Source organism: Saccharibacillus sp. O23, assembly GCF_002205895.1.
In the GTDB taxonomy this organism is placed as follows: Bacteria; Bacillota; Bacilli; order Paenibacillales; family Paenibacillaceae; genus Saccharibacillus.
In genome coordinates, this window is record NZ_NJDE01000014.1 from 1 (window position 1) to 57,671 (window position 57,671).

48 protein-coding genes and 1 pseudogene (1 of these 49 running past the window's edge) are annotated in these 57,671 nt (G+C 57.7%); 39 read left to right on the forward strand and 10 right to left on the reverse strand.

Translation table 11 applies throughout. The features are described from left to right. Positions 1-368: 368 nt before the first annotated feature. On the reverse strand, positions 369-2,123 hold the full coding sequence (locus CDO73_RS17160; RefSeq protein ID WP_088489761.1) for an Rqc2 family fibronectin-binding protein: 1,755 nt from the start codon (positions 2,121-2,123) through the stop codon (positions 369-371). A 312-nt stretch (positions 2,124-2,435) separates the two neighbouring features. Between CDO73_RS17160 and dapF the strand changes: the two genes are divergently transcribed. After that, the gene (dapF, locus tag CDO73_RS17165; protein ID WP_088489762.1) at positions 2,436-3,272 is read left to right on the forward strand and encodes a diaminopimelate epimerase; all 837 of its coding nucleotides are present in this window, start codon (positions 2,436-2,438) and stop codon (positions 3,270-3,272) included. 194 nt (positions 3,273-3,466) lie between these two features. On the opposite strand, the gene CDO73_RS17170 is transcribed toward dapF, so the two are convergent. Further along, positions 3,467-4,432: a ring-cleaving dioxygenase gene (locus CDO73_RS17170; protein ID WP_088489763.1), complete on the reverse strand. Its 966-nt coding sequence runs from the start codon at positions 4,430-4,432 to the stop codon at positions 3,467-3,469. Positions 4,433-4,665: 233 nt separating this feature from the next. Between CDO73_RS17170 and CDO73_RS17175 the strand changes: the two genes are divergently transcribed. The 15 genes from CDO73_RS17175 to CDO73_RS17245 all read left to right on the forward strand — a co-directional run bounded on the left by CDO73_RS17175 (position 4,666) and on the right by CDO73_RS17245 (position 20,805). Next, positions 4,666-5,550 carry a YicC/YloC family endoribonuclease gene (locus tag CDO73_RS17175; RefSeq protein ID WP_088489764.1) on the forward strand — a complete coding sequence of 295 codons (885 nt, stop codon included), beginning with the start codon at positions 4,666-4,668 and terminating at the stop codon, positions 5,548-5,550. A gap of 61 nt (positions 5,551-5,611) precedes the next feature. Beyond that, positions 5,612-5,872 (forward strand): extracellular matrix/biofilm regulator RemA, encoded by a 261-nt coding sequence (gene remA, locus CDO73_RS17180; RefSeq protein WP_005548256.1) that lies wholly within the window; start codon positions 5,612-5,614, stop codon positions 5,870-5,872. A 12-nt stretch (positions 5,873-5,884) separates the two neighbouring features. Further along, positions 5,885-6,457: a guanylate kinase gene (gene gmk, locus CDO73_RS17185; protein WP_088489765.1), complete on the forward strand. Its 573-nt coding sequence runs from the start codon at positions 5,885-5,887 to the stop codon at positions 6,455-6,457. A gap of 113 nt (positions 6,458-6,570) precedes the next feature. Beyond that, complete coding sequence (gene rpoZ / locus CDO73_RS17190) at positions 6,571-6,810, forward strand: DNA-directed RNA polymerase subunit omega (RefSeq protein WP_088489766.1); 240 nt, start codon at positions 6,571-6,573, stop codon at positions 6,808-6,810. A gap of 161 nt (positions 6,811-6,971) precedes the next feature. Next, a complete protein-coding gene (gene coaBC / locus CDO73_RS17195; RefSeq protein WP_088489767.1) occupies positions 6,972-8,402 on the forward strand; it encodes a bifunctional phosphopantothenoylcysteine decarboxylase/phosphopantothenate--cysteine ligase CoaBC in 1,431 nt (476 codons plus the stop codon). After that, the gene (gene priA, locus CDO73_RS17200) at positions 8,399-10,978 is read left to right on the forward strand and encodes a primosomal protein N' (protein ID WP_088489768.1); all 2,580 of its coding nucleotides are present in this window, start codon (positions 8,399-8,401) and stop codon (positions 10,976-10,978) included. Before coaBC ends, priA begins: the two co-directional genes overlap by 4 nt. 60 nt (positions 10,979-11,038) lie before the next feature. Beyond that, on the forward strand, positions 11,039-11,521 hold the full coding sequence (gene def / locus CDO73_RS17205; protein WP_088489769.1) for a peptide deformylase: 483 nt from the start codon (positions 11,039-11,041) through the stop codon (positions 11,519-11,521). Between the two features lie 5 nt (positions 11,522-11,526). Further along, a complete protein-coding gene (gene fmt, locus CDO73_RS17210) occupies positions 11,527-12,468 on the forward strand; it encodes a methionyl-tRNA formyltransferase (protein ID WP_088489770.1) in 942 nt (313 codons plus the stop codon). A gap of 602 nt (positions 12,469-13,070) precedes the next feature. Then, complete coding sequence (rsmB, locus tag CDO73_RS17215; protein ID WP_256972747.1) at positions 13,071-14,471, forward strand: 16S rRNA (cytosine(967)-C(5))-methyltransferase RsmB; 1,401 nt, start codon at positions 13,071-13,073, stop codon at positions 14,469-14,471. A gap of 286 nt (positions 14,472-14,757) precedes the next feature. Beyond that, the gene (rlmN, locus tag CDO73_RS17220; RefSeq protein ID WP_088489771.1) at positions 14,758-15,816 is read left to right on the forward strand and encodes a dual-specificity RNA methyltransferase RlmN; all 1,059 of its coding nucleotides are present in this window, start codon (positions 14,758-14,760) and stop codon (positions 15,814-15,816) included. A gap of 5 nt (positions 15,817-15,821) precedes the next feature. Then, positions 15,822-16,601 carry a Stp1/IreP family PP2C-type Ser/Thr phosphatase gene (locus CDO73_RS17225; RefSeq protein WP_088489772.1) on the forward strand — a complete coding sequence of 260 codons (780 nt, stop codon included), beginning with the start codon at positions 15,822-15,824 and terminating at the stop codon, positions 16,599-16,601. Beyond that, positions 16,598-18,883: a Stk1 family PASTA domain-containing Ser/Thr kinase gene (pknB, locus tag CDO73_RS17230; protein WP_088489773.1), complete on the forward strand. Its 2,286-nt coding sequence runs from the start codon at positions 16,598-16,600 to the stop codon at positions 18,881-18,883. The genes CDO73_RS17225 and pknB overlap by 4 nt, the downstream gene beginning before the upstream one ends. 94 nt (positions 18,884-18,977) lie before the next feature. Then, positions 18,978-19,886, forward strand: coding sequence for a ribosome small subunit-dependent GTPase A (rsgA, locus tag CDO73_RS17235; protein ID WP_088489774.1), 909 nt, complete (start codon positions 18,978-18,980; stop codon positions 19,884-19,886). Between the two features lie 2 nt (positions 19,887-19,888). After that, positions 19,889-20,554: a ribulose-phosphate 3-epimerase gene (gene rpe / locus CDO73_RS17240; RefSeq protein WP_088489775.1), complete on the forward strand. Its 666-nt coding sequence runs from the start codon at positions 19,889-19,891 to the stop codon at positions 20,552-20,554. Further along, complete coding sequence (locus CDO73_RS17245) at positions 20,551-20,805, forward strand: hypothetical protein (protein ID WP_088489776.1); 255 nt, start codon at positions 20,551-20,553, stop codon at positions 20,803-20,805. Before rpe ends, CDO73_RS17245 begins: the two co-directional genes overlap by 4 nt. Positions 20,806-21,034: 229 nt before the next feature. On the opposite strand, the gene rpmB is transcribed toward CDO73_RS17245, so the two are convergent. After that, positions 21,035-21,223 (reverse strand): 50S ribosomal protein L28, encoded by a 189-nt coding sequence (gene rpmB / locus CDO73_RS17250; protein ID WP_088489777.1) that lies wholly within the window; start codon positions 21,221-21,223, stop codon positions 21,035-21,037. A 432-nt stretch (positions 21,224-21,655) separates the two neighbouring features. On the opposite strand from rpmB, the gene CDO73_RS17255 reads away from it, so the two are divergent. The 14 genes from CDO73_RS17255 to CDO73_RS17320 all read left to right on the forward strand — a co-directional run bounded on the left by CDO73_RS17255 (position 21,656) and on the right by CDO73_RS17320 (position 39,528). Next, complete coding sequence (locus tag CDO73_RS17255) at positions 21,656-23,434, forward strand: DAK2 domain-containing protein (RefSeq protein ID WP_088489778.1); 1,779 nt, start codon at positions 21,656-21,658, stop codon at positions 23,432-23,434. A 303-nt stretch (positions 23,435-23,737) separates the two neighbouring features. After that, positions 23,738-24,601, forward strand: a complete 864-nt coding sequence (locus tag CDO73_RS17260) for a DegV family protein (protein WP_088489779.1) — start codon at positions 23,738-23,740, stop codon at positions 24,599-24,601. Between the two features lie 12 nt (positions 24,602-24,613). Further along, the gene (gene recG / locus CDO73_RS17265) at positions 24,614-26,665 is read left to right on the forward strand and encodes an ATP-dependent DNA helicase RecG (RefSeq protein WP_088489780.1); all 2,052 of its coding nucleotides are present in this window, start codon (positions 24,614-24,616) and stop codon (positions 26,663-26,665) included. A gap of 134 nt (positions 26,666-26,799) precedes the next feature. Beyond that, a complete protein-coding gene (locus tag CDO73_RS17270; protein ID WP_088489781.1) occupies positions 26,800-28,473 on the forward strand; it encodes a sensor histidine kinase in 1,674 nt (557 codons plus the stop codon). Positions 28,474-28,481: 8 nt separating this feature from the next. Continuing rightward, positions 28,482-29,279 (forward strand): LytR/AlgR family response regulator transcription factor, encoded by a 798-nt coding sequence (locus CDO73_RS17275; RefSeq protein ID WP_088489906.1) that lies wholly within the window; start codon positions 28,482-28,484, stop codon positions 29,277-29,279. 153 nt (positions 29,280-29,432) lie between these two features. Then, positions 29,433-30,710 (forward strand): L-lactate MFS transporter, encoded by a 1,278-nt coding sequence (locus tag CDO73_RS17280; RefSeq protein ID WP_088489782.1) that lies wholly within the window; start codon positions 29,433-29,435, stop codon positions 30,708-30,710. 240 nt (positions 30,711-30,950) lie between these two features. Then, positions 30,951-31,544 carry an RNA polymerase sigma factor gene (locus tag CDO73_RS17285; RefSeq protein ID WP_088489783.1) on the forward strand — a complete coding sequence of 198 codons (594 nt, stop codon included), beginning with the start codon at positions 30,951-30,953 and terminating at the stop codon, positions 31,542-31,544. Beyond that, positions 31,498-32,298, forward strand: a complete 801-nt coding sequence (locus CDO73_RS17290) for a hypothetical protein (RefSeq protein WP_088489784.1) — start codon at positions 31,498-31,500, stop codon at positions 32,296-32,298. Before CDO73_RS17285 ends, CDO73_RS17290 begins: the two co-directional genes overlap by 47 nt. 37 nt (positions 32,299-32,335) lie before the next feature. Then, the gene (locus tag CDO73_RS17295) at positions 32,336-33,253 is read left to right on the forward strand and encodes an ATP-binding cassette domain-containing protein (protein WP_088489907.1); all 918 of its coding nucleotides are present in this window, start codon (positions 32,336-32,338) and stop codon (positions 33,251-33,253) included. After that, on the forward strand, positions 33,250-34,437 hold the full coding sequence (locus tag CDO73_RS17300; RefSeq protein ID WP_088489785.1) for a hypothetical protein: 1,188 nt from the start codon (positions 33,250-33,252) through the stop codon (positions 34,435-34,437). Before CDO73_RS17295 ends, CDO73_RS17300 begins: the two co-directional genes overlap by 4 nt. Positions 34,438-34,594: 157 nt before the next feature. Continuing rightward, positions 34,595-35,365: a DUF4253 domain-containing protein gene (locus tag CDO73_RS27230; RefSeq protein ID WP_256972742.1), complete on the forward strand. Its 771-nt coding sequence runs from the start codon at positions 34,595-34,597 to the stop codon at positions 35,363-35,365. Between the two features lie 302 nt (positions 35,366-35,667). Next, positions 35,668-35,925 carry a hypothetical protein gene (locus CDO73_RS17310; protein WP_088489786.1) on the forward strand — a complete coding sequence of 86 codons (258 nt, stop codon included), beginning with the start codon at positions 35,668-35,670 and terminating at the stop codon, positions 35,923-35,925. Between the two features lie 13 nt (positions 35,926-35,938). Next, on the forward strand, positions 35,939-37,258 hold the full coding sequence (locus CDO73_RS17315; protein WP_088489787.1) for a slipin family protein: 1,320 nt from the start codon (positions 35,939-35,941) through the stop codon (positions 37,256-37,258). Between the two features lie 293 nt (positions 37,259-37,551). After that, the gene (locus CDO73_RS17320) at positions 37,552-39,528 is read left to right on the forward strand and encodes a methyl-accepting chemotaxis protein (protein WP_179218732.1); all 1,977 of its coding nucleotides are present in this window, start codon (positions 37,552-37,554) and stop codon (positions 39,526-39,528) included. Positions 39,529-39,581: 53 nt separating this feature from the next. Here CDO73_RS17320 and CDO73_RS27465 read toward each other — a convergent pair. Beyond that, a pseudogene (locus CDO73_RS27465) lies at positions 39,582-39,632 on the reverse strand (keywimysin-related RiPP); the annotation flags it as partial. 76 nt (positions 39,633-39,708) lie between these two features. On the opposite strand from CDO73_RS27465, the gene CDO73_RS17325 reads away from it, so the two are divergent. The 6 genes from CDO73_RS17325 (at position 39,709) to CDO73_RS17350 (ending at position 47,872) form a co-directional block, all read left to right on the forward strand. Continuing rightward, entirely contained in the window at positions 39,709-40,809 is a 1,101-nt protein-coding gene (locus CDO73_RS17325; protein WP_088489789.1) for a suppressor of fused domain protein, read from the forward strand. 475 nt (positions 40,810-41,284) lie between these two features. Continuing rightward, positions 41,285-42,031 (forward strand): DeoR/GlpR family DNA-binding transcription regulator, encoded by a 747-nt coding sequence (locus tag CDO73_RS17330; RefSeq protein WP_088489909.1) that lies wholly within the window; start codon positions 41,285-41,287, stop codon positions 42,029-42,031. A gap of 3 nt (positions 42,032-42,034) precedes the next feature. Next, positions 42,035-42,946, forward strand: a complete 912-nt coding sequence (gene pfkB / locus CDO73_RS17335; RefSeq protein WP_088489790.1) for a 1-phosphofructokinase — start codon at positions 42,035-42,037, stop codon at positions 42,944-42,946. Positions 42,947-43,071: 125 nt separating this feature from the next. After that, positions 43,072-45,015, forward strand: coding sequence for a PTS fructose transporter subunit IIABC (locus tag CDO73_RS17340; RefSeq protein WP_088489791.1), 1,944 nt, complete (start codon positions 43,072-43,074; stop codon positions 45,013-45,015). Positions 45,016-45,224: 209 nt separating this feature from the next. After that, positions 45,225-46,307 (forward strand): glycosyltransferase, encoded by a 1,083-nt coding sequence (locus tag CDO73_RS17345; RefSeq protein ID WP_088489792.1) that lies wholly within the window; start codon positions 45,225-45,227, stop codon positions 46,305-46,307. A 65-nt stretch (positions 46,308-46,372) separates the two neighbouring features. Continuing rightward, complete coding sequence (locus CDO73_RS17350; RefSeq protein WP_088489793.1) at positions 46,373-47,872, forward strand: polysaccharide biosynthesis protein; 1,500 nt, start codon at positions 46,373-46,375, stop codon at positions 47,870-47,872. Positions 47,873-47,965: 93 nt separating this feature from the next. Here the strand turns inward: CDO73_RS17350 and CDO73_RS17355 are convergent, their stop codons facing one another. From CDO73_RS17355 to CDO73_RS17380, 6 genes are all read right to left on the reverse strand, one after another. Beyond that, the gene (locus CDO73_RS17355; RefSeq protein ID WP_088489794.1) at positions 47,966-48,553 is read right to left on the reverse strand and encodes a YtxH domain-containing protein; all 588 of its coding nucleotides are present in this window, start codon (positions 48,551-48,553) and stop codon (positions 47,966-47,968) included. 233 nt (positions 48,554-48,786) lie between these two features. Continuing rightward, positions 48,787-49,137 carry a YtxH domain-containing protein gene (locus tag CDO73_RS17360; RefSeq protein WP_088489795.1) on the reverse strand — a complete coding sequence of 117 codons (351 nt, stop codon included), beginning with the start codon at positions 49,135-49,137 and terminating at the stop codon, positions 48,787-48,789. A gap of 64 nt (positions 49,138-49,201) precedes the next feature. Further along, the gene (locus CDO73_RS17365; protein ID WP_088489796.1) at positions 49,202-50,914 is read right to left on the reverse strand and encodes an ABC transporter ATP-binding protein; all 1,713 of its coding nucleotides are present in this window, start codon (positions 50,912-50,914) and stop codon (positions 49,202-49,204) included. Positions 50,915-51,122: 208 nt separating this feature from the next. Beyond that, a complete protein-coding gene (locus CDO73_RS17370; protein ID WP_088489797.1) occupies positions 51,123-52,304 on the reverse strand; it encodes an alanyl-tRNA editing protein in 1,182 nt (393 codons plus the stop codon). 182 nt (positions 52,305-52,486) lie between these two features. Further along, positions 52,487-53,128 (reverse strand): SdpI family protein, encoded by a 642-nt coding sequence (locus CDO73_RS17375; RefSeq protein WP_088489798.1) that lies wholly within the window; start codon positions 53,126-53,128, stop codon positions 52,487-52,489. Continuing rightward, on the reverse strand, positions 53,112-53,429 hold the full coding sequence (locus tag CDO73_RS17380) for an autorepressor SdpR family transcription factor (RefSeq protein ID WP_088489799.1): 318 nt from the start codon (positions 53,427-53,429) through the stop codon (positions 53,112-53,114). The genes CDO73_RS17375 and CDO73_RS17380 overlap by 17 nt, the downstream gene beginning before the upstream one ends. Positions 53,430-53,596: 167 nt before the next feature. Here CDO73_RS17380 and CDO73_RS17385 point away from each other — a divergent pair, with 167 nt between their 5' ends. The 3 genes from CDO73_RS17385 to CDO73_RS17395 form a co-directional block, all read left to right on the forward strand. Beyond that, on the forward strand, positions 53,597-54,442 hold the full coding sequence (locus CDO73_RS17385) for a hypothetical protein (protein ID WP_088489800.1): 846 nt from the start codon (positions 53,597-53,599) through the stop codon (positions 54,440-54,442). 323 nt (positions 54,443-54,765) lie between these two features. Then, positions 54,766-55,989, forward strand: coding sequence for an S-layer homology domain-containing protein (locus CDO73_RS17390; protein ID WP_088489801.1), 1,224 nt, complete (start codon positions 54,766-54,768; stop codon positions 55,987-55,989). Continuing rightward, on the forward strand, positions 55,989-57,671 hold the 5' portion of the coding sequence (locus tag CDO73_RS17395; RefSeq protein ID WP_088489802.1) for a DUF5704 domain-containing protein. It continues 1,776 nt past the right edge of the window; 1,683 of the gene's 3,459 nt are visible here — the first part of the coding sequence; the start codon lies at positions 55,989-55,991; the stop codon falls past the right edge of the window. Before CDO73_RS17390 ends, CDO73_RS17395 begins: the two co-directional genes overlap by 1 nt.

Below are 57,671 nucleotides of genomic sequence, written 5' to 3' on the forward strand. Positions count from 1 at the left end.
GCCGTGCCGTGCCGACCGGCAGACGGATTCGTTTCGCCGTCTGTTTATTTTGCCGAAAAAACGACCTCGTTCCCGATAGACGCGGGTTCCGAAAACACGACGGAGCCGCCGCCTTCGAAAGCGCCGGGCACTCGTCCGAACAACCCGAAACGCGCTGCCCGAACCGCTTCTCGAAACAAACCAAAGCGCCGGGATGCGCGTTTTCGGGCTTCAAGACGCGCAACGTTCTGCGGCGGAAAAGGCGTATCGGCAGGTTTCGAAACGCGCAGCGGGACCTGCCGATACGCGACATCGGATTCTGGCTCCGCACCGCATGCTGTCGAAACTCGATGCAAAATTCTGTGGCGATTCGCTGCCGCCCGTTTTCCTTATCCGTTCTTCACCGTGTTCGGCAGCGATTTGATCAGATCTTCGTCGGGCGTGACGAACAGCGTCTTCTGGTGATCGTAGATCACGAAGCCCGGCTTGGAACCGCTCGGTTTGCGAACGTGGCGCACCTGCGTCGTATCGACGGGAACGCTGCTCGAATGTTTGGCTTGGCTGAAATAAGCGGCCAATTGGGCGGCTTCGTTCAGCGTCGCTTCGCCGTATTCCGCGCTGCGGATCAGCACGTGCGAACCCGGAATGTCTTTGGTATGCAGCCACGTATCGCTGGAATGCGCCAGACGGTTCGTGATGAACTCGTTTTGCAGATTGTTTTTGCCGACGTAGATCTCGATGCCTTCCGAAGACGTATACAGATGCAGTGTCGGTTTGTCGTTCTTTTTCTTCTTCTTGGCGCCGCGGGCGACCCGGTTGCGCACATAACCCTGCTCGGCCAATTCGGCGCGGATCTCGTCGACGTCGCGCAGCGAAGCGTCGTTCAACTGCTGAAGCAGATTGTCCATATAAGCGATCTCTTCGTGCGTTTTCTTGATCTGTTCGTCGATGACCGCGAGGCTGTTCTTGTATTTGTTGTATTTCTTGAAATAGCGCTGCGCGTTATCCGACGGATTCAGCAGCGGGTCGAGCCCGATCTTCACCGGACGCTGTTCTTCGTCGTAGAAATTGACCAGTTCGATCTCTTTCATGCCGCGCTTCAGCTCGTGCAGCGAAGCGAACAGCAGCTCGCCGTAGATCCGGTACTGCTCGGCATCCTGCGCTTCTTCGAGATCGTCGGCCAGATGGTCGAGCTTTTTGACGTTCTTGCCGCGTTCGTTCTGCAAGAATTTGATCAGATCGCCGACTTTTTGTTTGACCGTGTCGCGATCCGCTTTGTCTCCGTAATAATGCTCCATGCAGACGCTGATCGAATCGAACGCGCGATGTTCGCCTTCGATCAACGTCAGCGGCACGGCGGAGAAGATCAGTTTGCCGCGCGCGTTAAGACCGGTGCACGGCGCGAATCGGCCTTCCCGCACTTCGTTCATCAAGGCGTCGAACGCTTGCCAGACCGAGGCGCCGTCCGTGCCCGATCCGTCTTCCGAAGAACCGTTCGCCGCGCGATGCAGCACTTCTTGAGCGATCAGCGGACTGAGGCCGGTATACGCGTCGACGATGCGGTTGACCGGAGGCACGGCCGCGTTTTCGTTCCATTTTTGCATAAACTGCGTTTCGTCCGTCTCCAGCGGGTTCAGCTTGTGCTGCTGCGGAGGTTCTTGATATTGGAAACCGGGCATGACCACGCGGTAGCTGCTGATCGCCGGCGTGACGTGATGGATGCCGTCGAGAATCGCGCCCGTCGAAGCGTCGAGCAGAATGATGTTGCTGTGGCGTCCCATCAATTCGACGATCAATTTCTTGAGCGAAACGTCGCCGACTTCGTCGCGCTGACGAATCCAGAAATGCAGAATGCGTTCCATGCCGACCTGCTCGATTTTCTCGATGACGCCGCCTTCGCAGTGTTTGCGCAGCAGCATGCAGAACATCGGCGCTTCGGGCGGGTTCATATACGATTGTTCGGTGAATTGAATCCGCGGATACGTGAGGCTGGCGGATAACAGCAGTTTCTTGTTGCCTTCCCGGGAGCGAATCTGGAAAATGACATCGCTGTCCGAAGGTTGGTGCACTTTGCCGATGCGGGCTCCTTGCAGGGAGGACAATTCGGCAGCGATCGCACGGGTAACGATTCCGTCCAATGCCATCTATAACGACCTTCTTTCTGTACGTCCGATTGAACGATTCATAAAAGATAAAAGAATCCGCCGCGCACAAAAACACAAAATTTCGCGCACAAAATCAATAGCAATCGCGCGGAGGTTCGGGTATCTTAGTTAATGTAGCTTTCGCGGAAAATACCGCAAGGAGGCTCTGATCCGGAGCCGCCGAAGGCGGATTCCGCGAACGGACGCGGCAAGATCTATATTGAGCGAAACGGGAACTTTCGTCAACTTCCGAAGCGAATGCCGGAGGCGGACGATCCCCGATTCGAAAACGATAAGGAGTGGAACATCAGAATGGAATTCACAAAAATGCACGGATTGGGCAACGATTTCGTGATCGTGTACGGAGAACAACAGCTTCCGGCGAACGCCGCCGAACTGGCGGTGCGGGTATGCGACCGTTTCTTCGGGGTGGGCGCGGACGGTCTGGTCTATATCCTGCCGTCGGAACAAGCGGACTTCAAGATGCGGATCATGAACTCCGACGGTTCGGAAGCCGAACAGTGCGGCAACGCGATCCGCTGCGTCGCCAAATACGTCTATGATCATAAACTCGTTTCGGGCGAAAGCCTTACGATCGAAACGATCGGAGCGGGCGTGCAGCCGTTGACGATTCAAGCGGAGAACGGCGTCGCGCGGACGGTACGCGTCGATATGGGCGCTCCGATTCTCGAAGGCGCGAGAATTCCGGTCGCCGTGGACGGCGAACCGGTCGTCGATCAGCCGATCGAAGCGCTGGGCGAGACGTTCCGCTTCACGGCGGTGTCGATGGGCAATCCGCACTGCGTGATCTACGTGGACGACGCGGTGAACTTCGATCTCGGCAAATGGGGTCCGGTACTGGAGAAGCATCCGCTCTTCCCGAAAAAAGTCAACGTGGAATTCGCCACGGTCAACAGCCGCGAGCAGATCGACATGCGCGTATGGGAACGCGGCGCGGGACCTACGCTGGCCTGCGGAACGGGAGCATGCGCGACGCTCGTGTCTTCCGTGCTGAACGGACGCAGCGACCGCGAAGCGACGGTGTCGCTCAAAGGCGGCGATTTGTTCATCGAATGGAACGAGTCCGACAATCATGTGTATATGACCGGACCGGCGGCATTCGTCTATACCGGCAAGCTGGCCGAATAAGGAAGAGTTCGTCGGGACTTCGGATTTCCGAACGATTTTCGTTATAAAAAAACCGCAGGAAGGCGAAGCGACCGCTTCCGTCCGCCACGGATCCGTGGGGAGGAAGGCGCTGCGTGCCTGCGGTTTTTGCTTGCGTTCAAAAGATCGGAGACGCCTCCGTTCATTCCCGCGCGCGGGAGAAGGCGCTTGGCGCTTTACAGTTCGAGCGGACGCAGATTCGCTTCGATCTCGGCGCGGCGATGTTCCAAGAAGGTCGGCAGACCGAGTTTCTCGCCGAGCGATTCGATCGGTTCGTCGATATCGAATCCCGGCGTATCGGTCGACAGTTCGAACAGGATGCCGTTCGGCTCGCGGAAATAGAGGGCGCGGAAGTAATCGCGATCGACCCGGCCGGAATTCGGCAGGCCGCTCGCCGCGATGCGGTTGATCCATTTCTCGTATTCCGCTTCGTCCGGAATGCGGAAAGCGACGTGATGCGCGCCGCCGCGGCCCAGACGGAATTGCGGCAGATCGGGCCGGGCTTCCAGATGCACTTCCGCGCCCGAGCCGCCTTCGCCGGTAGCGAACACTTCGATCTCGGCGAAATCTCCGGCCGGAGACGGATAGCTGCCGATTCGGCGGAAGCCCATCAGCTGCGTCAGCACGAGCGCGGTCGGCTTGGGATCGGCGACGGTCAGCGTGACGGGACCGAGCCCGACGATCGCGTGCTCGACCGGAATGCCTTCGGCCGTCCACGGTTGTCCCGGCGCCACGCCGGCTTCGCCGTTGTCGGCGGCCAGAATCAGCTGCGTGCCTTCGAAGTCTTCGAAGAACAGCGTATCGCGGCCCGCGCGCTGCGCGATCTCGCCGCGTTTGATGCCCATCGAGTCGAAACGCTCCGCCCAGAATCGAAGCGAAGCCGTGGTCGGTACGCGCAGCGAAGTGGAAGAAATGCTGGACACGCCCGGATAAGAAGGACCGATTCCCGGGTAATCAAAATACGTGACCTCCGTTCCGGGGCTGGCGACGGCGTCTCCGTAGAATAGATGGTAAGAAGTCGTATTATCTTGGTTGACGGATTTTTTGACCAGTCGCATGCCGAGCACGCGGGTGAAAAAATCGAAGTTGCTTTCGGCTTTGCCGGTCATCAGAGAGACGTGGTGTTGTCCGAGCAGTTGCATGAGGCTCATCCTTTCGGTTTGCATATTTAAATTTATATTATAAAGTAACTTTATTTATTTCAGTATATATCTTGAATCCGAGATATGCAAGTCGCGCAGCATGAAGAACAGAGGAGAAAACCGGCGAAAACGGACGAAACGGGCCGCGAGAGAACGTGAATTCGCAAACCGCCGCTATCCCCCTTGTTTCGAGGTGCATAATCCATTAAAATAGGGTAACGGATGTGATGACGATGTCTTTCAGCATGACCGGCTACGGTCAATCCGCCATGCAGTCGGGCGGATACAAAATTCAATTTGAGGTCAAATCCGTCAATCATCGCTACTGCGAAGTCGTACTTCGGATGCCCCGGGAATGGAATAGTTACGAGGATGGACTCCGGCGGCTTGTACAGCAGCATGTCAGGCGCGGACGGATTGACGTGTATGTCACCAGAGAAAGCGATACGTCGGAAGGATCGATGATGCTTAACCGTTCCGCGGCCGAAGCTTATATCCGGGCCGCGCGCGAACTGGAGCAATTATACGGAATCGACGGAAAGCTCGGGGTGGCCGAGCTGCTGGCGCTTCCGGACGTTATGCTGCCCGCCGAAGCGCCGCCCGAAGGCGACGATACGGATTGGGAAGCGGCGCTGGGCGAAGGCCTGAAGCAGGCGTTGGCTCAATTGGTCGCGATGCGAAGTACCGAAGGCGCTCATTTGATTCAGGATTGCCGGCTGCGTCTGGCCAATCTGGCCGCGGCCCGAACCGAACTGCTTCGGCTGGCTCCGACGGTCGTCGAAGATTACCGCTTTAAGCTGCGGCAGAGGATCGTCGAGCTGCAAAGCGGCAGTTTCCCGATCGACGAGCATCGCTTGGGAACGGAAGTCGCTTTATTCGCGGACCGCTGCAGCATCGACGAAGAACTTGCCCGTCTGGGCAGCCACTTCGAACAGTGCGAAGAGCTGCTCGGCGGCAGCGAACCCCAAGGGCGCAAGCTGGACTTTTTGATTCAGGAAATGAACAGAGAGGTCAATACGATCGGCTCGAAGGCGAACCATCTGGCGCTCGGAGGCCATGTCGTCGAGATGAAGGCCGAGCTCGAGAAAATGCGCGAGCAGGCTGCCAATCTCGAATAACGGCCGGGCGCCCGGCCCGACTTACAGAAAGAGGAACAACTATTAGGGGGAAAACCTGGACATGGCAATCAAGCTCATCAATATCGGCTTCGGGAACATTGTATCGGCCAACCGAATCATTTCCATCGTAAGCCCGGAATCCGCTCCGATCAAGCGGATCATTCAAGAGGCAAGGGACAGGCATATGTTGATCGATGCGACATACGGCCGCAGAACGCGCGCCGTCATCATTACGGACAGCGACCACGTGATTTTGTCCGCGGTACAGCCAGAGACGGTCGCGCACCGTCTCTCGACCAAAGACGACGATAACGACGAATAAATGGAGAGAACTATGTCTAAAGGGTTATTGATTGTATTATCCGGGCCGTCGGGAGTCGGAAAAGGAACCGTGTGCAGCGCGCTGCGCAAAAGATTGCCGGGACTCGTGTATTCGGTGTCGGCGACGACTCGTTCTCCTCGCGAGGGCGAGCAGCACGGCGTCAATTATTTTTTCAAAAGCCAAGAAGAATTCCGCACGATGATCGACAACGATCAGCTGCTCGAATACGCGCAGTACGTGGACAACTTCTACGGCACGCCGCGCGATTTCGTCGAACAGACGATCGAAGCGGGCAACGACATCATTTTGGAGATCGAGGTTCAGGGCGCGCTGAAGGTGAAGCAGACTTTTCCGGACGGCGTGTTCATTTTCCTGACTCCGCCTTCGCTCAAAGAATTGAAAGACCGGATCGTCGGACGCGGCACGGAGACGGAGTCGGTTATCCATAACCGCATGTCGGTCGCCGAAGAAGAGATCGCGCTGATGCGCCATTACGATTATGCCGTCGTCAACGACGAAGTGGACAAAGCGTGCATGCGCATCGAATCGATCATCGTGGCGGAACACTGCCGCATCGCGAAATAAGTCGGACTTTTCGGCCAACAAACAGATCACCGGGTAACCGGACACTCTTCTCCCCGATCGCGACGTTCCGGCGGTGCGGTCAGGGCAGAGACATCAGAGAGGACGATAAACACATGCTGTATCCTTCCATCGACAAAATCATGACCAAAGTAGACAGTAAATATTCTTTGGTCGTAGCGGCCAGCAGACGGGCGAGACAACTGCGCGAAGGCGCGGAATCGGAGCTTGCGCGTCCGAAATCGCATAAGCAGGTCGGCGTGGCGCTCGAAGAAATCTACGGCGATTACATCAAGCTCGAAGCGCGCGACGAGAACGAAGTGGTCGAAGAACAAAAAGGCAAACGCAACCTGTAGGGTTCGGTTTGCACGAAATAAACGGCCTGACGGCATGCGCATCAAGAAACAGGCAGAATACGCGTTTATCCCCTCTTTTTCGGGATGAACGCCGGGCCGTAAGGCTTCGTCATTAACAACCGATGAGGTTGTTATTTTTTTTCAGAAGGGGGAAACGGACGATGTTGAACGGGAAAAAGATTCTGCTCGGCGTAACGGGAGGCATTGCGGCCTACAAAGCGGCGACGTTGTGCAGCATGTTGACGAAAGCGGGGGCGCAGGTGCAGGTCATCATGACCGAATCGGCGCAGCAGTTCATTCCGGCGCTGACGCTTCAAGTGCTGACCCATCACCCTGTGCATACCGATACGTTCGACGAACGCAATCCGAAAGTCGTCAATCATATCGATCTGGCCGATTGGGCCGATCTCGTGCTGATCGCGCCGGCGACGGCGAACGTCATCGGCAAACTGGCGCACGGCTTGGCCGACGACATGCTGTCGACGACGCTGCTTGCGGTAACCGCTCCGGTCATGATCGCGCCCGCGATGAACGTGCATATGTACACGCATCCGGCCGTTGCGCAAAATATGCAAACCCTGGTCGACCGCGGGGTCATGATGATCGAACCGGGCGAAGGCATGCTGGCCTGCGGTTACGTGGGCAAAGGGCGTCTGGAAGAACCGGAGACGATCGTCGACGTGCTGCGCCGTTTCTTCGAACAGCGCGAAGCGGGAGGTAACTCGTCGTTCGCGCCGCTATCTTCGAGACCGTCTGCCGCAAATGCCGGCGAACCGGAGCCTTCTTTCGTCGATCCGGGTCCGCTCGCGGATATCGCGGTCGCGGAAGAGGGCGGAGAGCAGTTGTTCGCGACGGCCGGAGGCGCGGCGGAGCGAGGGCTCGCGGGCAGTCTGACTTCTCAAGACTCCGTGGCAACCGATAAGATCGAAGGGCCGCTCAGCGGCAAAAAAGTGCTGGTGACTGCGGGGGGCACGATCGAACGCATCGACCCGGTCCGCTACATTACCAACGATTCGTCGGGCAAAATGGGCGTGGCTTTGGCGGAAGCCGCTCGAGACTTGGGAGCCGACGTGAAGCTGATCGCGGGCAAGGTGCAGATCCCGCTGCCGGCCGGCATTCCGACGCTTCGCATCGAATCGGCGGAAGACATGTACGAAGCCTGCCTCAATGCATGGCCGGATACGGACATGCTGATCATGTCCGCCGCGATCGCCGATTATCGGCCGAAGTCCAGCTCGCCGCGCAAGATCAAGAAGATCGGCGATACGATGGCTCTCGAATTGGTCAAAACGGTGGACGTGCTGCAAACGCTCGGCGCGCAAAAAGAGCATCAGTTCCTGATCGGCTTCGCTGCCGAAACGCATGATCTGGACGCCTACGCGGCCGAGAAACTTCAGCGCAAAAATTGCGACATGTTGGTAGCGAACGACGTGACCCAGACGGGCGCGGGGTTCGGTTCGGATACGAACATCGTGCGGTTGTTCGGACCGGAAGGCCCGATCGCGGACCTGCCGAAAATGTCGAAATACGATACGGCGCGCGAGATTCTGCTCGAAGCTTCGCGGCGGCTCGGTCAGGGAGCGCTGCGATGAACTTCGCGCGGGTCATCGTAGACGTACCGGTGCGGGCGGTAAGCCGGCCGTTCGACTACCGGATTCCGCCGGAGATGCAAGAATGGATCGCGGTCGGCAGCCGCGTCGGCGTGCCTTTCGGCGGGAGAACCGTGCAAGGATTCGTCGTCGGGCTGACGGACGAAAGCGAATATAAGCACGGTCGGATCAAGCCGATCCGCGAACTGCTCGATCTGGTGCCGCCGCTTCCGGAGGATCTGGTCGAACTGGGAAGCTGGATCGCCGAGAAGTACGCTTGCCACGAGACGACGGCGCTGCAAGCGATGATTCCTTCGGCGCTCAAAGGCAAAGCCGAACGTTTCATCCATGCGGCTCCGCCCGAAGAAGAAGATTTCGAACGGGCCGAGATTCAGCGGCTGCTCTCCGAGCTGCCGGAAGAAGATTCCGGCGAATTGTCGCTGTTCGGCGGCGCGCCTTCGGAGCCCGATGTTCCGGGCGCGCGCGAGATTCTGGAGTACGTGCGCGGCCGCGGACAAGTCAAAGCCGAGCTGCTGCGCCAGAACTATCCGGGCCGCGAGAAGATCGTGCAGGCCATGATTCGCGGCGGACTGCTGTTCGAAAGTCAAGAAATTCGCGATCGAATGGGACGCAAAACGGTCAAAACGGTCGTGCTCAACGTGGACGCGGAGCGGGCGGAAGCCGAACTCGCCAATTTTCCGGCCCGCGCCAAAAAGCAAAAGGAAGTGTTCGAATTCCTGATGCAGCTCGGCGTGAAGATGGCGATGAAAGACGTCCTCAGCACGCTCGGCGTGACGGCAAGCGCGGTCAAATCGTTGGAAGAAAAAGGACTGGTGCGGATCGAGGACGTGGAAGTGTTCCGCGATCCGTACGCGGGCCGGCATTTCAAGCCGAGCCAAGCGCCTAAGCTGACCGGCGAGCAGCAGCAGGTCTACGATGCCGTCGTCGCGAGATTGAACGCCCGGCGCGAAGGCGTATTTCTGCTGCACGGCATCACCGGCAGCGGCAAGACGGAAGTGTATTTGCAGTCGATCGAACGCTGCATCGCGCAGGAACGTCAAGCGATCGTGCTGGTGCCGGAGATCTCGCTGACGCCGCAGATGGTCGAACGGTTCAAAAGCCGGTTCGGCTCCAAAGTCGCCGTGATGCACAGCCGCTTGTCCGGCGGCGAACGCTACGACGAATGGCGCAAGATCCGCGAAGGCCGGGTGCAGGTGGCGATCGGCGCGCGTTCGGCGATATTCGCTCCGTTCAAAAATATCGGCCTGATCGTCATGGACGAAGAACACGAATCTTCGTACAAACAAGAAGAGAGTCCCAAATATCACGCTCGCAACGTCGCGGTCAAACGGGCGGAGCAGCATCAGGCGGTCGTCATCCTCGGTTCGGCGACCCCGTCGCTCGAATCTTACCATGCCGCGCGTTCGCAGAGCGATCCGCATTTCTCGCCGCTGCTGGCGGAGATTTCGCTGCGGGCGCTCGGCAGCGAACTGCCGGGCGTCAAGATCGTCGATATGCGGGAAGAATTGAAAGAAGGCAACCGCTCGATGTTCAGCCGCGAGCTGCATGCGGCGATCGAGCAGCGTCTGGAGCGCAAAGAGCAGACGGTGCTGCTGCTCAACCGGCGGGGGTATTCGACGTTCGTCATGTGCCGGACCTGCGGCTACGTCGCGGAATGCCCGAACTGCGATATCTCGCTGACGTATCACCAGCGGTCGAACAATCTGCGCTGCCATTACTGCGGGCATGCGGAGCCGATTCCCGAGACCTGTCCGGAATGCGGCAGCGAGCATATCCGTTATTTCGGTACCGGCACGCAGCGGGTCGAAGAAGAACTGGCGAAACTGTTTCCCGGCATCCGGGTAGTCCGGATGGACGTCGATACGACCAGCGAAAAAGGCTCGCACGAAAAGCTGCTTCAGCAGTTCCGCGACAAGAAAGCGGACGTGCTGCTCGGTACGCAGATGGTCGCGAAAGGACTCGATTTCCCGGACGTGACGTTGGTCGGCGTCATCGCCGCCGATTCGGCGCTGAACCTGCCGGACTTCCGGGCGGGCGAGAAGACGTTCCAACTGCTGACGCAGGTCGCGGGCCGCGCGGGCCGGCATCATCTGCCCGGCGAAGTCTTTATTCAATCGTACAATCCGGACCATTATTCGATCCAACACGCGTCGAAGCACGATTATCATTCGTTCGTGCGCGAAGAATTGGGTCATCGGCGCAAACTCGGCTATCCGCCTTACTGCCGTTTGATTCTGGTCACCTTCTCGCACGAGCAGCTTCCGGTGGTGGTTCGGCTGGCGGAGAACTACGCGGCCATGGTCAAAGAAAAGGCGAGAGCCAGAGGTTGGCTGGCGCGGATGGACAAATTGGCGCCGAACGTGCTCGATCTGCTCGGCCCGATCGCGTCGCCGATTCCCCGGATCAAAAATAGATACAGATTTCAATGTATGATAAAATGGCGTGGAGATATGGACGCCGCTCTGCTGGCGCGGGAAATCGCGGACGAACTGGAGGATACGGCGAAAGAGCAGGATCTGCTCATCAGCATCGACGTGGACCCTCAGGTCATGATGTGACGCGGTCCCCCGCGTCTTTTTTATGGAGAAGACGATAAGATAAGAGGAAGGTGCTACACAATGGCAATTCGACTGATTGTAAAAGAACCGGACGAAGTCCTGCACAAAACGGCGAAAGAAGTAACCAAGATTACGCCCAACGTGCAAAAGTTGATGGACGATATGGCGGAAACGATGTACGACGCGGAAGGCGTCGGACTCGCTGCGCCGCAGGTCGGCATCCTGAAGCGGATTATCGTGATCGACGCGGGCGACGAGAACGGCCTGATCGCGATGATCAATCCGGAGATCGTGGAACGCGACGGCGAGCAGCTCGGACCCGAAGGATGTCTGAGCATTCCCGGCCTGAACGGCGACGTGCGCCGTGCAATGACCGTGACGGTCAAAGGCTTGAACCGCGACGGCGAAGAATTCGTCGTGACGGGCAGCGGGCTGTTGGCTCGGGCGTTCCAGCATGAGATCGACCATCTGAACGGCGTTCTGTTTACAGACGTGGCGGACAAAATATACGAACCGGCCCGGGAGAGCGCGGCGAAGGAGTGAGCGGAATGAAAAGAGTCGTATTTATGGGAACCCCGCAGTTTGCGGTATCGTGCTTGGAGGCGCTGTTGGAATCGGAATGCAATATCGTGGCGGTCGTCACGCAGCCCGACCGTCCGCAAGGACGCAAAAAAGTGCTGACCCCGTCGCCGGTGAAAGAAGCGGCGTTGAAGCGCCATCTGCCGGTACTTCAGCCGGAGCGCATGCGCGACAAAGACGCGGTCGAAGAATTGGCTTCGTTCCATCCCGACCTGATCGTGACGGCGGCGTACGGGCAGATCCTGCCCAAATCGCTGCTCGAAGTGCCGGAACTCGGCTGCGTCAACGTGCACGGTTCGCTGCTTCCGGCTTACCGGGGCGGCGCGCCGATTCAACGCGCGATCATTAACGGCGAGACCAAGACGGGCATCACGCTGATGTACATGGCTCAAGGCATGGATACCGGGGACATGATCGCGGCCGAAGAAGTGGAGATCACGGACGAAGATACTTCGGGTACCTTGTTCGAGAAAATGAGCGCGGCCGGAGCGGCGCTGCTCAAACGAGAGCTTCCGCGCCTGCTCGAAGGCCGCGTTCCGGCGCAGCCGCAGGACGAGTCGCTCGCGACGTACGCGCCGAATCTGACGCGCGAAGACGAACGGATCGATTGGAGCCGTTCGCCGCGCGAAATCTTCAATCAGGTTAGGGGATTGTCCCCGTTCTCCGGGGGCTATACGCTCTGGAACGGCGAGACGTTCAAAGTCTGGGAAGTGCAGCGTCCCGAAGAAGACGGGCCGGAACCGGGCGCCGCGCCGGGAACGGTGTTGGACGTGGGCGATAAGGCGATCGTCGTGGCGTGCGGCGGCGGCGCGGTCCGGTTGACCAAAGTGCAGCCGGCAGGCAAAAAAGCGATGTCGGTCTCCGACTTCGCGCGCGGAACTTCGATGCAAGCAGGGACGGTGTTAGGATGAGCGGCAACGGAGAAAACGGCAAAAAAACGCAGGGCGCGGGCATTCGGATGTTCGGCGCATCGGGCAAAAACGCGAAGCCGGCAGGCGGATTCGATCCGAACAAACCGGCCGAAAAGCCGAAGTCTTCCGCGCGAAAAGCGGAAGATAACCACAAGCCGTCTTCGGCAGGCGGCAAAAAATCCGCCGATCGCCGGGGCAACGCTTCGGGCGCGGAAATGAGAATCGCCGCGAAGCAGGGGAACGGCGCTTCCGGGAAACCGGCTGCGAAAAGCGGCGGAAAACCGGCTTACGGAAACCGGGCTTCCGCCGGTACGAAGCCGGCTTACGGAAGTCCGTCTTCCGACGGTTCGAAGCGAGGGAACTCCGCCGGAACGGGAATCGGTTCCCAAGCGAGCGGCGGTTCCGGAAGCGGCGCGGGCGGAAGAGCCTCCGGCAAACCGAATGCCTACGGCAAATCCGCGCCGGGAGCTCGTCCGGCGCAAAGCGGCAAGCCTGCGGCCGGCCAAGCCGCGGGCCGTCCGTCGGCCGGCTCCGCGGCTGCCCGAAGCGGAGCGGCCGCTCAGCCGCCGCGTTCGGCGAAGCCGACCAGCGCGGCCGAGCGGATCGCGGCCAAAGCATCCAAAAGCGGCGGCGAGGCTCCGCGCCCGCGGCGCCGCAAAGTCGACGCGACCGCTCGCGAGGTCGCGCTCAACGTGCTGGCGGGCGTCGACGAAGGCGGCGCTTACAGCAATCTGCTGCTGAACCGTTCGCTTCAGCAGGCGGAGCTTAGCCCGGCGGATACGGGGCTGGCTACCGAATTGGTCTACGGCACGATCGCGCGTCAAGCGACGCTGGACTATTTCCTTGACCGCTTTATCAAGAGCGGGGTCAAACGTTTGAATCCGTGGGTTCGCGCTTTGCTTCGCATGTCGCTCTACCAGATCCGCTATCTGGACCGGATTCCGCCGCACGCGGCGGTCAACGAAGCGGTAGAGATCGCCAAGAAACGCGGCCACGAAGGCATCGCTTCGATGATCAACGGCGTACTGCGCAGCATTCTGCGCGAAGGCGAAGCGTTGACGCTTCCGCAGGATCTCCCGACGGCCGAGCGCATCGCGCTCGAACATTCGCATCCGCTGTGGCTGGTCGAACGTTGGATCGCCCAATACGGCGAAGAAACGGCGGAAGCCGTCTGCGCGGCGAACAATCAACCGCCGAAAGTCAGCATCCGGGTCAATCCGCTGCGCGTCGAACGCGACGAGCTGCTGCGCGAATTGGAAGCGGAAGGACGCGAAGCGCGCGCTTCGGAATTGTCCCCGCAAGGCATCGTCGTCGAGAGCGGCGGCAATATGGCCAATGACGGACTTTATCGCGACGGTCGTTACAGCATCCAAGACGAGAGTTCCATGCTGGTGGCCGAAGCGCTCGATCCGCAGCCGGGCATGAGCGTGCTCGACTGCTGCGCCGCTCCGGGCGGCAAAACGGCCCATATCGCCGAGAAGATGGGCGACAAAGGTCGGATCGTCGCCAACGATCTGCACGAGCATAAGCAGAAGCTGATTCAAGAACAGACGGAGCGGCTGGGCCTGACTTCCGTAGAGAGCAGCGTCGGAGACGCGCTCGCGCTCAAAGACCGTTACGAACCGGCTTCGTTCGACCGGGTTCTGCTCGACGCGCCTTGTTCCGGTTTCGGCGTCATTCGCCGCAAACCGGATCTGCGCTGGGCGAAGACGCCGGAAGACGCGGCATCGATCGCCAAGCTTCAGCGCCAGATGCTGAACGCGGTATCGGGGCTGGTCAAACCGGGCGGCATTCTCGTTTACAGCACGTGCACGATCGAGCGCGAGGAGAATCAGCGCGCCGTCGCGGAATTCCTTCGCGACCATGCGGAATTCGTCGACGAGCCTTTCGAAGTGCCGGCGCTCGAGAACCAACCTCAAGTCGGCGGCGCGGGCGTGCAGATTTTGCCGAACCAGTTCGGTTCCGACGGGTTCTATATCGCCCGTTTGCGCCGTCGCGGCTGAGACGTTCGGCGCGGGCGACGGTCTACTCGATCGTTCAAGCTCCGAATGCGCGGAATCCGGATGGGCATCAGGCCGCGCGGCGATCGGATTTTTTAGCCGCGTGCCTATGTTGCAGCCGTTTCTGCCGATAATAAAGAAGGACCTCCGCCGCGATCGCTACGGGACGGCCGGGGTTCTTCTTTAGCATGGAGAGCTTTTGTGCTAATATAGATAAGATGGAAAGCCGTAAAGTCAACGAGTTGCCAGAATTCAACGAATATTCAACGAACAGGGGATAACCGACAACATGAAACCTTTCATATACGATTATAATCTCGACGACCTGCAAGCTTGGGTCAAAGAGAACGGAGAAGCGGCCTTCCGCGCCGATCAGATCTTCGACTGGCTGTACGTCAAACGCGTATCCAGTTTCGAAGAGATGACGAACCTTTCGAAGACGCTGCGCGCCAAACTGAACGAGCAGTTCGCTTTCGTCACGCTGAACGAAATCACCAAGTTCCAGTCCAAAGACGGCACGGTGAAATTCCTGTTCGGCCTGCACGACGAGCATGCGATCGAGACCGTCGTCATGAAACACAACTACGGCAACAGCGTCTGCGTCACGACCCAAGTCGGCTGCCGCATCGGCTGCACGTTCTGCGCGTCCACGCTGGGCGGACTGAAGCGCAACCTGACAGCCGGCGAGATTGTCGCCCAGGTCGTCGAAGCGCAGAAGATTCTCGACAAAGACGGCGAGCGCGTCAGCAGCATCGTCATCATGGGTTCGGGCGAACCGTTCGAGAACTACGACGCCACCATGAAATTCCTGCGCATCATGATCCACGAAAAAGGCTTGAACATCGGACAGCGCCATATCACCGTTTCGACGAGCGGCATCGTGCCGAGCATCTACAAGTTCGCCGACGAAGACACGCAGATCAATCTGGCGATCTCCATCCACGCGCCGAACGACAAGCTGCGTTCCAAGCTGATGCCGGTCAACCGCCGTTTCCCGTTCGACGACGTGATCGAGTCTCTCGATTATTACGTGGAGAAGACGGGCCGCCGCCTGACGTTCGAATACGCGCTGATCGGCGGGGTCAACGACCAAGCCGAGCACGCGCAGGAGCTGGCGGACGTGCTGAAGACGCGCATGGCGCACGTCAACCTGATCCCGGTCAACCATGTGCCGGAACGTAAATACGTCCGCACGTCGCGCAGCGATATTTTCAACTTCCAACGCATTCTGACCGAAAACGGCATCAATGCGACGATCCGCCGCGAACAAGGCCACGACATCGCGGCCGCCTGCGGCCAACTGCGCGCCAAGCATATGGAAAAAGGACAGGAAAAGGCTGCGAGGTGAGTAAGGTGATTCATACCGTTCATGCAACGCATATCGGAAACGTACGCACCGTCAACGAAGATCTGTCGTGGGTCGGCCGGATCAAACCGGGCGGCTACACGCTCGGGATCGTGGCGGACGGAATGGGCGGCCACCTGGCCGGAGATACCGCGAGTCGGCTGACGGTCGAGACGATCGTGGCCGACCTCGGCGGATTGGAGCCGGGCTTGTCGATCGAAGCTTGCGAAGCGGCGCTCAGCGACGCGATTCTGCACGCCAACGAAGTCGTCTACCGCAAAGGCGAATCGGATATTCGCTATCACAATATGGGTACGACCGTCGTAGCCGTGCTGTTTAGCGGCATCGAAGGCGTGATCGGCCATATCGGCGACAGCCGGGCGTATAAAGTGACCGCTCAAGGCATCCTGCGCTTGACCGACGATCATACGCTGGTCAACGAACTGCTCAAAAGCGGGCAAATCAGCGAACGGGAAGCCGGTTCTCATCCTCGCCGCAACGTATTGACTCGGGCGCTCGGAACCGATGCCGAAGTGAAAGTCGATCTCGGTCGCCTTCGGTTGAATCCGGGCGAAGCGCTGATCTTGTGCAGCGACGGTCTGTGCAACTTCGTGGCGGAAGCCGAGATGATGCGAACGGTACTGAAGCCGGGAGCGGCGCTGGACGATCGCGCGCACAAACTGGTCCGGATGGCGTTGAATTCCGGGGGCGACGACAATATCACCGTAGCCCTGTTCGAAAACGGACGCGCTGGTCAGGACCCGGCGACGAAGGAGTGGGTACAATGATCGGTCAGGTGTTCAGCGGCCGCTACGAGATTATCGAGCGCGTAGGCGGCGGGGGAATGGCGCTGGTGTACAAAGCGCTCGACCTGCTGCTGAACCGCTTCGTCGCGGTCAAAGTGCTGCGTCAGCAGTTCATGCACGACGAAGAGTTCATCCGTCGTTTCCGGCGGGAAGCACAGTCGGCGGCTTCGCTGTCCCATCCCAACATCGTCAGCATTTACGACGTGGGACAAGACGGGGAAGTCCAATACATCGTGATGGAATACATCGAAGGCACGGATCTGGACGAAGTGATCAAGGATCGGGCGCCGCTCCCGGTCGAAGAAGCGGTTCGCGTCGCGTCGCAGATCTGCGACGCGCTCGATCACGCGCATACGAATCAGATCATTCACCGGGATATCAAACCTCATAATATTCTGATCGGACGAAACGGTCGGGTGAAGGTGACGGACTTCGGGATCGCGCGCGCCGTGACTTCCACGACGATCACCCAGACCGGTTCGGTAGTGGGTTCGGTTCATTATTTCTCTCCGGAACATGCCAAAGGCGTGACCGCCGGCGAGAAGTCCGACCTCTATTCGCTCGGCATCGTGCTCTATCAGATGCTGACCGGAGCGCTTCCGTACGAAGGGGAAAGCCCGATCAGCGTGGCGCTCAAACATTTGCAGGACGATTTCGAAGAACCGCGCAAGCTGAATCCGATGATTCCGCAGAGCGTGGAGAATATCATCATTCGGGCGATGCGCAAAAATCCTTCGGAGCGTTATGCTTCGGCGGCGGAAATGCAAAGCGATCTGGATACCTGCCTGCTGCCTTCGCGCCGCGAAGAACAGAAGGTCTTGTTCGACGAAAACGACGATACGGACCGCACGCTGGTCGTGCCGGCTATTCGTTCGACGTATACGCCTCCTTCTTCGGAGATGCAGCGAGGCGAGGCCGCGACCAAGTCCAAGCCTCAAGCCTCGGGCAAAAAGAATTGGAAAAAACCGGCGCTCATTATCGGCTTGACGCTGCTGATGCTGGCGATCATGACGTTTATCGTCATCTACGTGCGCGGCCAATTGGTCGTGCCGGAGACGAAGGTGCCCAACGTGATCGGCATGACGGAAGCCCAAGCGCGCACGACGTTGACCGACAGCGGAATGATTGTCGAAGACGTCAAATACGAATACGATCCGTCGACGGAACCCGGCAAGGTCTTCAGGCAGAGCAAACAGGAAGGATTAAGCGTCAAGAAAGGCGCTTCGATTCTGTTGACGGTCGGTTCGGAGAAACCGCTCAAGAAAATGCCGAAACTGACGGATACCGACTACGACGAAGCCGTTAGGCAGCTTACCGCGCTCGGAGTATCCGAAGATCGGATCGTGCGAAACGAAGAATACAACGAAGCCGATCCGGAGACAGTCATCACGCAGACTCCGCAATCCGGCGAAGATTTCGATCCCGATCAAGCGACGGTCACGCTCGCCGTGAGCAAAGGCGTCGAAGAGAAGGAAGTGCCGGAAGTGGTCGGCAAAAGCCGTCAAGAAGCGCTGGACCTGATCAACGGACAAGCGCTGGCTCCTTCCTCGACCGAAGAACCGAGCTTTACCGTGGAAAGCGGCAAAGTCGTCAGCCAGACGCCGGAACCGGGCGAGAAGCTCAAACCGGGCGAAGCCGTGAAATTCGTCGTCAGCTCGGGGTTCCCGCCGGAAGCGTTGAACTTTACCGTCAACGTGCCGGTCGAACCTTCGCAAGAAGGCGTCGCGACCAAAGTTCGCATCGAATACAGCGACGCCAGAGGAGACCGCATCAGCTTGGGATCGGATACGATCTCTTCGCTGCGCATTTTCCCGGTATCGTTGGTGCTCGCTCCGAACCGCAACGGCGTCGTCATGGTCTATCGGGACGGCCAATTGGTCGAGTCTTATCCGGTCGATTACACGGAAGCCAGCCGAGGAACGTTCCAACAACCGGAAGTTCCGCAGAAAGAACCGGAAGAGACGCCGCCGCCGGAACAGACTCCGACCGATCCGCCCGCCGACAACGGCGGCGATCAAGGACAAGATCCGAACAACGGCACCGATACCGGCGACGGTACCGACGTGAACGGGACGACGGACGGAACGACCGACGGCGCGGCGGACGGTACTCAACCTCCCGACGAACAGACGGGCGAGGAAGAAACGGATCCCAACGCTTTCGTTCCTCCGGGCAAAGCCGTAGCCGACGGAACGATTGCGAATGCTTCCGAAAGACCGGACAAATCGGAAAAACCGGGCAAAGGACACGGCCGAGGACATTGATCGCGGCAGGCGAAAAATAAGCGGGTAAAGCGAGGCCGGACGAAAGTCCGGCCCTCTCCCGTTACATATGCTACATACAAAAGGACGGTGAAGCATGCCAGAAGGATTAATCGTAAAAGCGCTGAGCGGGTATTATTACGTCAAAGATCACGAAGCGTCGCCGGGCGAACCGACGGTGCAGTGTCGGGCCCGCGGCGTATTTCGCATCAAAGGCAAATCGCCGCTGGTCGGCGACCGGGTCGTCTACGCATTGACGGAGAACGGCGAAGGCACGGTTACGGAGATCAAACCGCGCACGACGGAATTGATCCGTCCGCCGGTAGCGAACGTCAATCTGGCGGTACTCGTATTTTCGGTCAAAGAACCGGATCTGAACCTGAACCTGCTGGACAAGTTCCTCGTGCATATCGAACATGAAGGACTGGACGCGCTGATCTGCCTGACCAAAATGGATCTGATCGCAGAAGACGACGAACAGACCCGCGAAGCCGTGCAGCAAGCCAAAAAGCTCTACGAATCGATCGGCTACGAGGTGCTGGAGACCAGCTCTCCGCAGGGCATGGGCGCGGATCGGCTGCGCGAACGCTTGGCCGGCGAGATCAGCGTATTCTCCGGTCAATCGGGCGTCGGCAAATCTTCGCTGCTCAACGCGATGTTCCCCGATCTCGATCTTCTCACGAGCGAGATCAGTTTGAGACTCGGCCGCGGCCGCCATACGACCCGGCACGTGGAATTGGTCGAGCTTGAAGGCGGAGGCTATATCGCCGATACGCCAGGCTTCAGCCAGCTCGATTTCTTGGAGCTCGGCGTCGAAGAACTGTCGAGCTGCTTCCGCGAATTCGCGGCGCTTCAAGGCGGCTGCAAATTCCGCGGCTGCACGCATCTGCACGAACCCGACTGCAAAGTCCGCGAAGCGTTAGAGAACGGGGAGATCGCGGAAAGTCGTTATAAGCATTACACGGCCTTTTTCCAAGAAATGAAAGATAAAAAACGGAGGTACTGAATATGGTATGGATTGCTCCTTCGATCTTGTCGGCAGATTTCTCCAAATTGGGCGCCGACGTCAAAGAAGTTGAAGAAGGCGGAGCCGATTGGCTGCACGTCGACGTGATGGACGGACATTTCGTGCCGAACATCTCGTTCGGCGCGCCGATCATGCGCTCGATCGCGCCGCTCACGAAGCTGCCGCTGGACGTGCATTTGATGATCGAAAACCCCGAGAATTACATCCCGGAATTCGCCAAAGCCGGCGCTTCCGTCATTACGGTTCATGCGGAAGCCTGCGTGCATCTGCATCGCGTCGTGCATCTGATCAAAGAACAGGGAGTCAAAGCCGGCGTGGCGCTCAATCCGGGCACGCCCGTCTCGGCGATCCGCGAAGTGCTGGAAGATCTGGACCTCGTGCTGATCATGACGGTCAATCCCGGGTTCGGCGGGCAGGCGTTTATCGAACGCACCGTGCATAAGATCCGCGAAACGCGCGAGCTGGCGAATTCGCTCGGCATGACGGACCTGCGCATCGAAGTGGACGGCGGAATCGCGGCCGACACGGCGGGCAAGGTGGTCGCGGCCGGCGCGGACGTTCTCGTCGCGGGCAGCGCCGTATACGGCGCGAGCGATCGCGCGGCCGCGATCCGGACGATCCGGGAAAGCGCGGAACGGGGCGTATGAACAACCTCAAGTCGACGATGCTGCTGGCATTGGTCACTTCGGTAGTCGGTCTGCTGATCGCGGTCTTCGCGATCCTGCCGATTCCGTTCAACGCGCTGGCCGGTCTGGCGGCGGCGGGTCTCGTCCTCTGGTATTTCCGTCGCCTGGAAACGAGAGGGCAGAAGATCGGCTTTATCGTCTGGGCGGTCGTCTATTTCCTGTTCTTCACCGTGCTGATCACGGCGGTCCGTTATCGCATGGGGCTGCTCTAGGAATCGTCGACCGATTCCGGTATCCGGCGATCCGCCGCGGGAACGGCGGACGCGTACGAAAAGACAAAAAAAGACCTCGTGTTCCGCTTGCGCGGGACGCGAGGTCTTTTTTTCGTGCGATTCTCCGATACGTTCGACGTGCTTGCCGTCGGGAAGCACGCGGAGCAGACGCGACGCCGATTAACTAAAAAACACCTTCAAAGAAGGTGTTTTCCGGTCTATATCGGGATTAAACGCGAGTCAATTTACCGGATTTAAGAGCCCGGGTGCTGACGTATACGCGTTTCGGTTTGCCGTTTACGAGGATGCGAACCTTTTGGACGTTAACTCCCCAAGAACGACGGTTGCGGTTGTTAGCGTGGGAAACGTTATTACCGGAGCTTGGTTTTTTACCCGTTACAAAACATCTGCGAGCCATGAATGACACCTCCTTGCTTAGATAAAACCTACATAAGCAACACTTCTACAATCATAACACACTAAAAAAAGCTCCGTCAACGGTTCTAAAAACTTTATTTATTTCTACGTAAGCTTATAGTACAATGTTAGGTGGGGCCTTTTGCAAAATCTGCTTTGAATTTTTGCCCGGATTTTGCAAAAGGCTCATGATGTATGGGACCAAAGGCGAAGCCGTCCGTATAGGTTCAAAGGCGGACGAGCGGATTCGGCCGCAGGAGGCCCGAACGTCGTCGCGGGGGACGGAAACCCGGTTTCCGATGCGCGCACGATCAAGTACAAGGCAAGCGAGCATACAGCGAATGAACATACGGGTCTCGAACATCAATAGAGAGCGGAGAAAGCCGATTCAGAGCATCCGCGCATCCAGCAGGTTTAGGAAGGGGAATTTTCATTGAGCAGGCGTTCGATTAACGGAACTGATTTTACCGGTATGGTATTGACCGGCGCGGAGAGACTTTCGCGTCAGGCGGAACATGTCAATTCGCTGAACGTATTCCCGGTGCCGGACGGCGACACGGGCACGAACATGAATTTGACGATGACGGCGGGAGTGACCGAGCTGCGCGAACGCAGTTCCGCTTCGGTCGGCCAGTCGGCAACGGTTCTATCCAAGGGATTGTTGATGGGAGCGCGCGGCAACTCCGGCGTGATCTTGTCGCAGCTGTTTCGCGGCTTCGGCCGTTATGCGGCTTCTCATCAGGAACTGAATGCCGTTCAGTTCGCGGCGGCGCTTCAAGTCGGCGTAGAAACGGCTTACAAAGCGGTCGTCAAACCGGTCGAAGGCACGATCCTGACCGTGGCGCGCGAAGCCGCGAAGCACGCGAACGCTTATGCGCGCCGCACGACGGATGTCGTCGAGCTGATGCGCGAAGTACTGGCCAAAGCCCAATACGCGCTCGATCGCACGCCGGACCAGCTTCCGGTGCTGAAGCAGGTCGGCGTCGTCGATTCGGGCGGACAGGGCCTCGTGTACATTTACGAAGGGTTTCTGGACTATCTCGAGAACGGCGCGGCGGCAGGCACGTCTGTCCCGTCGGCGGCAGCCGCTCCTCAAGCCGCTGCGACATCGCCTTCTCCCGCCGTTCAAGCTTCCGCGGTTTCGCATATCCAAGCTTCCGCGCAGGCGCAGCTCGAGACCGAAAACATCGAATTCCTCTACGATATGGAGTTCTTCATCAATCGCGGCCTCGGGGACGGTCCGCGCGACGCGTTCGACGAAGAAGCTTTCCGGAAAGCGCTGTCCGTCAACGGCGATTCGATCATCATCATCGCCGACGACGATATCGTGAAAGTGCATGTCCATTCCAAGACGCCGGGCGAAGTCATGACGCAGGCGCTGCGGTACGGAGAGATCACGCAGATCCATATCTTGAACATGCGCGAACAGCACCGCGACCTGCTGCATGCCGGCATGGACGGCGCCGCTCCGCCTGAGCTGTTCGCCGATATTCCGGCTCCGGTTCCGGTTCCCGAAGAACCTTCCGCTCTGCCCGCCGACGAAGTGGCGCCTTACGGCTTTATCGCCGTCGCCAGCGGCGCGGGCATCGAAGAGATCTTCAAGAGCCTCGGCGTGGATATCGTCTTGTCCGGCGGACAAACGATGAACCCGAGCACGGAAGATTTCGTCAACGCGATCGGACAGCTGTCCGCGCAGCATATCTTCCTGCTGCCGAACAATTCCAACATCGTGCTGGCCGCCCAACAGGCGCGCGATCTGCTGGAAGGCGAACGCCAGATCACGGTCGTGCCGTGCAAGAGCATTCCGCAGGGCATCGCGGCCGCGCTGGCGTTCCAAGAAGAAGAAAGCCCGGCAGCCAACGAAGAGCAGATGAACGAAGCGATCCGGCACGTCAAGACCGGCCAGATCACGCATGCGGTGCGCGACACGACGTTCGACGGACTGGACATTACGGCCGGCAATTATATCGGCATCTTCAATTCCAAGATCGTCGCGACCGCCGAAGACCGTTTGACGACCAGCCGCAACCTGCTGGCCGCCATGATCGAAAGCGGCGACGAAGTCGTCACCCTGCTCGCCGGAGCAGACGCGTCCGAAGCCGAGACCGCCGAACTGGTCGAATGGCTGACCGAACAATACCCGGACGCCGAAGTGGAATTCCATACCGGCGGCCAACCGGTTTACGACTACATGTTCTCCGTCGAAGCTTGATCCTCTTTCGCGCATCACAACCGGTCGAATGCGTGCGAAAAGATCTTGGGTTTGGTTCCGGCCTGTAGGCGAAGGAGAGTTTTCGATGTAGGAGCTAAAGACTTTCGGAGAAAGTCACATCGTAAGCATACGCTCCAGTTCGCTTTTGCAATCGAGGAGCTTCTGCCTAGTCTAATCATGCTTCTCGATTGCAACACGCGACCGGAACGAAAATTCTCCGCAGCTTCAAGGCTAATGGACTAAACGCATAGGATTTTTTCGTATGTATGAAGCCGCACCCTCTAACTTAAGGACGGTGACCGAATGAACCCGATTATCGTAACCGACAGCACGTCCGATATTCCCGAGGAGCTGGTGCAGCGCCTCGGCATCACGGTCGTGCCGCTCAAGGTCATGTTCGGCGATCAGGCGCTGCTCGACGGCGTGGAGATCAAAGCGCCGGAGTTCTACAGGCGACTGCCGCAGGCCGACAAGCTGCCGACCACGTCGCAGCCTTCGCCGGCGGACTTTACGGCCGCGTATCAGCGCATCTTGGATCATCATCCCGGAGCGCCGATCGTTTCGATCCATATCTCGACCGGCATGAGCGGGACTTTCCAGTCCGCCACGCTGGGCAAGTCGCTGCTCGAGAACGAAGAAGCGGACATTCTGCTGATCGACTCGCTGTCCGCGTCTTACGGATTCGGCTTTATGGTCGTGCGGGCCGCGGAGATGGCGCAGGCCGGCGCGACGCCGCAGGAGATCCAAGCGGAGATCGAACGGCTCAAGACCGCGCGCAAGCTGTATTTTCTCGTGGATACGCTGGAATATCTGCAAAAAGGCGGCCGGATCGGCCGAGCGGCGGCTTTGTTCGGCACGCTGCTGAATATCAAACCGATTCTGTCGATCGACAAGGAAGGCGTCATATACGCCGTAGAGAAGGCCAGAGGACGCAAGAAGGCGCTGGCTCGCGTCGTGGAACTGTTCAAGCAGGAGCTGGCAGGCGTCGGACGGGTGGATATCGCGATCGGACATACCGTTCAACCGGAGTCGGCGGACGAGATCTTGGCGCTGCTGCGTCAGCATTTCGAAGTCGTCGACGTCGTCTACTCGCATATCGGTTCCGTCGTCGGCACGCATGTCGGACTCGGCTGCAACGCGATCTACATCTGGCCTTCCGTCAAATAAAGGGAGAACAACATGAACATACGCCTGGATCAAATCCCGGTGAAAGAAGTCAACGGTGTGGGCGCCCGGAGAGCGGAGGAGCTTCACGCCGTTGGCATTTTTACCGTTAAGGATCTCATCGAATATTTTCCGTTCCGTTACGAAGACTTTCGGCAGAAACCGCTCGGCGACGTGAAGGACGGAGACAAGGCGACCGTACAAGCGAAGATCGTCGGCATGCCCATCGTGCAGCGCTTCGGCAAGAAGACCAAACTGAGCTGCAAAGTGCTGGCCGATTATTCGATGTTTACGGCCGTATGGTTCAACCGCAACTATCTCAAAGACCAATTGGAGCTGGACCGCGAGATCATCTTGACCGGCAAATGGGACGGCCGAAGATTGCAGATGAACGTCACGCAATCGGAATTCCCCGATCGCGGCGTGATTCGCAGCGGTTCGCTTCAGCCCGTCTACTCCGTCGCGGGCAATCTGACCCAGAATTCGCTGCGCAAAGCGATCGGCAGCGCGCTCGACCAATACGGCGAGCAGCTCGAAGAAGTGCTGCCGGAAGAGCTGGTGAAGAAATACGGATTGATGCCGCGTCCGCAGGCGATCCGCCTGCTTCATCAGCCCGGCGATATCGCCGAAGGCCAAGAAGCGCGCAAACGCATGGTCTACGAAGAATTGTTCCTGTTCCAACTCAAGCTTCAGGCGTTCCGCTCGCTGAACCGCGAACGGCGCGACGGCGTGGTGCATACCACGCCGAACGCGACGATCCGCGAATTCGTGCGCAGCCTGCCGTTCGAGCTGACCGACGATCAGAAGAACGTCGAGCTGGAGATTTTGAAAGACATGCGTTCGGAAGCCTGCATGAACCGGCTGCTTCAAGGCGACGTCGGTTCGGGCAAAACGGCGGTCGCCGCGATCGCTCTGTTCACGACCGTGCGTTCCGGATATCAAGGCGCGCTGATGGTGCCGACCGAGATTCTGGCCGAGCAGCATTCGCGTTCGCTTCAGAAGATGTTCGAACCGTTCGGCATCACCGTCGGTCTGCTGACGAGCAGCGTCACCGGACGCAAACGCAAAGACCTGCTGGCAGGGCTGCAGATGGGATTGATCGATATTCTGGTCGGCACGCACGCGCTGATTCAAGAAGACGTCAACTTCCGGGCGCTGGGCCTCGTGGTGACCGACGAGCAGCACCGTTTCGGGGTCAATCAGCGCAGCGTCCTGCGGCGCAAAGGCTACAATCCGGACGTGCTTACGATGACGGCCACGCCGATTCCGCGTACGCTGGCGATCACGGCGTTCGGCGATATGGACGTGTCCACGATCGCGGAACGTCCGAAAGGCCGCGTGCCGATCGAGACGTATTGGGTCAAGCACGAGATGATGGAGCGCGTGCTCGGCTTTATTCGCCGCGAAGTCGGTCAAGGGCGGCAGGCGTACATGATCTGCCCGCTGATCGAGGAATCCGAGAAGCTGGACGTGCAGAACGCGATCGATCTGCATATGCAGATGAGCCAGGCGCTGCCGGACTATAAAGTCGGCCTGCTGCACGGACGGATGAGCGCGGCGGAGAAAGAAGAAACCATGCGGCTCTTCTATGCCGGCGAGACGCAGCTGCTCGTCTCGACCACCGTGGTCGAAGTCGGCGTCGACGTGCCGAACGCGACGCTAATGGTCATTATGGACGCCGACCGGTTCGGGTTGTCGCAGCTTCACCAGCTTCGCGGCCGCGTCGGACGGGGGCAGCATGCGTCGTACTGCGTGCTGATCGCCGATCCGAAGTCGGAACTGGGGCGTCAGCGCATGGGCGTCATGACGGATACGAACGACGGCTTCGAAGTGTCGCGGCGCGATCTGGAACTGCGGGGACCGGGCGATTTCTTCGGCACCAAGCAGAGCGGACTGCCGGAGTTCAAAGTCGCGGATATGGTCGCGGACTTCAAAGTGCTGGAGCAGGCGCGCGACGACGCGGCGAAGCTGGTCGAAGATTCGTTCTTCTGGACGTCGCCGACGTACGAAGGCTTGCGCAGCTCGCTGGAAACGCAGGATCTGTTCCGCGGCGAGCTGATCGACTGATTTCGTCTCGGCCCGCTTCGTTCCGCCGATCGCGTATACGTATCGAGGCAGCAGCCGCCGGATTTCGAACCGGCGGCTTTCTTCTGCTCGGCATCGCGGGCAGAAGCTTAACCCAGAGAGGAGCGATTCAGAAAATGGACCCTACGCATCCGCTGACCATATTTTTGCAGTTGTTCGAACGCGGTTCGTTGCTGCTGATGTGTTTGTTCGTGCTGACGCGGATTCCGCGCGTCAAAGCCGTTTTTCAAAAAGAAGAATACCGCCCGCAGGATCTCGTGACCGTTACGGCGATCTTCGGGTTATTCGCCATTTTCGGGACGTACATGGGCATCAGCGTGGAAGGTTCGCTCGTCAACGTCCGGATCGTGGCGATCATGTCCGGCGGACTGCTGTTCGGCCCCTGGGTCGGGATCGTCACGGGAGTGGTGGCGGGCGTGCACCGTTACCTGATCGATATCGGCGGCGTAACCGCGCTGCCCTGCCTGATTACCAGCATAGTCGCGGGCGTCGTCTCCGGCATCATTCATCTGCGCGTCGCCAAACGCAAACGCTGGCTGTACGGCATCTTGGCGGGAATGGCCTGCGAAGCGCTCACGATGATCTTGATTCTGCTGATGGCGCAGCCTTACGCGCTCGGCTTGGATATCGTCTCGAAGATCGCCGCGCCGATGATTCTGGCTCAAGTGATGATCGGCTTGATCGTGACTCTGGTGCAGAGCGTCGAAGACGAGAAAGAGAACGTCGCGGCCAAGCAGGCCAAGCTCGCGCTGGATATCGCCAACGAGACGCTGCCGTACTTCCGCAAAGTGGACAGCGCTTCGCTGCTGCGGATCTGCGAGATCATCGAACGAAAAATCGGCGCGGACGCGGTGGCGATCACGGATACGAGCCATATTTTGGCCTATGCGGGGTTCGGTCAGGAGCGCTACAATATCGGGCACGAGATCATGACGGAAGAGACCAAGCAGTCGATCCGGAGCGGCAGCATCACCGTGCGCAACAACGACGCGGATCATCGCAACGAATGGATCAAATCGATGATCATCATTCCGCTGCGGGAAAAAGGGGTGGTGACCGGAGCGCTGAAAATTTATTACCGCCACGCCCATCAAATCACGTATTCGCTGAAAGAACTGGCCGTCGGGCTGTCGCAGATCATCTCCACCCTTATGGAAGTCTCGCGCGTCGAGCAGATCAAAGCGATGGCGGACAAAGCCGAGATCAAAGCGCTTCAGACGAAAATCAGCCCGCATTTCTTGTTCAACGCGCTGAACGCGATCGCTTCGTCGATTCGGATCGACCCGGACAAAGCGCGCGAGCTGATCATCAACTTGTCCGGTTATCTGCGGTACAATCTGGAGCTGAACGACGAATTGATCGACATGCACCGCGAACTTCAGCAGGTCAAAGATTACGTCGAGATCGAAAAAGCGCGTTTCGGCAGCCGGCTTCAGGTGGAGTACGATATCGATGACGAGACGGACGTGAAGATTCCGAGCCTCATCATCCAACCGCTGGTGGAGAACGCGATCGTGCACGGCATTTTGAAAGATAAAGGCAAAGGAACCGTGACGATTCGCGTGAAAAACGAAGGGCAGAACGTTCGTTTCGAGATCGCGGACACCGGCGTCGGCATCGACGAAACGGTCATTGAACGCATCCGAAACGGCGAGATGCCGTCGAACAAGATCGGGTTGTCGAACGTGCACGAGCGGCTGAAATTGATCTACGGAGAAGGCGTCGATATTCGAAGATTGGACAAAGGCACGGTGATCGGATTCACGGTCGGAAAGGGGAGCGCGGAATGAGCGAGAATCTGAAAGGGATCATCGTCGAAGACGAATTTCTGGCGATGGAAGAACTGGATTACCTGATCCGCAAAAACAGCTCGGTCGAGATCGTCGGCAAGTTCGAAGACGGCATCGACGTGTTGAAATTTTTGCAGAGCAGCGACGTGGACGTTATTTTTCTCGATATCAATATTCCGTCGCTCGACGGGGTGCTGCTGGCCAAAAGCATCAGCAAATTCGCCAACAAACCGTATATCGTGTTCACGACGGCGTACAAAGAACATGCAGCGGAAGCGTTCGAGATCGAAGCGTTCGATTATATTCTGAAACCGTACCACGAGCCGCGGATCGCGGCGATGCTGAATAAGCTCGAAGCGGCGTTCGCCGCCAAAAAAGAACGGGAAGCTTCGGAAGCCGCCCGCTCGGGAACGCCCGCGCAGGCGCAGGAACCGGCCGAGCGTCCGACGTCGTCCGCGGACGGCGCCGCCCGCGCCGATTCGCGAATCAATCTGTACAAAGACGACAAGATCATCGTGGTGGACGCCGACGATATCTATTATGCCTCCGCGCAGGAGAAAACGACGCTCGTCTACACGCGCAAAGAAGAATACACGATGCATATGAGCATTTCCGATTTTCAGGCGGGACTGCCGCAGGACAAGTTTTTCCGCTGCCATCGTTCGTATACCGTCAATCTGTCGAAGATCCGGGAGATCGTGCCGTGGTTCAACAATACGTATCTCCTCCGTCTGCGCGACGTGAACGCCGAAGTGCCGGTCAGCCGCAGCAAAGTCAAAGAATTCCGGCAGCTCATGCGGATTTAAGCGGTTTCAAAACGCTCGCGGCGGCTCTTATGCATTTCATTCCGCGTAAGCGGCATCTCATTCCAAAAACGCTTCCCTACCTGTTCCGGTGCTTATAATAAAGCCATAAGGAATACACAAGGAATCGCATAACGAATGAGAGAAGGAATAGACATGAAAAACGCTGAAGTCTCCCCGAAGGTTAATCGCCTATGGATCGTGATCGGCACGATTATCGTCCAAATGGGCCTCGGCACCATCTATACGTGGAGCTTGTTCAACCAGCCGCTCGTGAGCAAATTCGGCTGGGAACTCGGCAGCACGGCGATGACGTTCTCGATCACCAGCTTCGCGCTCGCGTTCGCGACATTGTTCTCCGGCAAACTGCAAGATAAATTCGGCATCCGCAAACTGATCGCCGCTTCCGGCATCGGGCTCGGCGTCGGACTGATGCTCTCTTCGCAAGTGTCGTCGCTCGGCCTGCTGTATCTGGTCGCCGGCGTGCTCGTCGGTTACGCGGACGGCACGGCGTACATGACGTCGCTCTCGAACTTGATCAAATGGTTCCCGAAACATAAAGGACTGATGTCCGGCGTGTCGGTCGGCGCGTACGGTACGGGCAGTTTGATCTTCAAGTATATCAACGGCGCCATGATCGAATCGCGCGGCGTCTCGCAGGCTTTCCTGATCTGGGGGATTATCGTGCTGGCGATGGTCGTGTTCGGTTCGCTGCTGATCCGCGAGGCGGTCGTAACCGCGACTCCCGCTTCCGCGTCGGGCGTTCAAGTCAAAGATTACACGGTCAAAGAAATGCTGAAGACCAAACAAGCGTACATGCTGTTCGTCATCTTCTTCACGGCCTGCATGAGCGGATTGTACCTGATCGGCATCGTCAAAGACATCGGCGTGCAGTTGGCCGGTCTGGACGTGGCGACGGCGGCCAATGCCGTTGCGATGATCGCGATCTTCAACACGGCCGGACGCTTGATCCTCGGCCCGCTGTCCGACAAAGTCGGCCGCCTGAGAGTCGTCTCCGGCGCGCTGCTGGTCACTTTCGCGGCCGTCATGGTGCTCAGCTTCGCCACCTTGACGTATCCGTTGTTCTTCGCCAGCGTGGCGGCGATCGCGTTCTGCTTCGGCGGCAACATCACGGTGTTCCCGGCGATCGTCAGCGACTTCTTCGGTCTCAAGAATCAAGGCAAGAATTACGGGGTGATCTATCAAGGCTTCGGCCTCGGCGCATTGTCCGCTTCGTTCATCGCGGCGCTGCTCGGCGGATTCAAACCGACGTTCCTCGTGATCGGCGCGCTGTGCGCGATCTCGCTGCTGATCGCTCTGACGATCAAATCGCCGGGCGCGGCGGCTGTCCAAGCTCAAGCTTCCGCGAGCAAAGAAGCGGCAGGCAAAGACGATCGCAAGATGCGTCTTAACCCGCAGACCAAAGGCATCTGATCGTTCGGCAGGCTTGACCTGAACGCCGAATGCCGGACGCGCTCCGCTTTCCGAAATTCGACCCTATATGATACGGCTCAGGCCTCTCCGATCCTCATTCGTCGGAGAGGCTTTTTTGCGCGGAAAATAAAAAAATTCGAAATTCCCAACTATTTGTGGCGCCGTCTCGCATATACGATTAGGAAACGATAAGAAGCAGCGATACGGGCTGGACCGGAAAGGAGGCCGAGTGCGGCGTTTATGCAAAACGAATCGAAACTGATCCGAAAGATCAAACGCGGAGGCGACCGCGCGGCCGCCGACGAACTGGTTTCGCGTTATTACCGGGAAATCTACGCTTTTGTCTACCGCCAGCTTCCGCATCGGGAGAACGCGCTCGATCTGACGCAGGATATCTTCGTGAGCATGCTGCGAAGCCTCGATACCTTCGAAGGCAAGCGGGCGTCGCTGCGAACTTGGCTGTACCGGATCGCCTCGAACCGGGTGATCGACCATTTCCGTTCGAGCGCGCATCGCCGCGGTCAACTGACCGATCCGCTGGAAGATTTCGAACCGGCGGCGGAAGGCGATTTCACGCTCGAACTGGAAAGGCGCGAACAAGCCGAAGAAGTGCTGAAGCTGTTGGAGCGATTCGAGCCTCGCGTCCAACAGATCGTGCGGCTCAAGCTGTTCGCGGAACGGACGTTCATTGATGTCGCGCAGATTCTGGAGCTTCCGGAATCGACAGTCAAAGCCGGTTATTATGCGGCGATTCGCAAGATCCGAGCCCGATTGAAGGAGGGAGAACATGACCAAGCAGAATCTGCGGCCTCGAAGCGGCGAGCCGGCGTCTGAGCGGCTTGATTGGCTGCCGCCCGTCGATTATCCGACCGAGACGGAGCAGCGCCGGCAGATCGGCCGAATCGTGCAGATCGCGCTGCCCAAACGCCTATCGTTCCCGGCCTACGTAACCGAGATGTACCGTCAGGTCGGATTCCGCCATCTGTTCCGGGATCTGACGGAGATCGTATTCGTGCTGCTGCTTGGGATAGGCGTATGGATTTTCACGGCTTTGTTCGCGATGGAGCAGCGGAATACGGAGCTGGCTTACGGTTTTATTTTTATGGTATCGCCGCTGCTGTATCTGGCGATTTCGGCGCTCTTTTTCGCCGAGCTGCGCCGCAGCGATACGTACGCGGTCGAGATGGCCTGCCGGTACAACGTTTATCAGCTCGCATCGCTGCGCATGCTGGCTTTTGCGGCCGTTTGTCTGGTGCTGAACGCCGCGCTCGTCTGCTGGCTCTCGCTCGCTTACGGAAGCGTCGACGCGCCGCGCGGCCTGCTGCTGTCGGCTTCGTCGCTCATGCTGTTCGCGGCGGCTTTTCTATACGGCCTGCTGCGCGGACGAAGCACGGCGGCGCGTTACGGCTGGGTAGCGCTGTGGCCGGTACTGAATCTGATATTAGGGATCGCGGCTCCGAGAATCTACGGTTTGCTGATGATACAGCTCCCGCTCTATGTGTATGCCGTGATGTTCGCGCTCGGCGGCTGGCTCTATTTCCGGCAGATTCGGCGGTTGATCGCGATTCGTCCCGGAAGATCGGTATAGAATCGTGCGGATAAGATAAAAAGGAGAGTGAATGATCATGCTGACGGTTCGCGGAGCCGGAAAACGTTACGGAGAAACGCGGGTGCTGGAAGGACTCGATCTGGAATTCGGCAGCGGCGTATACGGCCTGCTGGCTCCCAACGGAGCCGGCAAAACGACGCTGCTCAAGATGCTGGCCGGTCTGCTGCCGCCTACGGAAGGCGAGATCTTGTACGACAGACAGCCGCTCGCGGCGCTGGACGAACGGTATCGGGAAGTGCTCGGCTATCTGCCGCAGCGATTCGGGTATTATCCGAACGATACGCCGCTCAAATATATGCAGTATCTGGCCGCGATCAAAGGGATGGATCGGCGCGAATCGCTCAAGCGTTCGGAGGAACTGCTCGATCTCGTCGCGCTCGGCGAAGTCAAACGCAAGAAAATGAAGACCTTCTCGGGCGGCATGATCCAGCGGGTCGGCATCGCGCAGGCGCTGCTGAACGATCCCCGCGTGCTGATTCTGGACGAACCGACGGCCGGACTCGATCCCAAAGAACGGGCACGGTTTCGTCGTCTGCTGACGCGGCTCGGACGCGACCGCACCGTGATCTTGTCGACCCATGTCGTCTCGGACGTGGAATCGGCGGCCAACGAGATTCTCATGCTCAAAGACGGCAGACTGTTCGCCAAAGACCGCCCGGAAGCCGTCTGCGAGGTTCTGAACAGGCGAGTATACGAAACGAAGCTGACGGACGCGGAGATCGACGAGTTTCGAAACCGGCATGTCATTCTGGCCGAGCGCGGGGAACCGGGCGGCTGGAGCGTGCGTTTCGCGGTCTCCGAAGAGACCCGTCCGTTCGAGAGCTGGCAGGCCGTCGAACCGGGATTGGAAGACGTGTTCTTATACGTGTACCGGGATGCGGAACAAGGGAAAAAGCCGGCCGCGACTTCATGGAAAAGCGGGGTGAACGTATGAACAAGCGCAGAAAGCCGAGAGCTTCGAACGCGCGGTTGATCGGATTGGAGTTCAGGAAATTGTTTATGCCCAAAAGGCTCGTTTTCGCCGCTTTTATTCTGCTGTGCGGAGGGCTGTGGCTGTATCCGTTCCAAGTTCTGTATCCCGGTCCGCAGTTCCCCGATTACGAGACCCGGATCGCGGCGGAGATGGAAGCGAAGTACGGCACGCTGATCGACGATCGGGAGTGGGAAGCGTTCAAGCAGGATCGCGCGGAGAAAATCGCCGAAGCGGATGCGTATATTCAAGCCGACCCGCTGTTCGCCGCGGCGAATCTGGACAGCTACGAACGGTATATGAAGCGGGGGCAGATGCCGAACGGAGGGACCTTGGAACTGGATGCGCATGTTCGTTCCGGTCCGAAAAAAGAACTGTTCGAGGAGCTTCGGAAGGGCAGCGAGCTGATCGTCCGCTACGAAGACGATTATCGCTGGACGATGGGCAAAGGCACGGCGCTGATGAACGAAGCCGAACGACAAAGGCTGCAGGAGATCGAAGCCCGGAGCGGCGTTTCGGTGCTGCCGTCAAGCGTTTTCTACGCCTATGCCTCTTCGGGCATCTTGTACCGCCTCGCGATGACGGCCATGCTGACGACCGCGCTGCTGGTTATGCATATCCATATCGGCGATCGGCGCGCGGGATTGAGCGAGCTTCAAGGAACCTCGCGCGTCGGCAGGAACAAGCTGCTGCGGATCAAGACGGCCGCGGCGCTGCTGATCGGTACAATGGTGTCGGCGATCCTGCTGGCCGTGCTGCTGATCGCTTACCGCTTCAGCGATGCTTGGGATCTTATGGGAGCGGATATCAGCGGAAGGTTCAATTTCTTGTTCATGTACGACCTGACGTTCTTGCAGTATATCCTGCTGACTTACGGCGCGGTATTCGTATTGAGCTGGATCGCCGCGCTGCTGACCGCTTTTTATTCGGCCGTCGCGCCTAATCTTCAGCTCTTGGCCGCCGCGATCGTCGTCACGCTGTTCTTTTTTTTCAAAGGCGACTTCATTCTCAACCGACTGCTTGATTTCATGCTGTACGGCAGCAGGCCGCTGCTCGAACCGTCTCTGATCCTCGGCGGACTGCTGCTGCTCGGCATCGCGTTAACTTGGGTAGCGCAGAAACAAGAAACTTGGCGGTGGAGTCGATAAGCCTGAACAAGAACGCCGCCTTGAACCGCTTCCGCTCGCCGGTTTGGAGAATCTTTCGACATCCTCTATAGTAGAAAAAGAGGGCGAGGCGGAAGTTCGATCGTAAAAGGCGGCAAACCGCGTTTCGCCGATGAAGGAAATCGGGAGGCGAGCGAAAGTGAGCGAAGAAGTGATGGATCGGCTGCGGGAATACGGGGTGCAGCTTGCGGAGAAAGAATCGATCGAACGGCTGCTGCAAGCGCAAAGCGGGCAGGTACGCGTGCTGATCTGCTCCGGCGGGAATATCGAGGAAATGTTGGAAGAAGCGGCGGACGGCCAAGAATCGATCGGTCCTTATGTCGAAAAGCAGGTGCAGGCTGCGGAAGGGTTATCCGCAGAAGACGTACTGAGAGGGCTGGCCGACGCGGTATTGGCCGAGATGGGCGAAGCGGCCGAAGAACGGGGAAGCGGCTTGAACGAGTCGTACCGGGCCTATGCGGCGCAATGGGAAGACGGAATCGGCATGTTGGACGAACAGGTTCCGGCTTCGGCGAGTCGCGGCACGGAAACTTCGGCCGCGCTGCCCGATCGCGCTTGGATCGAGCGCAATGAGGAAGAGGCTTTGCTGCTGCTCGACCTGCCGGAAAAGCAGGCTTGGACAGCTCCGCTCGTCGTCCCGATGGGCGGCTATAACGAATGTCCGCAGCCGCTCGATCAGGCCGTGATGTTCCGCGATTGGCAGCGGCGTTTCGGCGCGGTGCCTGCGGCCGTCACGGAAGATAGTTGGTTGCTTCGGGTGAAGCAAAGACCGGAAACGGACGAAGAAGCGCTCGATTTGGCGAAAGAACACTTCATCTTCTGCCAATACGTGCTGGAATCGTTCCAGACGATCGGGCAGTACGCGGCCTATCTGAAAACCGCGGGTACGTGGGAGTTCTGGTGGGATTGAACCGGAGACGAAATTAAAAGCAGCCGAAAGGCTGTTTTTTTTTATGAAAAGATGAACGGACTCGCCATAGTTCCGCCCTGTTGCCGGCTGTCCGTATCGGGCACAATAGACACAGATCCTTTACGGGATTCGCGAACGGCTTCCCCGGGCGAGGACCTCCGAACGGTCCCGCGGTGCCGGACAGTCTCTGTGCCGGTATGCCGGAAGACCTTCGCAAGCGAACGTCTTATTGGGGTTCGATTCCCCGCCTCGCCGGCTACGCGAGCTTTGGTAAAGCGCGCTCCCGTCAGGGAGCACCATTGATGAAGATCTTTGAAGCGGCAAGCCCTGCCGAGCCGCCTGTACGGGGCAACGGACGCGCGGGCAAGCTTTGCAGTCCGGCGGATTCGCCGCCGCAGGCCGCCGCCGAAGAAACGAGGCAGAACGACCCGAGCGGCTTTCCGAAGTCTGGACGGCAGTCGAGGGTCGGACAGCTCTTTTCTTTCCGGCGCGCTATCGCTTCGGCTCAAGCCGGATTCCGTTTGTTTCGCGCGCGGGCTTCCGCCGCAAAGATCGATTAAGGAGGAACTTTTCATGAATCCGATCCGCAATCCTTTATCCATAACGGCTCAGCCGCACGGCCGCAAAATTCCCGGTCTGCCGGGCCAAGATATTCATCCGGGTTCCTCGAATCCGCAGTCCGATCCGAATGTCGTCCGGTTGGGCGGCGGTTTTCGGACCGTCGAGGTGCAGGAAGGCGAACGGGCGCTGCTGCTTGAACGCGGCCGCTACGTTCGGCTGCTGAATCCGGGGCGGCATCGTTTCTTCGACGGGGCCGGAGGCAAGCGGTCCTTGATCTTCAAACGGCTGGATCAGCCGTTCGATTATCGGCCTTCGGTCGGTTCGAGATTAGGCGAAAACGGCAGCTCGGCCGACACGGATGTGCGGTTGTATGCCGGAGACGCCGAGCTGGCGGCGCAGCTTGCCGTCGTCGAAGTCGGCGATGACGAATACGTGCTGCATCTGGAGAACGGACGTCTGCGCGACGTCTTGGCAGCGGGTACTTACGCGTACTGGAACGAGCCGGTCGCGCACACGTTCATCCGCGCGGACATCCGTACGCCGGAGATCGGACCCGGCATCGGCCGTTCGCTGCTGGAGAAGATCGACGGCGCTTATATCCATAAGATCGACGTGGCGAGCCACGAAGTCGGACTGCTGTATTTCGACAATCGTTTGCAGCGGCAGCTTCCTCCGGGACGCAGCTTTTTCTGGCGCGGCGCGGAGACGGTCGCGGTCAAGACGTTCGATCTTCGCCGTCAGCAGCTCGACATGACCGGTCAAGAGATTCTGACCGAAGACAAAGTGGCGCTGCGGCTGAACTTCGTCTGCCAATACAAGATCGTCGATCCGCTCAAAGCGGCGGAGATCAAAGACTTCGAGAACCAAGTCTACGTGCAGCTTCAACTGCTGCTGCGCGAATACGTGGGTACGTTGAAGCTCGACGATCTGCTGCGCATGAAACAGGAGATCGGAGATTACGTGCTCGGCCGTTTGCAGCCGAGCGGCAGCGAATACGGCGTTAATTTTCTGTCCGCCGGACTCAAAGACGTGATTCTGCCGGGCGAAGTCCGAGCGATCCTGAACACGGTGCTGCTCGCCGAGAAGAAAGCGCAGGCGAACATGATCACCCGGCGCGAAGAGACGGCATCCACGCGAAGCCTGCTCAACACCGCCAAGCTCATGGACGAGAACGCGACGCTGTACCGGCTCAAAGAGCTGGAGTTCGTCGAAAAGATCTGCGAGAAGATCGGAACCGTTTCGCTCAGCGGCGGCGGCAATCTGCTGGAGCAGATGAACGGCCTGTTGGGTCTTCGCCAGCCCGAGTTCGAGCCGCGCCGAGCGCTCGAATAAAAGCTTTATCGAAGCTGCGGGATCGAGGGTTAAAGTCGACGGATTCTGCATGGATAAGCCGTTCGACTTTTGGCTTTACTCATAGAAACGTTTCGTTTGCTGCGTATTCGATCAAATCGATCGAATATGCAGCTTTTTATTTGTCGGCAATCGAATCGGGGTACAATTTTGCACTAATTCTGTCGATAAATATCGAAAATAAACGTCACGGTTTGGCTGCTTTCTTCATAGGGATGATTTCCCGAAGCGCCGCCGAATTTTCGCCCGATAACGGCGCACAGGGAGGGTCTTACATGAATCTGAAAATGAAATTGGCAATCGTGCTGGTCGTCGTGACCTTAGTAGGAACCGGAAGCATCGGTGCCGTATCGCTCAGCAGCATCCGCAGCGAGGCGACTAAATCGATTAATGCGAACCTCCGCAGCACGGCCGAGAACACCGCGATCCAAATCGGCGGTTGGGTCGGCAAGAATGCGAAAGTCGTGGAAACCACGGCGGAAGTGATTCAATCTTCGGTGCCGCTCGATCAGATCAAAGAAAGTCAGCTGCAAGCTTACACGTCCGATTCCAACAAAAATAATCTTTCCGATATTTACATCGGCATGGAAGACGGCCGAATGATCGACGGTTCCGGATGGGTGCCGGAAGCCGGATACGACGTCAAAGCGCGCCCGTGGTATATCGAAGGCAAAGCCGCCAACGCGCTGAACTTCAGCAATCCGTACAAGGACCTGATCAGCGGCGAATACGCCGTCTCGATCGGTTATCCGCTGCATGATTCGGCAGGCAAAGTGGCGGGCGTGGTCGCGGGCGACATGAAGCTCTCCACGCTCACCGAGCTGATCAACAATATCAAGATCGACGGCGGGTTCGCTTTTATGGCGGATAAGACGGGCGTGGTGCTGGCGCATCCCGACAAAGACGACGTCAATAAGCCGCTGTCCGAGATTGCCGACTACTCCGGCATTGCCGATCAACTGCTGAAGAACGATTCGGGCAGCTTGGAATATACGTACAAAGGCGAAACGCAGCTCTTGTACTATCAAAAAGTCGAAGGTACGGGTTGGGTCGTCGCTTCGTCGGTCTCCAAAAGCCATGCTTTCGCCGATTACGTTCAAATGCGCAACCTGTTCATCTTCGGCATTCTGGGCATGGTCGCCGTGCTGGCCGTACTGGCCGTGCTCGCGGCCGCAAGACTGATCAAACCGCTGATCCTGCTGCAAAAGAGCGCGCAGCGCTTGTCCGAAGGCGATCTGACGGCGACGGTCGACGTGAAAGGCAAAGACGAGATCGGCAAGCTCGGCGCCGCGTTCAACGAGATGTCCGCCAGCCTGCGCGAACTGATTCACGCTGCCGCGGCTTCGGCCGAAGGCGTGGAAAACTCGGCCAAGCATATGCATGAACGGGCCGAAGGAGCCAAACACATTTCCGATCAAATCGCGGTCGTGATCGAAGAATTGGCGAGAGGCGCGACGGATCAAGCTTCTTCGATCCAAAGCGGCGTCGAGCAGATCGGCGGCATCAATGCTTCGATCGACGCGATCGCCAGCAGCGCGGGCCAAGCGGCCGCCAGCGCGGACGAAGTGACCGGCGCGATGCGCGGCGGACTGGAAGCCGTCGATTCGCAGAGCGAACTGACGCAGGCCAGCCGCAGTTCGGCCGAACGCGTGGAAGAAGCCAACCGCCGTCTCGGTCAGCAGACCGTCAAGATCGGCGAAGCGGTCAGCTTGATCCATACCGTCGCCAAGCAGACCAACCTGCTGGCTTTGAACGCCGCGATCGAAGCGGCGCGCGCGGGCGAACACGGCAAAGGCTTCAGCGTCGTCGCGGACGAAGTGCGCAAGTTGGCCGAACAAGCCCGTTCTTCGGCGGCGGATATCGATACGCTGCTCGAAGGCGTACAGGAAGCGGGCCGTCAGAGCATCGACGAGATTCGCGAGTTCCAAATGATGGTCGATAAACAGATTCAGGCCGCGGCATCGACGCGCGAAGCGTTCGACACGATCCGCAGCTCGGTAGACGGCATCACGGGCCGAATCCGCGAAGTGTCCGGCGCGTCGGAAGAATTGAAGCACAGCGCCGATCACGTATCGGCGATCATGACCGATATCGCGGCAGTCGCGGAGCAGAGCGCGGCGAGCACGGAGCAGGCGGCTTCTTCCACGCAAGAACAAGCCCAAGCGATCTCCAGCATCTCCGATCTGTCGGGCGAAGTGTCCGATAACGTCGACGAGCTGCGCGGCCGGATTGCCCGTTTCAAGACGGAATAAGCGAGCTTGCTCCGTTTGACGATCATCCGAAGAACGCGTTCGAATTCGATCGCTTTTCCGAACAGGCCGGTTTCCTTTCTGAAGGAACCGGCTTTTTCGAGCGTTTATTTTCCAAAAAGCCCCCGGTCGGTTAAACTAACATCAGGATGGAACTGCACGAAGAGAAGGGAGCAGACAAAAATGAAGGAAGAAGAACAGAAGATCGAGTACGATTCCGAACGCGAATCGGATCCGCAAGAGGCTTCGCCGGGTTGGGACGCGATCGACGCCGAGCTGAACAAGCATTATGCGGGCACGGAACCTTTTCATTACGGCACGTTGATCTCTTATCGGCTGGGCGGCCCCGATCCGTTGGACGGCGTCAGCGTGTATAAACGGGACGAACCGGTTCCTCATTGGCATTATGTCACGTACGGGTTCACGGAGCTGTACGAGAAGGAGTCGGAGAATACGGAATACAGCGGCTTCGGGTTCGAATTGACGCTGCGGTTGGCTCGGGAAGGCGAAGAAGAACCGCCGGCATGGGCCGTTAATTTCCTTCAGAATCTGGCGCGTTACGTGTTCAGCAGCGGGAACGTGTTCCGTCCGGGCCATCATCTGGATGCCAACGGCCCGATCGAAGTCGATCGGGCGACGCCGATTACGGCGGTCGCTTTCGCCGAAGATCCGGAGCTGGGCGAAGCGGACTCGCCGTTCGGAAAATTCCGTTTCGTTCAAGTCGTAGGGATCACCGCCGACGAACTGGACTTGATCAAAGTCTGGAATACGGACAGTTTCCTTGAACTGGCGAAGACTCGCCTTCCGCTGTACATGACCGATCTGCGCCGTTCTTCGCTGCTGGAAGACGAGGAGATTCGCCGCGCTGCCGATCTCGGCGTGCGAACGGAAGGTTCCAGCACGGGCGTGCTGTACTTCGAGAGCCTGGTCTGGGAAGCGCATCACCGTCTGGGCAAAAGCGACTCGTATACGCTTCAGCTCGGCGCCAAACAGGCCGAATCGCTCGGGCGCATCCTAACCGGAAGATTGATGCACGATCGCGATCTGATGCTGATCGGACCGGACACGCGGGTCACGCTGATTCCCGATCTCCAGAATCGGATCGCGGAAGACGAGGAAGGACTGCTGCTCTATCTGAACGCAGACGCGGCGGCCGAACTCGCGCGCAGGTCGGTTCCGCAGGAAAGCGAATTCGCGCTGGAATGCATGCCCGCTCTGACCGTTCGGATCGTCAAGACGCATCTGCGCGATCATGACGGAAATATCGTGGAGACCATCGGATGAAGCAGCGAGGCGGATCGTCGCCCGAATATTCGCGGTTTGCTTACCGAGATCCGTCAACCGCAAACGCTTATGGCGCTCGACCGAATCGAATTTCGGTCGGGCGTCTTTTGCCGTTCGGAGCGACGGGGCGGCCATCCCGCTGCCGGATATAGGAAGCGAGGACATTCGCATAGAGAAAGGGTCCGGGCTTTTTAAGCGGATTCGTCGGCAAAACTAGGAACGAAAATAGTCGTTTAAAAGCTAAACGTTCAAAAGCGAGCATCCGATATATCATTCATGCCAGAAATTGTCGTCACGGCTTTTTCGTATTCGATTTGCGGCTCGAAATTAAAGCGCAACCATTCCTGTTGTGACGGAAAATAAAAGGTTTTCATCGGTGAAGAACGAAGTTGAAATATTTTGATCGTTTTTGGAGAAAAGTGATTGTTTTTTGAAAAGGAGTAAGGTACAATGAGGGCAGATGGAGGAGTCGAAAATGCTGACTGAAGAAAGATACCGAATCATACTACAGCGCTTACAAATCTCGGGAATCGTTAAGCTTCAGGAGCTCGTCGAGCTGCTGGGCACTTCGGAATCAACGGTACGACGCGATTTGATCGACCTTGAAGCGCAGCATTTGCTGAAACGCGTGCACGGCGGAGCGTCGCTGCTGCATCGACGCAGCGAAGAACCCGGCATGGAGGAGAAAACGTTCAAAAACGTTCAACAAAAAAACTCGGTCGGTCGTGCGGCAGCCAAACAGCTGCGTGACGGCGAGTGCATCTACCTCGATGCGGGAACGACGACGCTGGCCATGATTCCTTTTATCGAGGCGCAGGACATTACGGTCGTGACGAACGGATTGTCCCACGTCGAAGCGCTGGTAAGCAAAGATATCCGCGCTTATCTGCTCGGCGGCATGATGAAGAGTCATACCAAAGCGGTCATCGGCAGCATCGCACTCCAGAACATGGACAATTTCCGATTCGACAAAGCTTTTATCGGGACCAACGGCGTGAACGCCGAATTTGGATTCACGACGCCCGACCCCGAAGAAGCGCTGATCAAGCGCAGAGCAAGGCAGCTATCGGAACGCGCTTACGTGCTGGCCGATTCCAGCAAGTTCGGAGAAGTCGCCTTCGCGAAATTGTTCGATCTCAAAGAAGCGACCATCATCACCGACTCCATCCCGGAACGGTGGCGGAAATCCATTCTTGAGAAAACCAAAATAATCGAGGGATGAACCATGATCTACACCGTAACGCTTAACCCTTCCATCGATTACATCGTGGAAGTGGAAGACCTTCAGTTGGACGCCCTAAACCGCATGAAACGCGACTTGAAGCTTCCCGGAGGAAAGGGAATCAACGTATCGCGCATCTTGAGCCGGCTCGGGATTGAAAATACAGCACTCGGATTTCTCGGAGGCTTCACCGGTCGTTTTATCGAAGACGTATTGAAGTCCGAATCGATCAACACCGATTTCGTCGGCGTGAAAGGCGATACGCGAATCAACATCAAGTTGAAGCACGGCGGAGAGACCGAGATCAACGGGCTCGGTCCGGAAATCGGAAGCGAAGAAGCCGATGAGCTGGCGGAGAAGCTGAGAACGCTTACAGATCGGGATATCGTCGTTCTGTCCGGCAGCGTTCCGCCTTCGCTCGGAAGTTCGTTCTACGATCGGTTGATCGCGGTCGTCCAGGAACGCGGAGCGAAATTCGTGATCGACACGACCGGCGACGCGCTGCTGCAAGCTTTGCCTCACGGGCCGCTGCTCGTCAAGCCGAATCATCACGAATTGGCCGAATTGTTCGGCGTCGAAATCTCGGGCCGCGAAGACTTGATCAAGTACGGAAGGAAGCTGCTCGATATGGGCGCTCAGAACGTATTGATCTCGATGGCCGCAGACGGGGCTTTGCTGGTCACGGCCGAGCAGGTGTACCACGCGAACGTGCCGAGAGGGGAAGTCAAAAACTCGGTCGGCGCGGGCGACTCCATGATCGCCGGATTCGTCGGCACGCTGTCGAAGACGGGGGACCCGCTGGCTGCGCTTCGTACCGGCACGGCTTCCGGCAGCGCCACCGCTTTCTCCGACGATCTGGCGGAACGAACCAAGATCGATTCGTTGATCGAACAGGTTCAAGTCCAACCCGTATAACGTTTCACCCCATAGAGCGCCTCATTCTCGGAATTCCTCATCGTCAGAGCGCTTTCTTGGCATCAACCCGGCAGTAACGGCGCGCGAACCGCGCGCCGACATCACCTCCAGAGGAGTGGAACATGATGAGAATTACGGATCTGATGATCGAACCGGTCATGATCTTGGACTTGAAGTCCGTAACCAAAGAAGCCGTGATCGACGAACTGATCGCGTCCCTGAATAAAAGCGGCCGCATCAACGACGCCTCCGCGTTCAAACAAGCCATTCTGGCCCGCGAAGCGCAATCCAGCACGGGAATCGGCGAAGGAATCGCGATGCCGCATGCCAAGACGAGCGCGGTGAACCAACCGACGATCGTATTCGGCAAAAGCACGCCGGGCGTGAACTACGAATCGCTCGACGACCAGCCGGCGCACTTCTTCTTCATGATCGCCGTGCCCGAAGGCGAATCGAACCTGCATCTGCAAGCGCTCAAAGTATTGTCCCGCATGCTGTTGGACGCCGACTTCCTGAGCCGCCTGCGCGGCGTGCAGACGCCGGCCGAAGTGACCGCGCTGTTCAACTCCGCCCAATCCGAGAGCGAACAAGCTTCTGCGCAGTCCGCTAACGGAAGCGCTTCCGCGAATGCCAACGTCGTCGTCGGCAATCCGAATTCCGACAAATTCGTCGTCGCCGTCACGGCCTGCCCGACCGGCATCGCGCATACGTTCATGGCGGAAGACGCCTTGAAAAAGAAAGCCAAAGAACTCGGCATCAATATCCGCGTCGAAACGAACGGTTCCGAAGGCGTCGGCAACGAACTGACGGCTTCCGAGATCGCCCGCGCGAGCGGCGTTATCATCGCGGCCGACAAGAACGTGGAAATGGCTCGCTTCGACGGCAAACCGGTTCTCCAGCGTCCGGTCAGCGACGGCATCCGCAAACCGGAAGAGCTGATCCGCAAAGCGGCAAGCGGCGACGCGCCGATCTACCGCCACGAAGGCGGAGCGGCGGCAGGCGGTTCCGACCGTGGCGCCAAAGTCAGCGTAGGCGGCAAGATCTACAAAGACCTGATGAACGGCATCTCGCATATGCTTCCGTTCGTGGTCGGCGGCGGTATCCTGATCGCCATCTCGTTCCTGTTCGAGCAGTACGGCGGCGGCGGAGCGGATAACCCGATCTACAAACTGCTGATGAATATCGGCGGCGAAAGCGCGTTCCACTTCCTGATTCCGATCCTCGCCGGCTTTATCGCGATGAGCATCGGCGATCGTCCGGCCTTGATGCCTGGTGTCGTTGCCGGTTACATGGCTTCGACTTCCGGCGCGGGTTTCCTCGGCGGCCTGGCTGCCGGCTTCCTGGCCGGTTATATCGTCATCGGCCTGCGCAAGCTGTTCAGAGGCCTGCCTAAGAGCATCGAAGGTCTCAAACCGATCTTGATCTATCCGGTACTCGGTCTGCTTGCAGTCGGTTTGGTCATGTACTACATCATTGATCCGGTATTCGGCGGTCTGAACACTTGGATTACGGGCGTGCTGGAAAACCTCGGCACGGGCAACGCGGTTCTGCTCGGCCTGATCCTCGGCGGCATGATGGCGATCGACATGGGCGGTCCGTTCAACAAAGCGGCTTACACGTTCGCGATCGGCATCTTCACTTCGACAGGCGACGGCGCTTGGATGGCGGCGGTTATGGCAGGCGGCATGGTTCCTCCGCTGGCAATCGCCTTGGCAACGACGTTCTTCAAAAACAAATTCGACGAGCAAGAACGCAAATCCGGCGTAACCAACTATGTACTGGGTCTGAGCTTTATCACGGAAGGCGCAATTCCGTTCGCGGCCGCCGATCCGCTGAGAGTCCTGACTTCCTGCATCATCGGTTCCGCGGTAGCGGGCGGCCTGACTCAACTGTGGGCGATCAACGTTCCGGCTCCTCACGGCGGCATCTTCGTCGCAGCTCTGGCTAACCACGCGCTGCTGTTCCTGCTGACGGTCATCATCGGTTCGGTCATCTCCGCGCTGATCTTGGGCTTCTGGAAAAAGACGCTGGCGCAGCGCGCGGAAATCGCGGCGAAAAAAGCGGCTTAATTTCGGAAACGAATCAAGGGCATACGCTTCATAACGGATTAAACCGAAGGCTTTCCTTACGAGGAAAGCCTTTTTTTTGTCGAATTATTGATCTGTTTCCTGTAAAGAAAGAAAAGGTTATGAAAAAAGTCCGATTTTATTGATTCGGTTTTCAAGCAGACGGTTTAAAGAAGGATTAATTCCGTTATTCTCTAAGGAGGGAAAGCAGGGTGAATCCCAGCGTAAGCATCATTATTCCCGTTTATAACGTGGAAAAGTATCTGAAAAAGTGCTTGGATAGCCTGTCTGCTCAAACGCTTCGCGAAATTGAGATGATCGTGGTCGACGACGGTTCGACGGACGCTTCTCTGGCCGTCGCGTCGGAATGCGCGAGGCGGGACGAGCGGATCAAAGTCCTTCACCAAGAAAATCAAGGCGTGAGCGGAGCGCGAAATACGGGGCTTGAAGCCGCGACCGGCACTTACATAGGCTTTGCCGATCCCGACGATTGGGCGGAGCCCGGCATGTTCGAAGCATTATATACGCGGGCGAAGCGAGACGACGCCGACTTCTGCGCCTGCGATTACCGTCTGGTCTACGAAGACGGCACGGCAACGCCGAACGTTCTCGGCCTGCAAGACGGCAAGCTGAATATCGCGGACTACGGGCTGGACAAGCTGTGGAACGAGAAAAAATTCGCCGCCGTGATCTGGAACAAAATCTATCGAAGATCGTTGATCGAAGAACACGGACTGCGCTTCGAATCGACGCGCAACGTGTTCAGCGAAGACGTGCTGTTCAATTTGTTCGTGCTGCGGCACGCGGCGACGGCTTCCTCGGTCGGCGAGCCGTTCTATAACTATTTCCAGATGCGCGAAGGTTCTCTGATGAACAGCATCAAGCCGGATCATCTGAAACGGGAACTGTTCCTTGTCGATCGTTTCGAAGGTTATTACGCTTCGCATCCGAACCGCGAGGTGCGCGAACGCATGGCGAATCGCCTGTTTTTCGAGCGGATTCAGAACAGCTGCATGTATAATCTGGATCGCCGGGGCAGCTTGATCCGCACTTGGAAAGAGCTGCGCGAAGCGCGGAAACATAAGCATTTCGTCGGCAGCATGCGCAAAGCGGCTTCGGATTCCGATATCTGGCTGCCGATGAGGCTGTTTGCCCGGATCGCGGGAATGGGACTGCTGCTGCCGGCGGCTTGCTACATGCACGCGTTCGGCGCGGCGTCGAGAATGAAAAAGAAAATGCGGGGAAGAGGCCGAGCCAAACGCTCCGACGCCTCCTCGGTTCAACCCGTCCAATGATCGCGCCGGGCCGTGCCCGGCAAGCATGGTGCGATTGAATCATTCTCTGCGGAAAGGGCTGTCCCGTGCGTACGAAAAAAGCGATTTATAATGCGTTGACGGCCATCCTCATGCAGCTGGTGAGCTTCGGCGCGGGTCTGATCATCCCGCGGCTCATCATCGCCAGCTACGGTTCGGACGTGAACGGTCTGGTCGTATCGGTCGTCAATTTTATCGAGTACCTCTATCTGATCGAAGTCGGCATCTCCGGCGCGCTGACGTTCTCGCTCTACAAGCCGTTGGTCGAGAACGATCGGATCGGCATCAACCGGATTCTGGCGGCTTCGCGCAGAACGTACAACCAGATCGGCCTATACGCTTCGGGCCTCGTCGTCGCCATGATGTTCGTCTATCCGTTTTTCGTCATCAACGAACGGATTACATACTGGGAAGTATTCGCGTTGGTAGCGGCCGTCGGCAGCGCCAGCTTGTTGAATTATTTCACGATCGCCAAATACATGGCTCTGCTGATCGCGTCGCAGTCGAATTACGTGATCTCGTTGTTCCGCATCGTATATCTGACGGCCAACGTGCTGATCATCGTGACGATGGTGCAGCTGCAGTTCCATTTCGCGATCGTCTACGGCGCGGCGCTGTTGGCGCAGGTGCTTCAAGCGGTCGGATTGGTCACTTACGTGCGGCGCAAATACGCTTATATCCGTTTCGATGCCGAACCCGATATGGGCGCGCTGAGCAACCGCAATAACGTGCTGGTGCACGAATTGGCGAATATGGCGGTGTTCAGTTCTCCCGTCATCCTGCTTACGTTGTTCGCCACGTTGACGGACGTCAGTATCTACGCGGTATATTCGCTGGTGTTTACCGGGATCAGCCGTTTGATCATGGTCTTCAACAACGGATTCACCGCCGGATTCGGCCAACTCTTCACGCAAAAAGACAAGCGGCAGAACCTGCAAACGTCCTACTCGCAGTACGAAGCGCTGTTCTACATGCTGCTGACGTTCGTTTACTCGTCGGCTTGGGTGCTGGGCATTCCGTTCATTCAAGTCTATACGCACGGCATCAGTACGACGAACTACGTCGATCCCGTCATCTGGATGCTGTTCGTCGCCGTCGGCGTGCTGGACAACTGGCGTTTCCCGCAGGCCAGCCTGATCAATGCGGCCGGACATTTCAAGCAGACGCGCCATCGAGCGATCATCGAGGCCTGCGTCATGCTGGTCGCCGCGACCGCATTGGTGTTCCCGCTGGGGGTCAAAGGCGTATTGATCGGCCTGATTCTCGCGCTCGGCTATCGTTCGATCGATATCTATTACGCCCATAAACTGATCGATATGCCGTTCGCGCCGACGCTCGGGCGAATCGTCCGGATGCTGGCGACCGGCGCGATCATCGTGCTGCCGTTCGAGACTGTCATCCATATTCAAGCGGACGGCATGTGGAGTTGGATATTGAACGCGGCGCTGGTCGCGCTGTGGGCCGGAACCGTATCGCTGCTGGTCAACTTCGTCGCGGAACGTCAGGCGATCGTCGGCGTCATCGCGCGGGTACGCAGCGTGTTCTGAAGACGGAGAGAGTCGGCCGGATTCGCAAAAAAAGGAGCTTCCCGCAAGGGAGGCTCCTTTTTTCTGCGCGAAATCCGCGAATCTGCAAAAGCTTTAGCTGCTGACGCCCGCGTTCGCGATGCGCTGCTGCGCGTTTTTGACTACGGCAGCCGTTTCTTCGGTCTGCTTTTTCAGCTTCGCGATATCGTCTTGCAGCTTCGTATCGTTCTCCTGCTCGGCTTGGAAACGTTCGAGTTCGATTTTGAGCTCGCGAACGGCGGCTTCGATCTCGGCTTTCCATTCGACGGCCACTTCGGCCACTTCTTTGCCGAACGCGATCCATTCGCGGCTCAAGTCCGCCGCGACCCGGCCTTTTTCGCGAAGCGTCGAGATGACGTTCTGGCCTTTGTCTTTGGCGCTGAGCATGGACGCTTGGCCTTTGTCGCGGATCGAGACGGCGGTAGTGACGCCGCGATCTTTGAGATCCAGCGCCGTAGACACGCTCTTGTCTTTCAAGTCGATCGCCGCGGCCACGCCGCGGTCTTTCAGCACAAGGCTCTTGTCTTTGAGATCGACGGCGGTGTCCGCAAGCATCAGACGCGTTTCGGAGCCGCGCTGCGGCGCGAACAGCAGGGCGGCGGCGCCGCCCACCGCGGCACCGGCTGCGAGTCCGGCAATAAACTTTAACGTAGAATTCGACATATGTAAGCCTCCTGTCCCTGTAGGGTTCTCTTTTAGTATTACCCATACTGAGCGTTCTGAACAGAGTCGGCGGGCACGGAAGCGAAAAATAGAGGCTTGCTTGCGCGCCGGCCGGCGATCCGGCGCGATGGCCGATCCGGACAGACCGTCAAGCCGCAAAAAAACGGAAGGAGACCGCTTCGGCGGTTCCTTCCGTTTTTCGGCTTATGGACTCAGGCAAAGCGGATCTTCGCTCATTTGGATTCGGGCGGAGGGACGACGGTCAGACGAGGCTCGTCGCGCGAAGGTTCGTGTTCCAGATCGGCAGACGACTCTTCTGAAGGAGGCTTGATATCCTGCGTCTCGATCGCTTCTTTCCAATCTTCGTCATGGGTGATCTCCCGGCCGAGCGCGATCAAGTCGCGCGTCTTCTCGGCCGTCTCGTGTCCCAATTCCATGCCGAGTTCCTTCGTCTGCACGGCCAGCTTGCGAATTTTCTGCCGGGTTCCGGCACCTCGCCGGGAAGCGAGAAACCATGCCGCTCCGGCTCCCGCCAGCGTGCCGACCACGATCCGGGCCGCGCGCCTCTTATTCACTTCGTCCATACCTTTTATCCTCCTCGTCGAATGCTGCGTTTGGCCTTCTTTCCCTTATATTAAACCTGCGGGGTCAGCTGCCAAACTGCGCTTCGTGCAGACGGCTGTAGATGCCGCCCGATTCGATGAGTTCGTGATGCTTGCCTTCTTCGGCGATGCCGTCTTTGCCGACCACGATGATCCGATCCGCGTTCCGGATCGTCGCCAGACGGTGCGCGATGACCAGCGTCGTACGGCCGACCGACAGCTCGGCCAACGATTTCTGGATCGCGAGTTCCGTCTCGGTATCGAGCGCGGAAGTCGCTTCGTCGAGGATCAGGATCGGCGGGTTCTTGAGGAACATGCGCGCGATCGCCATCCGCTGTTTCTGTCCGCCCGACAGCTTCACGCCGCGTTCCCCGATGATCGTATCCATGCCTTCCGGCATCGCGCGGATTACGTCGGCCATATGCGCGCGTTCGGCGGCGTCCCAGATCTCTTCGAGCGTGGCATCCAGCTTGCCGTAAGCGATATTTTCCCGAATCGTGCCCGAGAACAAGAAGACGTCCTGCTGCACGATCCCGATCTGTTTGCGCAAGGAAGCCAGCTTCATCTCGCGAATATCCATGCCGTCCACGGTGATCGAACCGGAGTCGACTTCGTAGAAACGCGGCAGTAGGCTGCAGATCGTCGTTTTGCCCGCGCCGGAAGGTCCCACGAACGCCACGGTCTCGCCCGGATGAACTTGCAGACTGATGTCTTCGAGAATCGGACGTTCTTGCTCATAACCGAAAGTCACGTTGTTGAAATGAATCTCGCCGCGCAGCGAATCGACGGCTTTGGCGTTCGGAGCGTCTTGAATATCCGGTTCGGTGTCCATGATCTCCAAGTAACGGCGAAAACCGGCGAAGCCTTTCGGATAACTCTCGATGACGGCATTGATCTTCTCGATCGGGCGGAAGAAGACGTTCGCGAGCAGTTGGAACGCGACGAATTCGCCGATCTGAATCTCGCCGCGAATAAAGTACCAAGCGCCGAAGATGAGCACCAGAACGCTGATCAGACGCATCATCATATAGTTGACGGACATGCTGCCGGCCATCGTTTTGTAGGCGAGCAGCTTCGTTTTGCGGAATTCTTGGTTTTCCACGTTGAACAGTTCGCGTTCGTGCTTCTCGTTGGCGAACGACTGCACGACGCGGATGCCGCCGATATTGTCTTCGATCCGAGAGTTGAAGTTGCCTACGTTGCCGAACAAACGGCCGTAGGTGCGGGTCATGCGGCGGCCGAAGAAGATGATCATCCAAGCCATGACCGGAATGACGATAAACGTGATGATCGCAAGTTCCGGACTGATGTTGTACATCAGAATGAACGAACCGATCAGCGTCATGACGGCGATGAACACGTCTTCCGGACCGTGGTGGGCCAGCTCGCCGATATCGTTCAGGTCGTTCGTGACGCGGCCGATCAGATGACCGGTCTTATGGTTATCGTAGAATCGGAACGACAGCTTCTGCAGCTTGGCGAACAGATTCTTGCGCATGTCGGTCTCGATATTGATCCCGAGCATATGTCCCCAGTAGGTCACGACGTACTGCATAGCCGTATTCAAGGCATAGATCGCGAGCAGGCCGAAACAAGCCGCCAAGATCAAGCTCCAATTGCCGCCGGGCAGCAGGTCGTCGATGAACGTATTGACCGCAAGCGGGAAAGCAAGCTCGAGCAGGCCGGCCAATACGGCGCAGCAGAAGTCGAGCACGAACAGCCCTTTGTAAGGCCGGTAAAAAGCGAAGAAACGTTTCAACGTATGAATGCCAATCCCTCTTTTCTCTGATCGCTGTACTCCAATAAGCCGCCGAAAGGCTCCCCTAAGCGCCGATCATAAGCGAAACTTATTGAGAATCATTCTCTATAATAGCGTGCCGATCAGGAAATGGGCAAGAACAAAATCAAACCGAAAACGTTCGGAGGCGAGACCGTCCGTCGTTTTCGGTTTGCGTCAAAGCGTATTTTTATGCGAAAAAGGCGGATAAATGCTCGTAGCACGCGCGCAGTTCGGCTTCCGAAGCGAACGAAGCTTGCGCTGAGCGATCGCCGCCGCCGCCGCGTCCTCCGAACTTCGGCAGAACTTCCCGCAGCAGCGTTCCGCAAGCGAAATCCGGCTGTCCGCCGTGCGCGAGAACAAGCTTGAGTTCCGGCAGCGAACCCAGCAGTACCGGTCGCGGCGTCCGGGGAGTCAGCGCGGAGGCAAGGCTTTGCAGTTCTTTGAGCGTGCCGTCGGCGAACAAACGGGCGACCGCTCCGCCGGTTCGATCCGCTTCGTCCAACAGTTCGCGCGCGATGTATGCGTACAACTGCTGCCGCAGCGCGTTCCGTTCGGCCTGCTTGCGGCGGTCTTCTTCGTTCCATTTGTCCAGACGTTCGGCCAACTCTTCTTTCGGCGTGCTGAGTTTGGCCGATAGGGAAGCGAGAATCTTCGTTTGGACGGAGAATTCGCGCAGCGCGCGGAAACCGGCTTTGAAAGTGAGGCGAAGACGGCCTTTCTGCTTTTCTGCGCGCAGCAGTTTCAGCAGTCCAAGTTCGCCCGTAGAGCCGACATGCGTACCGCCGCAGGCATTGTATTCGATCCCTTGAATCTCGACGATGCGAACTTCGCCTTCGACGGAAGGAGCTTTGACGAGCGGAAGCGCGGCGGCCTGCTCGGGACTGACGAAATAACTCGCGATCGGAAGAATCCGAACGATGCGGGCATTGACTTCGCGCTCGACCGCGTCCAGCTCTTCGTCCGACCATTCCGCGAGATCGACGTCGATCGTCGAATACTCTTCGCCGAGATGAAAACTGAGCGTCGGCGCTTGGAGCAGATCGAGACAGGTGGCCGACAGCAGATGTTGGCCGGTATGCTGCTGCATATGATCGAAGCGCCGCTGCCAATCGAGAGCGCAGAGCACCTCGTCGCCGGGCTCCCCGGGCGCGGAATCGACTTTGTGCAGTACGTCGCCGTCGACCGCGATCGTGTCCAGTACCCGAGCGTTTCCGATCTGCCCCGTATCGCCGGGTTGTCCGCCTCCCTCGGGGTAGAAAGCCGTTTCGTTCAAACGGACATACAGCCCGTCTTCGCGTTCCGAGACTTCGACGATCGCAGCGTTCCATTCGCGGGCATAAGCGGATTCGTAATATCGTTTAAGCGTCATGTTTTCTCCTTTGCGGGTCCGGTTCGCGCGCGGGAAGCGCCGGATACGACTTCGTTTCGCCGCGCTCGCCGGAAGATTCTGTTTGCATCGTATCCCATATCGGCTTCGCGAGCAACGGCCTGCCGCGCAAAGAAGACCTTCCGCTTCGGGATCGAGGCTGAAGGTCTTTTCGACGTATCGCGTTATCGAGGTCCCGCCTGACCTTTACGGACGAATCGGCGATAGAACAAGTAGGAAGCGACGTAGTTCAAAACAAACAAGACGATCACGACGGAAAAAGTTTCTTTAGAAGAAGGATGGACCGACGCCAACAGAACGACCAGCAGTCCCGCGACCATAAAAGCGACTCCGGCGAACCGATGCGCGGAGCGCCAGACATGGGGATCGGATAACGTCCACTTGTTGCGGATGCCGAAGGTGACGTTCGGACGGGCGCGAAACAAATAATTGCCGATCAGAATCAGCAGCGATCCGGCGGCGAACGGGAAAAATGGCTGCAGCACCCGAACATGTCCGTAGTTATAGAGCAGCAGCGCGCATTGAGCCAGCGCAAGAACGATTTGAACGGCGAAGTTGATTCCCGACCAATCGCGCAGGTTAGCCCCCGGAACGCCTCGGCCTGCGTCTTTGCGGGTGAAATGGATCAGCAGCATGGCGATCGGAAGCAGCCAAGCTCCGATCCATTTGGGCGCGGTTCCGTTCGGATTGCCGGCTCCGTCGATATGAATCACGATCTGCTGCGGAAGTCCGAAGTAGGCGGCAATGCTGACCGCAAGCACGAACGCGATCAGAATCAGCGAAATCTTTTTATTCGGTAACGGCATGGTCTTCTTCTCCCCGGCGGCGGTTCTTCGACGGCTCGGGAGCCTGAGCGCCGCGAAATTTGGATAACCAATAGAACAGCTCTTGAAAAGCGGTCATGTTAAGCTGATACATCATAAACTTGCCTTGACGTTCGACATGTACCAGTCCCGTCTGCGTTAAGATGTTCAGATGATTGGAAATGCTCGGTTTGCTGATCTCGAAATGTTCGGCAATCTCTCCGGCCGTCAGGTCCCCTTCCTTCAGCAAATCCACGATCCGCATCCGGGTCGGGTCGCCCAGCGCTTTGAAGATCCGGTCCACGTTCGCACCTCATTTCGTTATTTAGTTAAATGTCTAAATATAAAATAGCACGGCAGCAAGATCCGTTCAATAGCAGCGGAGAATTGTTCACGAAAAGGTCTAATAGGGTATACTTTGCGCAAAAAGGTCGGTCTAGTCCGGAAGCGCAAAACGGGAGGGAATCCAAGATGCAAATCGATCTGGAACATCGTGCGGCCGACAGCGAACTTCTTCGCGGCGCGGCGTTGGGGGAAGAAGAATCGCTGGACGAACTGCGCCGAAGAAACGTGCTGTTCGGGCGGCAGGAAGGCGTATGTTTTGCGGTGTCGGAATACGAAGACGGTCGTCAGTCCGGATTTTTGGCCGAGCATGCGCGCCAGGGCGGCGGCGTCAATCGAATCATCCGGATTCCCGCATCTTGGCGCATATCGTCCGTTTCGATCGAAGAAGGGTCGATCGTGCTGACGTCTGCGGATGGACGAACCTTGTCTGCTCGGCCGGAACAATTTCATCGGCTTCGCTGGATCCGTTCGTCGCACAATCCGGCTTACGAGTCGCAGTTGGAAGACGACTTCCTGAAACTGCCGGCCAAGATGGACAGAGAAGCGGACGAATACATAGACGAACAAGGCCGATGTTGGTCGCACGGCCTGACATCGGACGGGTATTGGCTGCAGCGAATATCGGCAGAAGGTACAGACGAAGCCGCGCCTCCGGCCGTATGCTGCGACGCTCAGCATCGCACGGAACTGTCGGAGATGCTGCCGACGGTGCTCGCGCGATTGGAACGAATAGAGAAATACGCGCAGGCGGCAGCGCACTATCTATGGCTGCAAGGCAGCGACGAAGAACGGGAGGCCTTGGACCAAGAAGCGTTCGGCCGACTGCTCGAAGCGGACAGTATCGTGTTCGGGTACTACGGCGATTTCGAACTGTGGATGGCGGAGCCGAACGGGGAATTGTTCGACGGCTACAGCCCGACCGTTTATTTCGATGCGGCAGGACGGGCGATCGATTGGGCGATGAATGCTTAAGCGGCCGGCTTCAGCGATTCGAATAAGGCGACGCGATCGGACAGGTAAAAAGCTCTTGATTTTTCGACGCGTTCGTTTTACAGTAAGTCAGTAAGCAGCCTATCATCAACGACGCGAAGCACGCGGACGTTTTTCCTTTCTCGACGAGAAGGGAGACGTCCGCTTTTTTGCGTTCGGAAGGCATATCGGTGAATGTAACTAAATTATAAAAAATGGGTCTTTTCCAAATGATGCAACCAAGCGACAATAGAGGGTGGGGCTACATAAGCTATGGGATAGCGAGGATCCAGTTCCAAATGAAGGGAAAAGGAGAACGTATCACGATGAAAACAAGAACATTGAAATGGGTAGGGGCAGCTCTTGCCGCGGTACTGACGCTGGGCAGTATAAGCAGCGTCGGCGAATACGCGACAGCGGCTTCGGCCGGCAGCAGCTTCTCGGACGTCAAAACGTCGCATTGGGCGTACGGTTCCGTACAGAAGGCTGTAGCGAACGGCTACGTCGACGGCTACACCAACGGGACATTCAAACCCGACGCATCGGTGAGCCGCGCGGAGTTCGTCAAGATGGCGGTCGCGGCGATGAAACTCGACGTGAAGGATGCCTCGGGCAAGTGGTACGTGCCGTATGTCGACGCGGCGACCGCGAAAGGGCTGTACGAGTCGTCGGACTTTGCCAATAACGAAGCGGCATGGAACAAGACGATGACGCGCGAAGAAATGGCCCGCGTTGCCGCTCGCGCGATCGGCCAGACTTCGAAAGAAGACGACAAATGGATGTACCTCGCGACCAAATCCGGCCTGATCCAAGGCGTCGGTAAAGGGCAGGTGGCTCCGAAAGGTCTGACGACGCGCGCGCAATCGGTCGTGATTATCGACCGTATCCTGACGGCGAACGCCGGAGGCAAACTGAGTTCTGACCGCTACGCCACCGCTGCCGCCGAAATTCTCTGGCATGGCACGAACATCTTCACGGTGATGCCGGATAAATTTATCACACCGGACTCGGATTGGAAAAACAAAGGCCTGTCGTCGATCGAGGAAATGTGGAACGAGAAGAATATGACGATCACGTCGAAAGACGGGCTGTATCAAGCGAAGCTGGATGCGCTGGTGGCGATCGACATGGCTGATCCGAATGATCCGAATCGGGGGTTGTTGGGGGATATTAACACGCTGAACTGGTACAACGGGAACAAAATCGGTCTTGAATACGTAAAAAATCCGATCAAAAACGAAAAGAACACGTATGTGCTGTACTTGAAAGGCGGGGTTATATTCAACAAAGATCATTCTAAATACTTGAACGATCCATTTGTCAGCTATCATTTTGGTGGATTCCGCAGCCCAGACGAAACCGCCTTTATGAACGGGAAACTGAACGGGGCCACATCCATCTACCGGGAAAGAGATGGAGACGTACCCGCATTCATCGTCCCGAAAACCAGAACCGTGCAAGGATTTGGTGATATTACGATCTCGCTCCAAACCCCATCCCACGCTCATTTTATGGAAATCGATCTACTCAGAATGCGAGGCACACGGTAATGAATCAATCCCGACAAGGCAATGCCCGATTCACGCTTGTCGGACTCAGTACGCTGCTTCTTGCAAGCAGCGTACTGGGTGTTTTTTTTCCAGCACCTCGTGCAGTCGATGCGGGTGCGGCGATCACCATATCCAAAAAGACCGTGTCGTATACGGGTGCGGATGCGCCTAAACCCAACCCGTACAAAAAAGTCTTTACGTTTGGGAAAAATCCAACGGCCACCACAACGATCAGTGAGGATGCCGGTAGCGGAAATAAAATCGAGAAAATCGTATTTTATAAAGGCACCGAAGCGGTTAAAACGATTAACGTCAATGCCCAAACGTATGCTGGAACGGAAACCTTCAACGGCGACAAAATCGAAGTGCAATCGATTGATAACGGGGCTAATGGTTCATGGTTCGCGTGGAACCGGACGATCAAAGAAGGCTGGAAAGCCGGCCAAAGCGATAATTGGGCGTATGTCATCCCCTCAACCGCCGCCGAGCCTGCAAATGAAGGACCTATTGTCACGGACAATCCGAAATGGTCTGATACGTATACCACCGCACCTGGTAAAACTGTTCGGTTAACTGTTCAGTATCCGATCAGCAATGCTTTTAAAGGGGTTACCGAATTCAAAGATGTCCTATTTCCTCTGTACATGCTCGATAACCGAACCTCAATCGTTCAAGAACGAAACAAACAACTGCTCAAAGATGGTGCAAAAGTCGTAGCCGATTATGATCAAATTGTCAAAAATGAGAAATTAGGCATTCAGGGTAAAGCCGCACTGGGTCAAATCACCCTCGAAAAACTTCTTGTGGGCTTGCAGCCCGGCCAAACCGAAGTGGGGCCGACTCGGGATTTGAACTATGCCACCATCGTATTCACACAGCAGCATTCGGATAAAGGTTCATACCTTTATTATGTCACAAAAAATTCAGATGGAAGCATGCGTCCCTATGACGGGAATCCAAAAAGTGCACAAATCATGGCGTTTTATTACGCCGCCTATAAATTTGTCGCCGCATCCGTCACGTACCAATACCCCGACCGCTATTGGGTATACAAAACCGGCGGAGAAACCTTCGGCTTCTGCGACACCCGCACGGGCCGCACCATCGAAGGGCAAGACCTCTCGCCTATGGCAAGCGCGGTCATCAAAGCCGATCAGCGTGACCGCGAACCGTTTGACGTACTCCAAGGCATCCCGACGTCCGAAAGTCTATACGGGAACGTACTCGCCAAAGACTACCTGCATCAGTTCAAGTTCCAAGAACAGAAGGTCACCTGTATCTATGACGTACCCGTCACGCAAAAGTATCTGCTGAAGTGGGACCCCGGTAAAACGGTCGCCAACGATCCACCACCCGGTTCGCACACCGAAGCTGACCCGCAAAGCGCAGAGGACTCCGTCGTGTACACCATCCATACCGAGCGCTATTTCACCTATTGGACCGTTGAAAACTTAGGCATTTATGCGATCGACAGTGCGGAGTTGAACAACTATGCGTTTGAAGGCGAACAGATTACGATTTACCCGGAAGGCTATGTGCCGCCCGAACTCATCGTAGAGAAGAACGGCGGGTATACTGCACCAGAAGTGCCCAAACCGTTCATCGCGCCGAGCACCATAACTGTAACCGGCGGCAAAACAAGGCCAAACCCAACCAACGACGTCGACACCGCGCAGGGCTAC

Bases quoted from the DNA above. Each gene is read 5' to 3' on its own strand.
- def (WP_088489769.1), top strand. From the start codon at position 11,039: ATGGCAATTCGACTGATTGTAAAAGAACCGGACGAAGTCCTGCACAAA.
- CDO73_RS17290 (WP_088489784.1), top strand. From the start codon at position 31,498: ATGACCAAGCAGAATCTGCGGCCTCGAAGCGGCGAGCCGGCGTCTGAG.
- CDO73_RS17285 (WP_088489783.1), top strand. From the start codon at position 30,951: ATGCAAAACGAATCGAAACTGATCCGAAAGATCAAACGCGGAGGCGAC.
- CDO73_RS17355 (WP_088489794.1), bottom strand. From the start codon at position 48,553: ATGTCGAATTCTACGTTAAAGTTTATTGCCGGACTCGCAGCCGGTGCC.
- CDO73_RS17300 (WP_088489785.1), top strand. From the start codon at position 33,250: ATGAACAAGCGCAGAAAGCCGAGAGCTTCGAACGCGCGGTTGATCGGA.
- coaBC (WP_088489767.1), top strand. From the start codon at position 6,972: ATGTTGAACGGGAAAAAGATTCTGCTCGGCGTAACGGGAGGCATTGCG.
- CDO73_RS17320 (WP_179218732.1), top strand. From the start codon at position 37,552: ATGAATCTGAAAATGAAATTGGCAATCGTGCTGGTCGTCGTGACCTTA.
- priA (WP_088489768.1), top strand. From the start codon at position 8,399: ATGAACTTCGCGCGGGTCATCGTAGACGTACCGGTGCGGGCGGTAAGC.
- pknB (WP_088489773.1), top strand. From the start codon at position 16,598: ATGATCGGTCAGGTGTTCAGCGGCCGCTACGAGATTATCGAGCGCGTA.
- CDO73_RS17310 (WP_088489786.1), top strand. From the start codon at position 35,668: ATGAAGATCTTTGAAGCGGCAAGCCCTGCCGAGCCGCCTGTACGGGGC.
- CDO73_RS17245 (WP_088489776.1), top strand. From the start codon at position 20,551: ATGAACAACCTCAAGTCGACGATGCTGCTGGCATTGGTCACTTCGGTA.
- CDO73_RS17270 (WP_088489781.1), top strand. From the start codon at position 26,800: ATGGACCCTACGCATCCGCTGACCATATTTTTGCAGTTGTTCGAACGC.
- remA (WP_005548256.1), top strand. From the start codon at position 5,612: ATGGCAATCAAGCTCATCAATATCGGCTTCGGGAACATTGTATCGGCC.
- rsgA (WP_088489774.1), top strand. From the start codon at position 18,978: ATGCCAGAAGGATTAATCGTAAAAGCGCTGAGCGGGTATTATTACGTC.
- rpmB (WP_088489777.1), bottom strand. From the start codon at position 21,223: ATGGCTCGCAGATGTTTTGTAACGGGTAAAAAACCAAGCTCCGGTAAT.
- recG (WP_088489780.1), top strand. From the start codon at position 24,614: ATGAACATACGCCTGGATCAAATCCCGGTGAAAGAAGTCAACGGTGTG.
- CDO73_RS17175 (WP_088489764.1), top strand. From the start codon at position 4,666: ATGTCTTTCAGCATGACCGGCTACGGTCAATCCGCCATGCAGTCGGGC.
- CDO73_RS17160 (WP_088489761.1), bottom strand. From the start codon at position 2,123: ATGGCATTGGACGGAATCGTTACCCGTGCGATCGCTGCCGAATTGTCC.
- CDO73_RS17330 (WP_088489909.1), top strand. From the start codon at position 41,285: ATGCTGACTGAAGAAAGATACCGAATCATACTACAGCGCTTACAAATC.
- CDO73_RS17385 (WP_088489800.1), top strand. From the start codon at position 53,597: ATGCAAATCGATCTGGAACATCGTGCGGCCGACAGCGAACTTCTTCGC.
- rlmN (WP_088489771.1), top strand. From the start codon at position 14,758: ATGAAACCTTTCATATACGATTATAATCTCGACGACCTGCAAGCTTGG.
- CDO73_RS17170 (WP_088489763.1), bottom strand. From the start codon at position 4,432: ATGCAACTGCTCGGACAACACCACGTCTCTCTGATGACCGGCAAAGCC.
- CDO73_RS17325 (WP_088489789.1), top strand. From the start codon at position 39,709: ATGAAGGAAGAAGAACAGAAGATCGAGTACGATTCCGAACGCGAATCG.
- CDO73_RS17260 (WP_088489779.1), top strand. From the start codon at position 23,738: ATGAACCCGATTATCGTAACCGACAGCACGTCCGATATTCCCGAGGAG.
- rpoZ (WP_088489766.1), top strand. From the start codon at position 6,571: ATGCTGTATCCTTCCATCGACAAAATCATGACCAAAGTAGACAGTAAA.
- pfkB (WP_088489790.1), top strand. From the start codon at position 42,035: ATGATCTACACCGTAACGCTTAACCCTTCCATCGATTACATCGTGGAA.
- gmk (WP_088489765.1), top strand. From the start codon at position 5,885: ATGTCTAAAGGGTTATTGATTGTATTATCCGGGCCGTCGGGAGTCGGA.
- dapF (WP_088489762.1), top strand. From the start codon at position 2,436: ATGGAATTCACAAAAATGCACGGATTGGGCAACGATTTCGTGATCGTG.
- CDO73_RS17360 (WP_088489795.1), bottom strand. From the start codon at position 49,137: ATGGACGAAGTGAATAAGAGGCGCGCGGCCCGGATCGTGGTCGGCACG.
- CDO73_RS17295 (WP_088489907.1), top strand. From the start codon at position 32,336: ATGCTGACGGTTCGCGGAGCCGGAAAACGTTACGGAGAAACGCGGGTG.
- CDO73_RS17280 (WP_088489782.1), top strand. From the start codon at position 29,433: ATGAAAAACGCTGAAGTCTCCCCGAAGGTTAATCGCCTATGGATCGTG.
- CDO73_RS17370 (WP_088489797.1), bottom strand. From the start codon at position 52,304: ATGACGCTTAAACGATATTACGAATCCGCTTATGCCCGCGAATGGAAC.
- CDO73_RS17390 (WP_088489801.1), top strand. From the start codon at position 54,766: ATGAAAACAAGAACATTGAAATGGGTAGGGGCAGCTCTTGCCGCGGTA.
- rpe (WP_088489775.1), top strand. From the start codon at position 19,889: ATGGTATGGATTGCTCCTTCGATCTTGTCGGCAGATTTCTCCAAATTG.
- CDO73_RS17340 (WP_088489791.1), top strand. From the start codon at position 43,072: ATGAGAATTACGGATCTGATGATCGAACCGGTCATGATCTTGGACTTG.
- fmt (WP_088489770.1), top strand. From the start codon at position 11,527: ATGAAAAGAGTCGTATTTATGGGAACCCCGCAGTTTGCGGTATCGTGC.
- CDO73_RS17375 (WP_088489798.1), bottom strand. From the start codon at position 53,128: ATGCCGTTACCGAATAAAAAGATTTCGCTGATTCTGATCGCGTTCGTG.
- CDO73_RS17315 (WP_088489787.1), top strand. From the start codon at position 35,939: ATGAATCCGATCCGCAATCCTTTATCCATAACGGCTCAGCCGCACGGC.